Genomic DNA, 50,089 nt, shown 5'->3' with positions numbered 1-50,089 from the left:
GACTTATGCACATAGCATAAGTCTAAAACAAATATGTTTTTATTTTTTACACTGTCTACTTGACAGGGACCAGTTCAGAACGGCTTGTTTTTTTTTGATTGTGAAAATGATAAGTATCCTTAAAAGAGTGCTTGAAATAAAAGGTAGTAACCATTAAAGTTGAACTGTGGCTTTAATGGTTATATATGAAAAAGATTATTTGTAAACAGGAATAGATAGTTCAACAATATGTGGTGCATGCAAGATATCAACATTGTCTAATGTTGTTTCAAGTATATTTTCTATCGCAAAGCTAATTTCCGCATTTTTTATACTGCGCACTTTGTTTAGTAAAAGAACATCTTTATGCGTTGGAGCACCTGAATAAATAACAGTAGTCGGACCTAGAGAAAAAACTTTCACAAAATTAGCATCAGTATTTTCTAGTTGTTCCATCACTAGTTCAGAATGATTATTTGTAACGTCTATTAGTTTCATAATCTTTCACCTCTTCTATACCGGTTAGGTTACAAATATTATATAATTAAAAACACAACAATTCAAAACATTTTAACTTCTTAGTCAGTACTAGTTGAGAAAAGATAACGTTGATACATCATAAGGAGGTTAGTTTTTTGAATATTTATAAATTTATAACTCGGTTGTCTAATCAATTTTCGTCTATTCAATTGATTGTGTTGTATTATTTTATTGTCGTCATAGCTGCTAGCATCCTTTTGGCGTTACCTATATTTAGGAACCCGGGGATGGAACTATCTTTTATTGATTTGATTTTTACAGCCGTTAGTACTGTTAGTGTAACAGGGCTAGCTACAATTAATTTGGGAGAAACCTATAATTTAGCCGGTGTGATTCTTATGCAATTTTTATTTATGCTAGGAAGTTTAGGGGTAATGATGGTTTCGACTTCCTTTATGCTCATTAGAAGAAAAAAGGTTTCCTTAAAGCAGCGACAACTTATCATGACAGATATGAACCAACCCAGACTGAGTGGAACAGTTCGATTGATACGTAATACTGTGCTTATAATTCTAGGATTTGAATTTATTGGCGGTTTGATTTTAAGTACTTACTTTTTCTTTTTTTCAAACTGGCCATTAAAAGAAGTTCTATTCCAAGGATTTTTTACGAGTTTTTCAGCAGTTGCAAATGTCGGTGTAGATCTTACAGGGCAAGTGTTGATTCCTTTTCATAATGATTATTTTGTTCAATTCATTATTATGCTGTTGATCATTGTAGGTGGAATCGGTTTTCCAGTATTATTAGAAATTAAAGATTTTTTACAGTATCATAAAATGAAAAAGATGTTGCCTTTTCGTTTCTCTTTATTTACTAAAATTACAGTCTTTTCCTTCTTTATCTTATTATTCGGTGGAGCGATTTGTATTTGGTTGTTAGAATACAATCAGTTTTTTAAAGGAATGTCGTTTACAGAAAGTGCTTTTTATTCTTTCTTTTATTCGGTCACTACTAGAAATGCAGGTCTAATGACAACGTCGTTAGGTAATTTTAGTGAAGGAAGCTTATTGCTGTTTTCTATTTTGATGTTTATTGGAGCAAGTCCTAGTTCTGTAGGTGGTGGTATACGAACTACTACGTTAGCAATTGTGATGGTTTACTTAATTTCTTTTATTAGAGGACATGATCAAGTTTCGTTATTTAAGCGTCGCATTGAGCGAGACGATGTTCAAAAATCGATTACGGTTTTTATTTTATCTATGGTTTTGTGTCTATTTAGTATCATGGTGTTAAGTGTCAGTGAATCACATGATCTGATTACGCTTATTGTAGAGGTGACTTCGGCGTTTGGAACAACCGGATTGTCATTAGGCATAACGCCTACTCTTACAGTGGTAGGCAAATTGATTATTATTGTGCTGATGTTTATTGGAAGAATAGGAATGTTGTATATGTTGATGCTGTTGGTTCCTAAACATAAAGATGATAAAAATTATCATTACCCAACTGAAAAAATCATTATAGGATAAAACCAATAAAAGAGATCACGATCAAGTAATGAAAACTTGATCGTGATCTCTTTTTATTTTTAATTACTACTCATTATTCTAGTTACAACTAGGATTAATCTGCAGTGTCTGGTTCTTCAACTTCTTCAACAGTAGGTTCTGCTAAATCAGTTTCTTTTGCTTCTACAATAAGATTTCCTTCTTGATCTGTTTTTGCCACTAATTCTTTTACAGAAGGATAATCAAGATAAAAATCAGCAATACGATCTTCAATTTGTTCTTGGATGACACGACGTAAAGGACGAGCGCCTAGTTTTGGATCATAGCCTAATTCGACTAATTTTTCTTTAGCTGACTGGTCAACTTCTATGGATAGACCTTGATGTTCGAGCATATCATTCACATCTGCTATCAATAGATCTACAATATACAATAAGTTTTCTTTTGTAAGTGAGTTAAATTCAACGATTCCATCAAAACGGTTAATAAACTCAGGTTTGAAGTAATCCGTTAAATGATTTAACACAGATTTTTGAGTACCAGAAGCGGCAGCACCAAAACCAACACTTGCTTCTACATTACCAGTACCCGCATTACTTGTCATAATAATAATGGTATCTTTGAAGCTCACCGTACGTCCTTGAGCATCGGTTAATCTGCCATCGTCTAAAATTTGTAGGAACATATGCAAAACATCTGGATGAGCTTTTTCAATTTCATCTAATAAAATGAGACTATAAGGATTGTGACGGACTTTTTCAGTCAACTGACCTGCTTCATCATAGCCAACGTATCCTGGAGGGGAACCAATCAATTTAGAGACACTATGTTTCTCCATATATTCACTCATATCAAAACGGATATAAGCGTCCTTACTACCGAAAAGTTCTAGCGCTAATTGTTTAGCTAATTCAGTTTTTCCGACCCCTGTAGGACCAACGAAAAGGAAAGAACCGATTGGACGATTTTTACTATTAAACCCTATTCGATTCCTACGTATTGCCCTAGAAACTTTTTCAATTGCTTCGTCTTGTCCAATAACATTTTTCTTCAAATCTTCTCCTAGATTGCGCAATTGTTCTTGTTCTTTTTCCTTTAATTCGCCTACTGGAATATTTGTTTTCATTTCAATGATTTCAATCATATCTTGTTCCGTTACAGTAGGTTCATCTGAATCTGGTTTTTGCTGATCGCGCATGGTAGCGAATTTTTTAGCTTGATCACGGTAGAAAGCAGCTTTTTCATAATCTTCTTGCTGTAGAGCTAATTGTTTTTGTTGAGCAGCTTCTGCGATTTTATCTTCTAATTGTTTAGGATCAACGACTTGTATCGTTAGGTTCTTTTTAGAACCTGATTCATCTAATAAATCGATTGCTTTATCCGGCAAAAAACGATCCTGAATATAACGATTAGAAAGGTTTACGGCGCTTGTGATTGCTTCATCCGTGTAATGAACATGGTGGTAATCTTCATATTTTTTTTGCAACCCTTTAAGAATGGTAATCGTCTCTTCAACAGACGGTTCGCTTACACGTACAGGTTGCATACGACGTTCCAAAGCAGCGTCTTTTTCAATTGTACGATACTCTCTTAAAGTTGTTGCTCCAACCATTTGCAATTCACCACGTGCAAGAGCGGGTTTCAGCATATTTCCAGCATCCATACTTCCTTCTGCACTTCCGGCTCCAACAATCTCATGAACTTCATCAATAAATAAAATAATTTGTGGGTTTTTCTTTAATTCATCCATTAATTGTTGCATCCGTTCTTCGAATTGTCCACGAATACCAGTTCCTTGAACTAATGAAGCGACATCTAATCGAATAACTTCTTTACCTAATAATTTTTGAGGAACATCACCGTCAACAATTTTTTGTGCTAAGCCTTCTACAACAGCAGTTTTACCAACACCAGGTTCTCCGGTTAAGACAGGATTGTTTTTAGTACGGCGATTTAAAATTTCAATTACGCGTTCAATTTCCTTGTCGCGCCCTATAACTGGATCAATGGCACCTGATCGAGCAGCTTCAGTTAAATTTGTTCCATATTCACCTAAAAGACCAGGTTTCTTATTAATAGGTGGCTGTCCTCCAGAACCGTTTTGAGTGGGAGGGAAGTCAGGATTATTTTGTTGGAAATTATTGTTTTGTGCATTTTGCATCGAACGGAAAAATTGATCTAAGTTACCAAAACCAAATGGGTCTTGTGGTGTGCGACTGTTTCTAATTTCTCCACGATTTTGTGCATCTTTAATAAGTTGATAACAATTTTGGCAAACATCTAATTGGCCTTTTTGACCATTCATATTGGTGTATAAATGAATAGTTGCTTCGCGTTGGTTACAATTTTGACATAGCATTTCAGCACAACCTTTCATATAATCGGTTAGTTAAGAAAATAAAAGACCAAGCAATTAATTGACCATTACTGACCTTTCATGATTAACATTATACACTGACCTTTTTTTGCTTTCAAGTAATTGATACTATAAATTTTTAGTAGTTTCCATTAAACTATTGATATTCAAGATAAATAAAAAATAAAGCAAGGATGTTTTTAAAAATGACAAAAGAAGAACTGCAAATGAAGATGGATGAATTAGTTCAAGGTAAAGTTGATAATATAACAATTGAAAAAAATGATTTTATGGTTTTTCGCGAAATTTGGATTAACCATGAAAAAAAAGACCAGATTATTGGAGAAGCTCTGCATAATGGAAATATCATTTATCGGTATAGGTCAAACTAAAGAGTAGCAAATCAAAATTAGGAAATAATAGTTGTTTAAATGAGCGAAAAATGGTATTCTAGTAAATTGTAAGGGCTGTATCAAATGTTTTACTGAAAAAGAATGTTATTGACAGTTAAAACTGGATGTAGTTCTCAAAAATAATATTTATTAAAGGGGATTTTTAATTATGGAAAAACGCGAATTTCACGTAGTAGCTGAAACAGGTATCCATGCACGTCCAGCAACATTATTAGTACAAACAGCAAGTAAATATAGCTCAGATATCAACTTAGAATACAAAGGTAAATCTGTAAACTTAAAATCAATCATGGGCGTTATGTCTTTAGGTGTTGGCCAAGGAGCTGACGTAGTTATCTCTGCTGACGGTTCTGATGAATCTGAAGCTCTTGCAGGAATCGAAGAAACAATGAAGAAAGAAGGCTTAGCTGAATAATGGTTGAAAAATTAAAAGGGATCGCAGCAAGTGACGGTATTGCAGTAGCAAAAGCTTACTTACTAACTGAGCCCGATTTAACTTTCAACAAAATTTCAGTTGAGAACTCTGATTCAGAAATTGACCGCTTAAAATCGGCATTAAACGAAGCATCAAAAGAACTTGAGATCATTCGATCTAAAGCAGCAGAATCTTTAGGCGAAAAAGAAGCCCAAGTTTTTGATGCTCATTTAATGGTTCTTTCTGACCCAGAATTAATCGGGAGCATCGAAAGCTCAATCGTTGACAATAGAATCAATGCAGAGAGTGGTTTGAAAGAAGTAACAGATATGTTTATTGGTATGTTTGAGGCCATGGAAGATAACCCTTACATGCAAGAACGTGCAGCCGATATCAAAGATGTTACTAAACGAGTATTGAGCCACTTGTTAGGTGTCAAACTTCCTAATCCTTCAATGATCGATGAAGAAGTGATTGTGGTTGCACATGACTTAACGCCAAGCGATACTGCTCAATTAAATCGTCAATTTGTAAAAGCCTTTGTTACAGATATTGGTGGACGTACATCACATTCAGCTATCATGGCTCGTTCGTTAGAAATTCCTGCAATTGTAGGAACGAAAGAAATCACTTCTTTTGTTAAAGAAGGAGATCTTATCATCATCGATGGTTTAGAAGGTGATGTAATCGTTCACCCTGAATCAGCAGATGTTGCAACTTACGAGACAAAAGCAAAAGCTTTTGCTGATCAAAAAGCTGAGTGGGATAAATTAAAAGATGAACCAACAATAACTGCAGATGGAAAGCACATTGAACTAGCTGCAAATATTGGGACTCCAAAAGATCTAGTGGGAGTAAAAAGCAACGGCGGGGAAGCTGTTGGATTATACCGTACAGAATTCCTTTATATGGATTCACCTGATTTTCCTACAGAAGAAGCTCAGTTTGAAGCCTATAAAGAAGTTTTAGAAGGTATGGAAGGCAAAGCTGTTGTTGTTCGCACAATGGACATTGGTGGCGATAAAGAATTGCCTTACCTAACATTGCCACATGAAATGAATCCTTTCCTAGGGTACCGTGCAATTCGTATTTGTTTAGCACAACCGGACATGTTTAGAACACAATTACGTGCATTATTACGTGCGTCTGTTTTTGGACAATTACGTATTATGTTCCCGATGATTGCGACTTTGCAAGAGTTCCGTCAAGCTAAAGGAATGCTTATGGAAGAGAAAGCTAAATTAGTAAGTGAAGGCGTAGACGTTTCAAATGATATCGAAGTTGGTATCATGATTGAAATTCCTGCTGCTGCTGTTATTGCAGATAAATTTGCTAAAGAAGTTGATTTCTTCAGTATTGGTACAAATGATTTGATTCAATACACTATGGCTGCTGATCGTATGAACGAACGCGTTTCTTACCTTTACCAACCATATAACCCATCAATTTTACGTTTAATCAAAAATGTTATTGATGCTTCTCATAAAGAAGGAAAATGGACTGGTATGTGTGGAGAAATGGCTGGAGATCAAACAGCTGTGCCACTTCTTGTAGGATTAGGACTAGACGAATTTTCTATGAGTGCTTCAAGTATTCTTAAAACACGTAGTCTAATGAAACGTTTAGATACAAAACAAATGGCTGAGTTAGCTGATAAAGCAATCAATGATTGTGATACTGCTGATGAAGTTGTAAAACTTGTTGAAGCGTACACTAAATAAAGACAGTTAAGCACAAGAATCTAGTTGATTCTTGTGCTTTTTTTGTAGGTATTTCATTAAAATGAATGCGTTCTACGTATTAGAACTGATATACTAGAATCAAATAAGTTAAGGGAGAGGATGCAAATGACAAAAACTATTGGATTTATTGGGACTGGGGTTATGGGTTCTTCAATTGTCAAACACTTATTAGCGGCTGACTATGCCGTAACAGTATACAACCGCACGAAGAGTAAGGCGGATGAATTGATTCAGTTAGGAGCTAAATGGGCTGACTCACCAGCTGAAGTAACGACTAAGAGTGAAATTGTTTTTACAATTGTTGGGTATCCGCAAGATGTAGAACAAACTTATTTTGGCGAAAAAGGAATTTTTGCAACAGCAACCCAAAAACATATTTTAGTGGATATGACAACAAGCACACCCACATTAGCTCAAAAAGTGTATCAAGAAGGTAAGGAACGAGGAATTGAAGTTCTAGATGCTCCCGTATCTGGAGGAGACCTAGGTGCTAAGAATGGAACGTTGACCGTTATGGTTGGCGGAGAAGAAAGTACCTATAAAAAAGTAGAATCTATATTTAACACATTTTCTGCTAAAGTCAATTTACAAGGTGGAGCGGGCAGTGGACAGCACACAAAAATGGCGAACCAAATTATGATTGCCGGTACAATGATGGGAATGGCAGAACTTTTAGCCTATGCTAATGCTGCAGATTTAGACCTTGACAAAGTATTGGATACTGTTGGAGGAGGAAGCGCACAAAATTGGTCATTATCGAATTACGGACCAAGGATTCTTAAAGAAGATTATACAGCAGGTTTTTTTGTAAAACACTTCATCAAGGACTTGAAAATTGCGTTAGATGAGTCTGAACAGATGGATTTAGATTTGCCTTCTACACGTTTAGCCAAACAACTATATGAAGAACTAGCGCTAAATGGTTTTGAAAATGATGGAACACAGGCTATTATTAAGTTATGGTGGCCAGAAGGAAAACGCCCATAAAAAAAACATTAAAAAGAGAAATAAAAAAACACATCAGACCTAAGTATCATTTGCTTATGGACTGATGTATTTTTTTATGAAAGATTATAAAGTTTTCGTATGAAAGGCCATATAGCTCTTCAATCGTTTAACAGCTTCTACTAAGTTTTCCATACTGGCAGCATAACTTATACGGATGTAACCTTCACCGGCATCTCCAAAAGCTGAACCGGGAATTAAAGCTAGCTTATTTTTTTCAGCTAAATCCACACAAAAATCCATACTATTTTGGATGTGCTTTTTCGGAATTTTTGCAAAAAGATAAAAAGCGCCATTGGGACGTGCTACTTCAAATCCTAATTGAATCAATTCTTCAAAAAGATAATCTCTTCTCTTCTGGTATTCTTTTTTCATAGGAAGGGCATCATCTATTCCGACAGTTAAAGCAGCTAAAGCAGCTTTTTGAGAAATAGAAGTGGCGCACGTAACTAAATATTGGTGTACTTTAATAATTTGTGCAGTAAGTTCTTTTGGCGCAAAGATAAACCCAATTCTCCAACCGGTCATGGCATGTGACTTTGAAAGACCATTAATCACAATGGTTTGTTCTCTTAAGTACTCGGCAATAGAGACGTGCTCATTGTCGTAAGTTAATTCACTATAAATTTCATCGCTAATAACAAATAGGTCATGTCTTTTTAGAACATCAGCAAGAGCTTTAATTTCTTCTCGAACGTAAGTTATACCAGTTGGGTTATTTGGATAGTTTAAAATAATTGCTTTTACAGAGGTACCATGTTCTGTCATTACATCCTCAATCATCTGAGGAGTTAAGACAAAACCATTTACACTTGTGTCAATAAAAATAGGTGTTGCTTGGCTTAAAGTGATCAAAGGTTCATACCCAGGGAAAATAGGGGAAGGCACTAAAATTTTATCGCCTGGGTTTAAAATAGCTAATAAAGAAGCGGAGATAGCCTCAGTAGCACCAATGGTTACTAAAACTTCATTTGTAGGATCGTAAGAAAGAGTATATTTCTTTTTAAGAAACTCAGAAGCTGCCACTCGTAGCTGAATATCACCAGCCATACCTGTATAATGTGACTCATTGTTGTTAATAGCTTCTATAGCTGCTTCTTTAATATGATCGGGTGTATTGAAGTCTGGCGCTCCTAAAGTTAATTTAAGCATGCCTTCTATTGGTGACACACGTTCATCAAATTTTCGGATATCTGAAACTTCAATTTTATAGACTTGATTGTTAAAGTGCTCTTGTAATGAATTCATTAATTTGGTGCCCCCTTTTCGATAATGTATTTCAACTATATTAACATAAGTTCTTTCAAAGATTCGACTTTTTTTGTATAAAGATTATTTTTTTATGAAAATAGAGTGAGTTTAATGTCTTTTATATAAAATTCTGGTAGAATGATTACTGAGTTAAGTTTGAAAGGGGCACGAAACTATGACAACTTCACAATTAGTAGGAATTATTCGCCGATTGGAAGCTATGCTAGAAGATACAGAAAGTGAAGTTCAAGTTCGTCGATTTGAAAAAGAAGGAAACGAACGTTGTGTTATTACTTATGATGCAAAAACTGAAACATTTGAATTATTAGAGACTTCTACTCAACAAGTTTATCAATTTGATGATGTAGACTTAGTTGCTATGGAAATATTTGAATTACTTCAAGATTAAAATAGCCTGTTAAAGACATACGAAAAAATTCTTTCAAGAATTTTTTCGTATGTCTTTTTTTGTTTATTTTCAAGCTAGTATTTTTTTTAATATTCGTTATACTAGTAATACGTATAATTAAAAATGTATGAGATGGAGATTGCTTAAACCTCATAAATAACGGGAAATAATTTAGCTAGAAAAGGAGACAAACGATGAAAAACCATTTGCAAATAGGGATATTAGGCTTTGGAACAGTTGGAAGTGGTGTGTTGCGTATATTGAAACACCATGAACCAAAATTAAATCAAGTGACCGGTGTCTCTTTAAAAGTAAAAAAAGTTTTAGTGCGCGATATTGATAAAAAGCGAGGCGCAATTGCTGAGGGTATTGAGTTGACTCTGGATGTCGACGAGATTGTAAACGACCCAGAAATAGATATTGTAGTAGAGGTTATGGGGAGTATTGATGAAGCAAAAATGTATATTAAAAAAGCATTGATAGCTGGAAAACATGTTGTCACAGCGAATAAAGATTTAATTGCGCTGCACGGAAATGAATTGGTAGCATTAGCAAAAGCGAACCAGTGTGATTTGTACTATGAAGCTAGTGTTGCTGGTGGAATTCCAATTTTACGTACGATAGTAGATAGTCTTGCTTCAGATGAGATCCAAAAAGTTTTTGGAATTGTTAATGGAACAACGAACTTTATTTTGTCAAAAATGACGAGTGAAGGAAAAACTTATGAAGAAGCTTTAAAAGAAGCTCAAGAATTAGGTTTTGCAGAAAGCAATCCAACAAATGATGTTGATGGAATAGATGCTGCACGCAAAATGGTTATATTGACGCGTTTAGCTTTTGGCATGAATGTTGAATTAGATCAAATTGAAACAAAAGGAATTCGAAATTTACAACAAGAAGACATTCAAATGGCTGGAAAATTAGGTTATAAAATCAAATTGATTGGTTCAGCGATTCAAATCGAAGGAAATATAAGTGTGGATGTCGGTCCAGTACTTGTACCAGCTAATCATCCATTGGCAAGTGTTCAAAATGAAAATAATGCTGTTTTTGTCGTTGGTGCAGCGGTTGGGGAAACGATGTATTATGGCCCTGGCGCCGGTGAGTTGCCAACAGCAAATAGCATCGTCAGTGATGTGATAACTGTGGCGAAGAATATCCAGTTAGGTACGAGTGGCAATGTCTTTAGTTCCTACCAACATGAAACAAACCTTGCAAAAGATTCTGAAGTAAGCAATAAATATTATATTGCTATTGAGATGCAAGATAAAACTGGTCAATTTTTAGCTTTAGCAAAAGTATTCAGCCAATGTGATAGCGGTTTTGACCAAATTATTCAGCAACCACATTCAAATGAAACGGCAAAAGTAGTAATCGTGACACATGAAATAAATAAATCGCAACAAAAAGAAATTTTGAAAGCACTCAAAGAGTCAAAGGATATGGATCTTCTTGTTTGTTTTAAAGTAATGGAGGGGAAATAATGTATCAAGGTTTGCTTGAAAAATATAAAGAACTATTACCGGTCACAGATAAAACGCCTATGATTTCTCTCTATGAAGGAAACACGCCTTTAATTCCACTAACGAATCTTTCGAAAGAACTCGGGATTGATCTATATGGAAAATACGAAGGGTTGAATCCTACTGGTTCATTTAAAGATCGTGGAATGGTTATGGCCGTAGCGAAAGCAAAAGAAGAAGGAGCGAAAGCAATCATTTGTGCGTCTACTGGGAATACCAGCGCTGCAGCTGCAGCATACGCTACACGAGCTGGTTTAAAAGCGTACATCGTCATTCCAGATGGAAAAATAGCTTTAGGTAAATTAGCTCAAGCAGTCATGTATGGAGCAGACATTATTTCAATCCAAGGCAATTTTGACCAAGCGTTGAAATCGGTTCGTAAATTAGCTGAAACAGAAGCCGTTACATTAGTTAATTCGGTTAATCCTTATCGTATTGAGGGACAAAAAACAGCAGCTTTTGAAGTATGTGAAGATCTCGGAAAGGCCCCGGATGTGTTAGCTATCCCGGTCGGTAATGCAGGAAATATTACTGCCTACTGGAAAGGGTTTAAAGAATGGGATAAATTGAATCAAACGGGGTTGCCAAGAATGCACGGATATGAAGCAGAAGGCGCGGCTGCTATTGTGAAAGGAAAAGTGATTGAAAATCCTGAAACAATTGCAACAGCTATTAGAATTGGAAATCCAGCTAGTTGGGAATTAGCGGAGAACGCTCGAGATGAGTCTAAGGGAAAAATTGATTCTGTGACTGACGATGAGATCATCAATGCTTACCGTAAAGTTGCTGCAATGGATGGTGTATTTATTGAACCAGGATCTGCAGCTTCATTAGCAGGAGTGATCAAGGATGTCAAAAGCGGAGCCATAACAAAGGGTGAAACTGTTGTCTGTGTGTTTACTGGAAACGGACTAAAAGACCCAGATACTGCGCTTGAAGTGACGACAATTCCTATTTCAAAGATGGACGACTTAGAAGATATGAAAAAACATTTGCAAGCAGGTGTTGGAAAATTATGAAAATAATCGTACCAGGAACAACGTCAAATTTGGGTCCCGGTTTTGATTCATGTGGGTTAGCTTTAAACCTCTATTTGACATTGGAAATAGGAACTGAAACTGACAGTTGGATCATTCACCACCAACTTGGAGAAAGTATACCAAATGATGAAACAAATCTCATTATCCAAACTGCCTTATCTCTAGTTCCAACGCTTACGCCTAGAAAGTTATGGATGGAAAGTGAGATTCCTGCAACACGCGGATTAGGAAGCAGCTCAGCAGCAATTATCGCAGGTATTGAAATGGCTAATCAATTAGCTGGATTACAGTTAAGTGATAAAGAAAAAGTAACGCTGGCTTCTAACTTAGAAGGGCATCCAGATAATGCTGCACCCGCAATTCTTGGCGATTTCGTAGTAGCCAGCAAAATTCAAGACTCTGTTTATGCAGTGAAACATGCTTTCCCAGACGTGGGTATACTAGCGGTTATTCCAATCGATGAATTATTAACAAAAGAAAGTCGAGATGTATTGCCGAAAACGTTGGGTTATGTGCAAGCTGTACAAGCAAGTTCTATCAGCAATGTAATGATTGCAGCAGTCTTAGCGAATGATTTGAACCTAGCGGGAGAAATGATGGGGAATGATTTATGGCATGAAAACTATCGTAAAGATTTAGTGCCTCATTTATCTCAAATTCGTAGCCTAGCAAAAAAAAATGGAGCTTATGCTACATTTTTAAGTGGCGCAGGATCAACGGTATTGATTTTAGTGCCTTATTCGAAATTAAAAGAGCTAGAGCAACGCTTAAAAGAGACCTTTACAGATGCAGATGTACGACAATTTAGTGTTGAACGAGAAGGTATCCAAGTAAAAACCAAGTAAAAAAAGTCGGAACATTATGTTCCGACTTTTTTTACTTGGTTCTATTATTTATTTGGAAATGTGAACTCAAAGTTCGCCGACTATTTTTGAACCATGTAATTCTGTAACGCCAAGGTATTGTTGGATAGCATCTGCATTTTCACTAGTGATGCCTCCACCAGGAAGAATAAGAATACGATCTTTCGCGTAATCAACTAATTCTTTAAGGTGAGGAAGTGTTTCTTCAATTGACAAGCTTAAGTCTCCACCATGAGTTAAAATTCTTTGGACGCCATGTTCAGCTAACCAGTCAATAGCTTCAAATTGTTTTTCAACGGGTATAGCATCGAAAGCCATATGAAACGTCACTTGTAGTCCGTAGGCTTCTTCTAGTAATTGTTCCATGGCATCTTCATCAATCAATTGATCGTTGGTCAGACAACCTAATACAATGCCGTCTAATCCTAAATTACGGGCTTCAATAATGTCATAACCCATAATTTTCAGTTCGCTATCATTGTAAATAAAATCACCTGAACGAGGACGGATCATAGCCATTAATGGAATCATTTTTTCAGCACAATAAGCAGCTGCTTCATGCATGACACCTTTGCTGACAGTTGTTCCCCCGCTGATCAAGTAATCACATAATTCAATTCTGGTTGCTCCTTGAGCAATGGCTTTAGGAATAAAACTATAATTTTCTAAACAAACTTCTTTTAAATACATTAGTATAAACTCCTTTTAAGTGGATGTGCTAATTTATTGACTCTCTAATTGCTTATTTCATTGTGTAACCATCATTAGTATAGCAAAAAAAAACTAAATTGTTCTATGAAATTCGTAAGATAATTGAAACTAAAGAATGTCTTCGCTATAATAAAGCAGAAATACTAAATCAAAATTTCTAATTTAAAAAACGAACTTAATAAGTATGCTGTATTTATTGCAGATAAACAGGTTTAAAGGATGGTAAACAATGAAAATTTTAATTCAAAAATTTGGCGGTACATCAGTGAAAAATGAAGAAAGTCGATTAGCAGCCGAAAAACACATCGAACATGCAGTTTCATTAGGCTATAAAGTAATTGTTGTTGTGTCTGCTATTGGAAGAATGGGCGATCCATATGCAACAGATTCTTTATTGGATTTGATTGATGGAGAAAGAAGCTATTTAGATCTAAGAGAGCGAGATATGCTGTTGTCCGTTGGAGAGACAATCTCAACCGCTGTTTTTACAAATCAATTAAAAAAGAATGGCATCAATGCAGTCGGTTTAACGGGACAAAGTGCTGGTATTCGAACGAATGAAGACTACGGACAGGCAAAAGTGATAAGAGTCGATACTGCAACAATAAATGAGCAATTTAAAACAAAAGATGTAGCTGTAGTAGCTGGTTTTCAAGGAGTAAGCGATAATGGACATGTCACAACAATTGGTCGCGGCGGCAGTGATACGACTGCTGCCTTGTTAGGTGCTGCATTTAAAGCAGAAAGCATTGATATTTTTACAGATGTTTCTGGAATGATGACAGCGGATCCTAGGTTAGTGGAAAATGCTCAATTTTTACAAGTCGTAAGTTATAATGAAGTCAGTAATATGGCTCATGAAGGAGCAAAAGTCATTGATCCGAGAGCGGTTGAAATCGCACAACAAGCAGGAATACCGGTTCGGATCCGTTCAACTTATGAAACTGTAACAGATGTGGGAACATTGATCACACATTCAGAAGACCAAAACATCCCACAAAGACTAGTGACCGGAATTGCTCATGTGCCTCATTTAGTACAATTTACGATTGAAACAAACGAAAAGCTACAGGAGTCATTGTTTAATCTCTTAGCGCAATCCGGCTTTAGTTTGGATTTCATCAATATATTCCCTGGGAAAATCGTTTTCACTTTACCGCAACAGATTAGCGAAAAAGCAAAACAATTATTGGATGAACAAAGCGTTACCTATACGACTCACGAAAATTGTGCGAAGGTTGCAATTGTAGGTGCAGGAATAACGGGAGTCCCAGGTGTGACTGCTAAAATTGTAACAGCAATGGCAAAATTGAACATACCCATCTATCAATCTGCCGATAGCTATACAACCATTTGGATTCTTATTGAAGAAAAAAACTTAAAACTAGCATTGAATGAACTACATGAAGTATTTTTACAAGTAAACTAAAAATAATGTAGCTGTTCTTTATAAGGTTAAAATAATTCTGTCATATGAGAATTAGCCTAAAAAAGACCGCTAATGATTGTTTTTTTAATAATTTGGCGTATAATTAAGTAAATAGTAAACTTTAGGAGTACTGTAAGAGGTACTCCTATTTTAATGAGTAGGGTGAAAAAATGTTAAAGATATTTAAACCGACTTATATGGTAGAAGCGATTTACCATATAACACCAGAACAATTGAAAGAACAAAATGTCAAAGCTGTCTTAGCAGACTTGGACAATACTTTGATTGCATGGAATAATCCAGATGGGACCGAAGAATTGATTGCATGGATCAGCCTTATGGAAGAAGCTGGTATTCCTGTAGTGATTCTTTCTAATAACAAAGCAACACGTGTGGAGCGAGTTGCAAAGGTATTGCGACTAGACTATGTTTCGAGAGCTTTAAAACCAACAACGATTGGGTTTAAAAGAGCGAGTAAAAAATTAAATCTATCTACTGATGAGATCATTATGGTTGGCGATCAGATTATGACGGATATTTGGGGAGCAAACCTTGCTGGGATACGTAATGTATTAGTAAAACCGATATTAAACACAGACGCTTGGAATACTCGATTTAACCGTTTTATGGAGCTGCATATTATGAACTATATGATCAAAAAAGATCCAACTATGAGATGGAGGAAGTCAATAAATGACGACAAAAGAATTAAATAATGAGGAAGAGATCCGTTGTATCGGATGCGGAGCTATTATTCAAACAATGGACAAAGAGGCTGTAGGATACACACCAGCTTCAGCCTTAGAAAAAGGGTTAGAAAAAGGTGAGGTCTACTGTCAACGTTGTTTCAGATTGCGCCATTATAATGAAATTCAAGATGTTCAACTGACTGATGATGATTTTCTGAAATTATTAAATGAACTGGGTTCGGAAGATGCATTAATCGTGAACGTAATTGATATTTTTGACTTCAATGGTAGTTTGATACCTGGACTACACCGTTTTGTTGGGAAAAATCCAGTATTGTTAGTTGGGAATAAAGTAGACTTACTTCCTAAGTCATTGAAGCGTGGTAAAATGACGCAATGGTTACGTGAACGGGCTCATGAGGAAGGGTTACGACCAGAAGATGTTTTATTAACTAGCGCCATGAAACCTGCTGAGATGGAGATCTTGCTTGATGCTATTGAAAAGCATCGTAAAGGACGTGATGTATTTGTAGTTGGGGTCACCAATGTTGGAAAATCGACATTGATCAACCAAATCATTAAGTCAACTGCTGGCGTACAAGATTTGATTACGACTTCTCAATTTCCTGGAACAACGCTTGATCGGATAGAAATTCCGTTGGATGATGGTAAAAATTTAATCGATACACCAGGAATTATCCATCGTCATCAAATGGCTCATGTTTTAGGGGACAAAGATTTGAAGTTGATTGCACCTAAAAAAGAAATCAAACCAATCGTTTATCAATTAAATGAAGGACAAACTTTATTTTTTGGTGGAGTAGCTCGTTTTGATTACTTAAAAGGAGCAAGACATTCATTTACTTGTTTTGTGTCTAATGATTTGCATATACATCGTACTAAATTAGAAAAAGCGGATGAATTGTATCAAAAACAAGTAGGCAAGCTATTGCAACCGCCTCGTGAAGATGAGGTTGATGGATTCCCTGAATTGGTTCGATTTGAATTTTCCGTTAAAGAAAAAGCTGACATAGTCTTTGCGGGCCTTGGTTGGGTAACAGTTAATGAGCCTGGATGCGTCGTAGCTGGATGGGCGCCCAAAGGAATAGATGTTCTTATCCGGAAATCTTTAATATAATAAACTAGAAATAAAGTAGAAGAGATCACTATGGTCTTAATGGAGTGAATAAAAATGAAGTTAACAGGTAAACAAAAACGTTTTTTAAGAAGCAAAGCACATCATTTAAATCCTATTTTTCAAATTGGGAAAAATGGATTGAATAAAGAAGTTATCGTACAAATTAATGAAGCATTAGAAAAAAGAGAACTAATCAAAGTAGGGTTATTACAAAATACAGATGAAATAGCTGAAGATGTAGCAGCTGTTCTTGAAGAAGAAACCGGCTGTGATGCAGTACAAATAATTGGCCGTGTTATTGTGTTATTTAAGAAATCTAATCAAGAAAAATATCAACGTATTTCAAATGAAATTCCACGAGCAAAATAACAAACTGTTTAGTTAATAAATTTTTGGAAGAAAGGTGATTAGCTTGAAAAGGCAATCTTTTTCTAATAGTAGAACTCAATTAGCAACAGAAATTGAATTTGACATCCAACCCAAAAAAAGAGTTGGTATTCTTGGTGGGACTTTCAATCCTCCTCATATCGGACACTTGATTATTGCGGATCAAGTTTGTCATCAATTGGGTTTAGAAAAAATCTATTTTATGCCAAGTGCCAACCCGCCACATCAAGATGAAAAAAAAGCAATTGAAGCCACTCATCGACTTCATATGGTTGAACAAGCCATCGAAGGCAATCAAAGATTTGATGTTGAAAAAGCAGAAATTGAACGTGGTGGAAAAAGTTACACCTATGATACAATGGTGAAATTGAAGGAAGAACATCCGGATACAGACTATTATTTTATTATTGGTGGAGATATGGTAGAGTACTTACCAAAATGGTATAAGATAGAAGAATTGTCTCAACTTGTAGAATTTGTGGGAGTTAATCGCCCAGGATACAACCTTCTTAGCCCGTATCCAATTATTTGGGTAGATGTACCTTCAATGGATATCAGTTCTACTTCCTTGCGCAAAAATTTAGAAATGAACTGTCCCGTAAATTATTTGATCCCTAGAAAAACGCTAGAGTATATTTGGCGCGAAGGGTTGTATCAAAATGGAAAATAATATGAATCAATTAAGGTATTCAAAAAGATACACAACGCTTACAAGAAACGAATTGATTCAAGCTGTTCAAAGTCAAATGAGCCAAAAACGGTTTCAGCATGTTTTAGGTGTAGAGCAAGCAGCTGTTCAATTAGCAGAAAAATATGGCGCGTCAACTGAAGCATCTAGTATTGCGGCGTTAACGCATGATTACGCAAAAGAACGCAGCGACAAAGAGATGCAGGATTTAATTTATCGTGAACAGTTTGATTTAGAAATGCTGGAATATGGAAGCAATATTTGGCATGGTCCATTAGGTGCGTTTTTAGTTGAACATGAACTAGGAATATCTGATCCAGATATTCTAAATGCTATTAAACATCACACAATAGGTGCAGTAGAAATGACTATTTTAGAACAAGTTATTTACGTTGCTGATTATATCGAACCCGGTAGAAATTTTCCTAGTGTAGAAGATGCGCGGAACATTGCAGCAGAAAATCTACAAGCAGCAGTTCAATATGAAACAAAACAAACCTTGCAGCATTTGATTGAAAAAAACAGAAAAATCTATCCAAAAACAATTGCTACGTATAATAAATGGGTAGCAAATCCTTAGGAGGAACAACATGGTAACTGAAAGCATAGAATTAGTAGAATTGGTTGTAAAGGCAGCAGATGATAAAAGAGCAGAGGACATCATTGCAATGGATGTTAGCAAAATTTCTATTTTAGCAGATTACTTTATTGTTATGCACGGTAATAGTGAAAAACAAGTTAAAGCTATCTCTGAAGAAATCATTGATAAAGCTGAAGAAGCTGGAATTGATGTAAGAAGAGTTGAAGGACGCGATTCATCTAAGTGGTTGCTAATTGACCTTGGAGATGTAGTGGTTCATGTCTTCCATTACTCAGAACGTTCATTTTATAATCTTGAAAAATTATGGAGTGATGCTCCGTTGGTAGACATCACTAAGATGGTCTAATTTCAATGAGTTATCAAACATTTGCACAGGTATATGATGCGATCATGGATGAAACCCTTTATGATCGTTGGGGGCAATTTATTGATAAGCACCTTCAAAATAAAAAGGCAAAGGTGTTGGAACTTGCTTGCGGGACGGGTGCGTTAGCGGTAGCACTCTCTAAAAGAGGCTACACTGTAACAGGATTAGATCTCTCTGACAACATGTTGAGTTTAGCAAATGAACGAGCAATGGCAGAAAAAGTAGATCTACCCTTAATTCAAGCAGACATGATGGAACTATCTGACATTGGTCAGTATGAAGCTGTTACGTGTTTTTCAGACTCACTATGTTATATGCCAAATGAAGAAGCAGTGTCAAAAGTTTTTCAACAAGTCTATAATGTATTAACAGAATCAGGAACATTTTTATTTGATGTTCATTCGACTTATCAAACGGATAAAGTATTTCCAGGGTATATGTTTAACGACCAATCTGAAGAAATTAGTTTCTTATGGAAAAGTTATGCGGGTGAAGAACCTCATTCTGTCGAACATGACCTAACGTTTTTTGTTTATGATGAAGAATTAGATCTTTATGAACGCTACGATGAAACACATAAAGAACGGACATATTCAATCGAACAGTATAAAAATATGCTTTCCAAAGCGGGTTTTTCTTCAATTGAAGTAAGTGCTGATTTTGGGGATACTGAAGTTACCGAAGAAAGTCCACGTTGGTTTTTTGTTTGTACGAAATAAATAGCTTATAAATGAAACCTTTTTAATGGAAAACAGAAAAATCGATTAGGATTTTTCTGTTTTTTTTACATAATGATTTCTATCGAAAGGAGAGATACATTGTTAACAAAGGCTTATCATGTGCTCCAAGAGACATATGGATTTACAGAATTTAAAACCGGACAAAAAGAAGTCATTGAAAAAGTTTTACAAGGAAAAGATACGTTAGCGATTATGCCAACAGGCGGGGGGAAATCCCTTTGTTACCAGATTCCTTCTCTAGTCTTTGAAGGAGTAACAATAGTTGTTTCACCACTTATTTCATTGATGAAGGATCAAGTAGATGCATTAACAGAAGTAGGTATACCGGCTACTTATTTAAATAGCACGTTAACTGCTGCAGAGATGAATGTGCGTTTGAAAAAGGCAGTCAATGGAGATTATAAATTGATTTATGTTGCTCCTGAGCGTTTTCAAACGGAAGAAATTTTTTATTTGATGCATACTATAAATATTTCAATGATAGCTATCGATGAAGCGCATTGTATTTCTCAGTGGGGACATGATTTTAGGCCAAGTTACTTGTCTTTAGGAGAATCAATCCAACAATTGGATTACCGACCTGTCGTGTTAGCTTTAACAGCTACGGCAACACCTATTGTCTCAAACGATATTTTAAATTTATTAGGCATTCTACCTGATAATCGAGTGAAAACAGGTTTTGAGCGTGATAACCTAGCATTTCAAGTTGTTAAAGGACAAGAACGAAACCGATTCTTATTGGATTATTTAACAGTGAACAAAGGGCAATCTGGAATTGTCTACGCTAGCACACGAAAAGAAGTGGAGCGGATCTATGAACTGCTAAATGCCAAAAAAATTAAGGCTGGTAAGTATCATGGCGGGTTAAAAGAAGATGAACGTAACAGCTGGCAAGAAAAATTTTTATATGATGAAGTCACGGTAATGGTCGCAACAAATGCATTTGGTATGGGGATTGATAAAAGCAATGTCCGCTTTGTTATTCATTACCAAATTCCAAAAAATATTGAAGCTTATTATCAAGAAGCTGGACGTGCGGGTAGAGATGGATTGCCAAGTGATGCGATTTTATTATTTTCTCCTCAAGATATGCAAATTCAGAAATTCTTTATTGACCAATCAGAGATGACGGAAGAATTAAAAAACCAAGAATATCGAAAATTAAGAGAAATGTCCCAATATGGGTCAACGCAAATTTGTTTGCAACGGTACATTGTCGAATATTTTGGTGACAATTGTGAGGATTGTGGAAGATGCAGCAACTGTTTAGATGATCGTGAAGTTGCAGATATTACGTTGGAGACTCAAAAAGTTTTATCCTGTGTTAAGCGAATGGGCCAAACGTATGGAAAGTCGCTCATCATGAAAGTATTGACAGGCTCAAAAGATAAAAAAGTCACGCAATGGCATTTTGAAGACCTTTCAACTTATGGATTGATGAAAGGGGTGCCTCAAAAAGATGTGACTCAATTGATTGATTATTTAACGGCTGAAAAATATTTAATGCCTACTGATGGTCAATACCCCATTTTAAAATTAACCGAAAAAGCTGTTGCTGTTTTAAAGGGAGAACTGACTGTTACCAGAAAACAAGCAAAAGTTGCACAAAAAGTAGCAGTAGATGATGCTTTATTCGATCAATTAAGAGAACTAAGACGTGCATTCGCAACGGAACAAAAAGTTCCACCTTATGTTATTTTCTCAGATGAAACATTACACCAAATGTGTGTATTAATGCCTCAAAACGAAACCGAAATGTTGACAGTAAAAGGTGTAGGAGAAAACAAATTAGAAAAATACGGAGAAGCTTTTTTAACCTGCTTGAAACAAGCTAAAGTAACAAGTTAAAGAGAGGTCTTTGAATGATAAAGAGTTGTGGTGTAGTTGTAGAATATAATCCATTACACAATGGTCATGTGTATCATTTGAAACAAGCTAGGGAATTATCGGGCGCGGATATTATTATTGCTGTAATGAGTGGGAATTTCTTGCAACGCGGCGAACCAGCTATTGTAGATAAATGGGCTAGGACACAAATGGCGTTAGCAGCTGGAGCAGATATAGTGATTGAATTACCGGTGGCTTTTAGTGCGCAACCAGCGGACTATTTTGCTAAAGGAGCCGTTGGACTATTGCAAGCCATGAAATGCGATGCCATCTGCTTTGGTTCTGAATCAGGTGAAGGGACGGATTACCAAAAACTAGCTCAATTTTTAAATCAACATACAACAATGATTAACCAACGATTTAAAGAAAATAAAAATCCAGGACAAACATATGCTTCACAAATGGAACAAGTTCTTAAGGAACTCCTTCCGAACCAACCCATCGCTCTTTCTACACCAAATAATATTTTGGGATTAGCCTACGCAAAAGAGAACCTACTTTATGAAAAACCGATGGAACTTTATACCCTGACACGAGTCGGATCGGGTTATCACGATGAAGAATTAATTGAGCAAAGTTTTTCAAGTGCTACAGCTATTCGAAAAAAAATATTAGAGACCAAACAAAATACTTTACCTTTTGAAGAATTGAAGGCAAGTATGCCAACAAGCAGTTTGGAGTTAGTAATAGCCAACCCACTTGTTAGCTGGGAAGATTATTGGCCTTATTTAAAATATCAAATAGAAGTTCAGTCATTGGAAGAACTACAGTCGATTTACCAAGTAACAGAAGGTATTGAATACCGCTTAAAAGAATGTATTCAAAAAGCCAAAAGTTTTGAACAGTTTATTTCGTTAGTTAAAAATAAACGAGTATCATGGACTCGATTGCAACGAATGTGTGTTTATATTTTACTTCAATTAAAAAAAGGAGACATGGTTGAGGAATTGAAAAAACCAAAAGCTATCCATTTATTAGGTTTCAGTTTATTAGGAAGAAAGTACTTGAAAGAAACAAAGAAAGAGTTAGCCATACCTTTAATTGCCAATGTAACCAAAAAGAATAAAAATTTATGGACATTGGATATAAAAGCGGGTAAAATTTATCAAATGGGTCAGTTAGGTTTAATAAAAGAACAAGATTATTATCGTCAGCCGCTAAATTTTTATTTTGAAAATACTCATGAAAACAAAGCTTAGCAAGAAAAGACTGTAAGGTAAAATACGTTGACAAAGGGTTCATTCACTAGTATAATAATCTTTGTTGCTTTAGGAGTGATGTAAAATGAAATGGTCATTAAACGAATTGCAAAAATACCGCAATGAGCCGTTAGTTTTCTCGGAAACTGTTGACTTAAAAAAACCGTTGATGAATCGAGAAAAAGAATTAATGGATGTTTCTCCGATTAACTTAGAAGGAACACTCATTGTTCATGAAAAAGAAATCTTGCTTCATATGGTTGTTTCATTAGATGTGACACTACCCTCTGCAAGATCACTAAAACCAGTTTTATTCCCTATGTCAATTGGAATAGATGAAATCTATATTCCACCTTCTGCTACTCCTGGATCTAAAATAGATAATGAGGAAGAAACCGTCATTCTTTTAGATAAAGATATGATTGATCTGACTGAAGCTATCACGGATGCAGTTTTGTTAAATCTTCCATTGCAAGTCTTTACGCAAGAGGAGATAGAAGGACAAGAAATGCCTAGTGGAAATGATTGGCTGGTCGTTTCTGAAGATGAATACATTTCAGATTTAGAAACACAGAAATCAGAAACTGAGGATCCGCGTTTTGCTGGTTTGAAAGATTTGTTTAAAGATGAATCTGATGATCAGAAATAAGTATGTATTATAGGCTTCTTTTTAGCACAATTTTGTGTAGAGAAGTAATTTTTAAGGAGGTGTAAGGAATGGCAGTACCAGCAAGAAGAACATCAAAAGCTAAGAAAAACAGACGTCGTACCCATTATAAATTAGAAGTTCCAGGTATGAACGCATGCCCTAACTGTGGCGAATTGAAAAAAAGCCATCACGTTTGTGCATCATGTGGACATTACGATGGTAAAGAAGTAATCAGCAAAGAAGCTTAATTTTTTTGCACATTTCATCATGAGATGATTTGAGAAAACCCTTATTGAGACCATGGCTCAATGGGGGTTTTTTTATTTTTAAACTAGTACTTAATTAGAGTATACAAAAAGCTGAAATTGCGTTAAATTTAAAAAGAGCGTTTTTTATGATAGTGTAGTCTAATAAGTAGCCAGATATTAAGGCATATACATATTTAAAAGGTGGGATGAAATGGAGTCCGAGACTTCTTTAATAATAGGGAAACTGATACTGTACTGTTTGCCACTTGTCTTATTGCTTTTTTTCAGTAAGATAACGCAACGTCATTTTAAAAGACAACATTCAGCTATTAAGTTACCAGATCTGTTGGTTCCTTTTTTAATTTTAGGTATTCATATTCTTAGCGAGTTGACCTATGGATTTTCTGTAATTCCATATTTTTTAATTTTTATATTTAGTTTAGGGATTGTTGTACTTTTGGTTATTGCGGCAAAAAAAGGTGAGATTTTATATAAAAGTTTTTTTAAAACGTATTGGCGATTTATTTTTATTAGTTCTATATTAACCTATTACAGTTTGGTTACAGCTAATATAATAATGACTTGAAAAAGACTTAAAAAAAGTTGACCCACTAAAAACAGTGTTACTTTTAGATTACGGAAATAATAGATTAACTAGAAATAGTATTGTTTGAAAATGATTTTAAGATTGATTAGGCAAAAAAAAGCGAAAGAGAGACGAAGTTGTCTCTCTTTCGCTTTTTTTTTTGAAGTAATTTGGGAAAACTCCCCACTTGAAATTCATCATAGGAATAGAAGCATTTAAGTGTTTAAAAATAATCAAGCTGTAACCAAAAAGATTTATGTCTTTTTTTGAATAAATGTGGAGGAAAGTGGGGCGTTGTGGTAGACTAAAAATATCTAATTGGAGTTTGGGGTGAGACAGCTATGTTATTGGGTGAACACAAGCACAACATTGATGCCAAAGGTCGTTTAATCATGCCATCAAAGTTTCGATCTGATTTAGGTGAGAAGTTTATTCTTACTCGTGGATTAGATGGATGTTTGTTTGGATATCCGCAAGAATCATGGTCTGCTCTTGAAGAAAAGCTCAAACAACTTCCGTTAGCAAAGAAAGAAGCTCGTGCTTTTACAAGATTCTTTTACTCAGCTGCTGTTGAATGTGAAATAGATAAACAAGGAAGAATCAATATTCCTCCAACTTTAAGAGAACATGCAAAATTAGAAAAAGTTTGCCATGTTGTTGGAGTTTCTGAACGAATTGAAATTTGGGGAGAGACAAGATGGAACCAAGTTTCCCAAGAAGCTGAAGAGACATTTGATAGTATTGCTGAAGATATGATTGATTTTGGATTCTAGCAATCTACCAGTTTAAAAAAAGATAAATAAATTAGTGAGTTAGGTAGGCGAAAAAAATGACAGCATTTAATCATGAAACAGTCTTATTGCGCGAAACAGTTGATGGGCTGTCGTTATCCCCAGAAGGTATTTATGTTGATTGTACTTTAGGTGGAGCGGGTCATAGTGAATATTTATTATCACAGTTAAATGAAAACGGGCATTTATTTACTTTTGACCAAGACGAGCGTGCAATTGAAAACGCAAAAGCTCGTTTAGCTGAATATGTTGATAAAGGTATGGTTACCTTTATTAAAGCAAATTTCCGATATATTAAAGAAGAATTAACTGAACGTGGAATAAACGAAGTAGATGGAATTTTATATGATTTAGGAGTATCTTCTCCGCAGTTAGATGAAGCAGAACGTGGTTTTAGTTACCATCAAGATGCGCCTCTAGATATGCGAATGGATACAGATGCTCCATTAACGGCAAAAGATGTCGTTAATGAATGGTCTTACCACGATTTGATTAGAATTTTCTACCGTTATGGAGAAGAAAAATTCTCGAAGCAAATTGCTCGTAAAATTGAGGCTGCTAGAGAAATTAAGCCAATTGAAACAACTAGTGAACTAGTTGAACTCATTAAATCAGGAATACCTGCACCAGCTAGAAGAAAAGGCGGCCATCCAGCAAAACGTGTCTTTCAAGCAATACGAATTGCCGTTAATGATGAGTTATCTTCAGTAGAAGATTCGTTGGAACAAGCAATTGAGTTATTGTCAATTGGTGGGCGTATCAGCGTGATTTCTTTTCATTCGTTAGAGGATCGAATCGTTAAATCTATCTTTAAGGATCACTCTAAAGGACCTGAATTGCCGCGTGGATTACCAGTTATTCCAGACGAATTTTTACCTGAATTAAAATTGATTACCAGAAAACCAATTCTACCTTCAGAAGAAGAGTTAGCCGTAAATAATCGTTCGAGAAGTGCCAAGTTACGAATTGCTGAAAAACAAACTAAAATAAACTAAACACTAAAGGATAGGAAGGAAGTATTAAATTATGCCATTAGAAAGTAATTTAGCTAGAAATCTTGAAGTCGAAGTACCCTTTCAGCCGCAGACAGCTCCTACTCCTAAAAAGGATAAAATACATACTCCTTTTACAAAAAGAATAGGTATAACAAAAGGAGAAAAACTACTTATCAGTTCAGTTTTAATTGTTTTGTTTGCTCTTATCGCTGTTAGTATTTCTTTAGAGATTACTATCGCCAGTACTAATCGCACCCTACAAGATGCAACAACTTCAATTGCTGAATCCACAACGGTCAATGAAAATCTAGAACAAGAGGTTCAAGAATTATCACGGTATGATCGTGTGTATGAAATTGCAAATAAGTTTGGTTTAGAAATGAATGAAGAAAATGTAAGGAATGTTATAAAATGACGAATAAAAACCCTCTAAAAAACAGAAAAAAGGTTGCCATACTTTTGTTTTTTGGCACAGTTCTTTTACTCGTTGTTTTTGCGGGACGAATTGCATTTATCATGGTAAAAGGTGAAGTTAATGGCGAAAATTTATCCCAAAATATAAAAAATTTATACACGAGAAGTAGTATCCTAGAAGCAAACCGAGGAACCATATATGATGTTGGGGGAGAATCGGTTGCATTAGATGCTACTTCTTATTCTTTAGTAGCGGTTTTAACAGATCAATGGTCTAATCCTGATGAAGCGCTTCATGTATCGGATAAAGAAAAAACAGCTGAAGTATTAGAAAAATACATCCCCATGAGCAAAGAAGACATTTTAACAAACTTAAATCAAAAAGATCTTTCTCAAGTTGAATTTGGTGAAGCAGGAAAAAACTTATCCTTTGATACAAAAAAGAGTATTGAAGAAGAAAAACTACCAGGTATTGTCTTTGAGGAAACCCCTACAAGACTTTACCCTAATGGAATATTCGCTTCGCATTTAGTCGGTTATGCTGCATTACCTTCTGGAAAAAAAGAGGATGTTTCTAGCACAGATTTAAAAGGCATGATGGGTATTGAGCTTGCATATGACGATATCCTTAAAGGAACAGATGGGAAAACGATTTATCAAAAAGACAGTTTTGGTTACGTTATTCCAAATTCTAAAGTAGAAACAACAGAGCCTGAAAATGGTGATGATATCTATCTGACATTAGATAAGCGGATGCAAGTCTACATGGAAAATGTCATGAGCGAAATTGATGATAAATATAATCCTGCTATGGTAACGGCAACGTTGATTAATCCAGAAACAGGTGCTATTATTGCAGCATCTCAGAGACCCACATTTAATGGAACTACAAAAGAAGGTATTGATCAATTGTGGCAAAATCTTTTGGTTGAGAACACGTACGAACCTGGGTCTACAATGAAGATATTGACTTTAGCTGCAGCCGTCAGCGAAGGTGTGTTTGATCCAAATGCTTATTTCCAATCAGGAGTAAAAATGATTGGAGATGATCCGATTCATGACCATAATCCAAATGGTTGGGGTACAATCTCTTATTTAGAAGGTCTGGCACGTTCTAGTAATGTGGCATTTGCTAACTTAATGGAAAAAATGAGCCCAGAAACTTGGAAAGAATATATGGAGGCCTTCGGAATTGGCGAAACGACTAATTCTGGTTTGGCAAATGAAGCCAATGGTTCAGTTGCTTTTAACTATCCTCTAGAACAAGCGAATACTGCATTTGGGCAAGGATTAACCGTCACCGCATTTCAAATGTTGCAAGCTTTTACAGCGGTAGCAAATGATGGGCAAATGATGAAACCGCAATTTATAAGCAAATTTGTTGATTCAGACACAGGAAAAGAAACAATCGTTGAGCCAGAAGTTGTAGGTCAACCGATAAGTAAAGAAGTAGCAGATCAAACATTGGACTATTTAAAAGAGGTCGTTTACAACAAAAATGGTACAGGAGTAGACTACCAAATCGATGGATATGAAATTGCTGCAAAAACTGGGACTGCTGAGATTGTCAATCCTAAAACAAAACAGTATTATAGTGGTGGAACAAATTACATTTATTCTGTTGCGGCTATGGCTCCAGCAGATGATCCAAAAGTGATTCTCTACATTACAGTACAACAGCCTGAAATTAAAGACGGTAGTACAACAGGAAGTGGAGTAGTTAAAGAAATTTATCATCCTATTATGAAACGAGCATTAGAATATTTGGCCTTAGGAGAAGACGAAGAAGCTGAGGCAAATACGGTCGAAATGCCAAAAGTTACTGGAATTTCAAAAGATGAAGCACTTAAATCATTAGAAGGTACTCAGTTAAATGTGACCGTTGTTGGAAATGGTGATACAATAGTACAACAATTACCATTACCAGCTGATACCACTATTGAAAATCAACGTGTGGTTTTAATGACTAATGGGGCTATGACTATGCCGGATATGATGGGATGGTCAAAAAATGATGTTTTAAAGGTTTCAGAAATAACTGGATTAGAATTTATATTTGAAGGGGAAGGCTATGTAGTTAGTCAAAGTCTTGAACCAAATGCCAATATGCAAAGTACGGATAAAATTAACATAAAATTAGAAACTCCACAAGAATAGAAAAAGGTGAAAATAGTGAAAGCAATCGAATTGATCAAACCATTAAAAACAAAGAAATTTTCGACAGATTTTTCCAATAGTCTAGAAATTACAAAAGTTACTCAAGATACGAGAGAAGTTGAACCAGGTTCGCTTTTTGTCTGTATTATTGGTTCTCTTCATAATGGACATGAGCTAGCAAAAGAAGCTGTTCAAAAAGGAGCAGTTCTAATTGTGGCCAGTGAACCACTAGATGTAGAAGTTCCGGTTGTCTATGTAAACAATACAATGAAAGCTATGGCAATTTTAGCAGCTGCTTTTTATGATTATCCGAGCCAGAATTTGCGTGTCATAGGTGTTACTGGTACAAATGGTAAAACAACAGTCACACATCTTTTAGATTATATTTTTCACGACCACAAGGAGAAAACCGGAGTTATCGGAACGATGTATCGTCGTATAGGCTCTGAAGTTTATGAAACAAAAAATACAACACCAGATAGTCTCACGCTGCAAAAAACATTGCGTGAAATGAAAGAAAAAGGCGTACAGACTTGTTCTATGGAAGTTTCTTCACATTCTTTGATTCAAGGCAGGGTGTGGGGGACTGATTTTGACATTGCAATTTTTACTAATCTAAGTCAAGATCATCTGGAATATCATCACACTATGGAAAAATATGCTGAAGCCAAAAGTTTATTATTTTCACAATTAGGTAATGGCTATCAGCAATGTAAACCAAAATTTGCTATTTTAAATTTTGATGATCCAGTTGGCAGAAGCTTTGAAGAAAAAACGGCTGCCTCTGTTTTTTCTTATGGAATTGATCAACCAGCTGATTTTAAAGCTACTGATTTAAGGATCACAAATAAAGGTACCCGTTTTAATTTGAATTTTGAAAATCAAGTATATGAAGTACAATTACAACTAGTTGGCAAGTTTAATGTGTCGAATGCTTTAGCAGCTATTGCAGGGGCATATGCTGCTGGATTGGAATTGCCTTCTGTCATCCAATCTCTTAGCCAGATAAGTGGCGTACGAGGCCGTTTTGAGATCGTTAAAGGGGAATATGATTTTGCTGTAATTGTTGATTATGCGCACACACCAGATGGATTATTAAATGTATTAAACGCAGTAAATGAAATTAAAACTGGAAATGTATTTTGTGTAGTTGGCTGTGGCGGAGACCGTGACCGCACTAAGCGACCGATCATGGCTGAAATTGCACAAAAAAATTCAGATACAGTCATCTTTACATCTGACAATCCAAGAACGGAAGATCCTAATGCTATATTAAATGAAGTAGTTGCAGGATTAGAAGAAGAGTCGTATCAATTGATTCCTGATAGAAGAGAAGCTATCCAGTCTGCTATTAAACAAGCAGCACCAAACGATATTGTCTTGATTGCTGGAAAAGGTCATGAAAATTACCAAATTATTGGGACTGAAAAAATTCATTTTGATGATGTTGAAGAGGCTGAAAAAGCGATACACATAAAAAACAATGATAAATAGGAGCGGAAAATAATGCAGTGGACAGAAATGTTAATCGCAGTTGTGAGCGGATTTGCCTTAACTATTATGGCAATGCCAATCGTGATTGGTTTTTTTAGAACAAAACAATTAGGTCAAACGACTAGAGATGAAGGACCAAAGTGGCACGAAGTGAAGACAGGAACTCCAACTATGGGAGGGATTGTCTTTCTAGTAGCTGCAATTATTTCAACTATTTGGGTTTCTATATGGCAAAATGTCTTTTCAATAGGCATTGTGTTAACTCTTTTCATCCTAATTCTTTATGGTTTATTGGGATTCTTAGATGACTTCATTAAGGTGTTCAAAAAAAGAAATCTTGGTTTGACTTCTAAACAAAAATTAATAGGACAAATACTCGGGGGAGTGCTTTTCTTTGGTGTTTCTCTTTATGAAAATATTCCAACAGAATTGGCTTTCCCTTTCCTAGGCACAGTTGATATTGGTTGGTTTTATGGACTATTTATTATCTTTTGGTTGGTTGGCTTTTCAAATGCCGTTAATTTAACAGATGGTCTAGACGGGCTAGTTGCCGGAACAGCAAGTATTGCCTATGGTGCATATGCTATTATCGCTTGGAATCAACAACAATTTGATGTTTTAATTGTTTGTTTAACTGTCATAGGTGGGTTGATCGGCTTTTTCTTTTTTAATAAAAAACCCGCTAAAATATTTATGGGAGACGTTGGTTCATTAGCTTTAGGTGGTGGTTTAGCAGCCATTTCAATTCTATTGCATCAAGAATGGTCACTTCTTTTAATCGGTCTTGTTTTTGTTATGGAAACCGCAAGTGTTATGATCCAAGTCACTTCATTTAAATTAAGAGGTAAACGAGTGTTTAAAATGAGCCCTATTCATCACCATTTTGAAATGAGTGGTTGGAGTGAATGGCGTGTTGTTCTTACTTTTTGGGCTATCGGATTATTAGCTGCAGCAGCATGTCTAATAATTATTCTATAATACTTACAGTAGATTTAACTGCTTGATAGTAAAAAAAAATCCTTATTTTAAGAAAAAGAGGTTTAGACATGAAAAAAATAAAACGCTATGAACATAAAAAAGTATTGGTTTTAGGGCTCGCTCTAAGTGGAGTAAACGCCGCTAAGTTACTTCATTCTTTAGGCGCACTAGTGACCGTTAATGATTATAAAAATTTTGATGAAAATCCTCAAGCTCAAGAATTATTAGAATCTGGTATAAGAGTAGTTACAGGAGGACATCCCGTTGAGTTATTAGACGAAGATTTTGAATGGGTCGTGAAGAATCCAGGTATTATGTATAACAACCCTATTATCATGAAAGCCGTCGAAAAAGGGATACCAGTTATCACAGAAGTCGAGTTAGCTTATGAAGTAGCTGAGAGTATGATCATTGGTATTACAGGTACCAATGGAAAAACAACTACTACAACCATGATAGCAGAATTGCTAAATGCAGAACGTTCTAAAGGTCAAGCTTATGTGGCTGGAAATATTGGGACTCCGGCAAGCCTGGTAGCTCAAAAAGCGACAAGCGATGATGAAATTATAATGGAATTATCTAGTTTTCAATTAATGGGAATAACTGAATTGAAACCACATATTGCAGTGATAACGAATATTTATTCTGCTCATTTAGACTACCACGGAACAAGAGAAGAGTATGTGGCTGCTAAGATGAGCATTACAAAGAATCAAACTGAAGAAGATTATTTGATTGTCAACTGGGATCAACCCGAGTTAAGAGAACTGTCTCGACAAAGTAAAGCTACAATTATTCCATTTTCAAGAAAAGAAATCTTAGAAACAGGAGTATATTTACAAGATGATGTGATCTATTATCAAGGTGAGCCTGTAATGGCTAAGGAAACTATCTTGATTCCTGGTGATCATAATGTTGAAAATGCAATGGCAGCTATTGCAGTTGCTAAGTTATTGAATCAAGAAAATGGCGTGATCCGAACGAGTTTAGAACAGTTTACTGGTGTCAAACACCGTACTCAATTTGTAAGAGAGTGGAACGAACGTCGTTTTTATAATGATTCAAAAGCCACAAATACGTTAGCAACAGAAAATGCATTAAAAGGTTTTGACGCTCCCGTTATTTTGCTAGCCGGTGGTTTAGATCGAGGGAACAATTTTGATGAATTGATTCCAGTAATGAATAATAAAGTAAAAGCTTTAATTGTTTTTGGAGAAACGGCAATGAAATTAAGTGAAACAGGTATTGAAGCAGGAATTCCAACGATTATATCTGTGCAAAATGTTGAAGCAGCTGTGCCAGTTGCTTATGAGCTAAGTGAGCCAAAAGATGTCATTTTATTATCGCCTGCTTGTGCCAGTTGGGATCAGTACCGAAGTTTTGAGGTTCGTGGTGATGCCTTTATTCATTCCGTTGAACAATTAGTAGAAGAAGCAACAGAAGAGGAGGAATAGGCCTTTTGGTCTAGCAGCCGATGAAAATTTTATTATCTGGTGGTGGAACTGGAGGACATGTCTATCCAGCACTCGCACTTATGCGTCGTATACAAGAACTAAATCCAACTGCAGAATTTTTGTATGTCGGAACTGAAAAAGGGTTAGAAAATAGAATTGTAAAAGAGTATGGGATACCTTTTGCTTCTGTAGAAATAAAAGGATTTAAACGCTCATTGTCTCTTGATACATTTAAAACTATACGAATGTTTATCAGTAGTATTAATCAAGCTAAACAAATCGTTAAGAAATTCCAGCCTGATATTGTTATTGGGACTGGCGGGTATGTATGCGCGCCGATTGTATACGCAGCATCAAAATTAGGCGTTCCTAGCATTATACATGAACAAAATAGCGTTGCAGGTATAACGAATAAGTTTCTTGCACGTTATGTAACTAAAATTGCTATTTGTTTTGAAGAAGTACGAAATGATTTTGCTAAGTATCCTGAAAAAGTTTGTTTTACTGGTAACCCAAGAGCACAAGAAGTGAGTAATGTGCAAAAAAAAGCAGCTTTAGAAGAATACAATTTAGACTCTGAGAAGCCAACTGTATTGATTTTTGGTGGCAGTAGAGGAGCCAAAAGAATTAATGATGCTTTTGTCGAAGCATTGCCTTTGTTAGCGAATAAAAATTATCAGGTACTGATGGCTACAGGAGATATTCATTTTGAAACAATTCAAAGTCAGTTAACAAAAATCAAGAATGAGAAGTTTAATGTTTCTGTAGTATCCTACATTCCAAATATGCCAGAAGTTTTTTCAACGGTTTCATTAGTTGTTTCAAGAAGTGGAGCTACAACGTTGGCAGAACTTACAGCACTTGGATTGCCAAGTGTTCTGATTCCTAGTCCATATGTGACTAACGATCATCAAACAAAAAATGCAGAAAGTCTAGTAAACAAAAATGCTGCAAAATTAATCAATGAATCAGAATTAACAGGTGAAAAATTAGTCCAAACATTGGATGAATTGATGTTGAATCCAAATATGCGTCAAGAAATGGCAGAAAATGCTAAAAAAATAGGCATGCCAGATGCTTCAGATAGAATAATTGAAGTAATAAATAAAATTGTGAAAAAATAACTTTTATAAAGGAGGATAGGTGCATGAGAAAACAGAATAAAAAACAAAAAGCTGTAACTAACCTGCATCTTTCTTCTTTAAAAAAAGGAGAACATAAAAAAGAAACAGCTGATAGTGATAGGCAAACTGCATTTCAAAAAACAAAATCATTAGAGCATACGTTGCCAAAATTAAAAAAGCAACGTCAAAAAAAGCTTCTCACACGATTAATTACGCTTATTTTATTATTTTCATTTGCAATTTTGATAGTTGTGTATTTTATAAGTCCCTTAAGCAAAGTAGATATCGTTTCTGTTATTGGTGCAAAAGAAGTAGCCGATCAAGAAATAATTGATGAAAGTGGTATTAAATCCGGAGGTAATCTCTGGGAAATACTCTTTGAAAGAAATGAAATTTCTGGAAAAGTTGTATCTGAATTGCCACAAGTTAAGTCCATGAAAATTGTTTTAGACGGTTTGAATGACTACACATTGGAAATCGAAGAGTATGAAACAGTTGCTTATTTAGTTGAAGACAATAAATACTACAATATCCTTGAAAATGGAAAAATTGTAAATGAAAGTAGAAAAGTATCTATTGGAAATCCACCAATTTTCAAAGAGTTTGAAGAGAATAAAGCGTTAAAAGAAATGATTGCTCAGTACCAATCATTAAATGAAAACATCCAAAATAGCATTTCAGAAGTCCAGTATACGCCTAGTGAGGTTGATGATTACCTTATTAAGCTATACATGAATGATGGGAATGAAGTAATCGCTTCGATACCTTCATTTGCAGAAAAAATGATTTACTATCCTGATATGGTAAAAAAAGTGGGCGACCAAAAAGGAACACTAAATATTGAAGTTGGAGCTTATTTTTCTCCATTTGAATATAGTGAGGATAAAAAGGAAGAGCCAAACGGAACTTCTGATGAAAACAGTGCTGAACTCGATCTAGAAGAAGAAACTCAATAGAAAAAATGGAATGAAAATATTTTTACTTAAACAGAAAAAAATACTGAAATACTTCGTAAATTGGTAACGCTTATGTTAAAATTGGTAATAACTATAGGTTTTAACATAAAATGATGGTATAGGAGGTTTCAATGAATTGGGGAATACTGAAATGTATGTAAGTCTAGATATTGGAACCACTTCAATAAAAGTAGTTGTAGCTGAATATATAAACGGTCAAATGAATATTATTGGAGTAGGAAATGAAAAATCTGAAGGCTTAAACCGTGGAATTATCGTAGATATTGATAAAACGGTACAATCAATTAATAAAGCAATTAAACAAGCAGAGCAAAAAGCAAATGTAAATATTCATAACGTTATTGTAGGCATTCCGAGTACATCTGTTGAAATAGAAACGTGTCATGGAATGATAGCAGTATCCGGAGAAAATCGTGAGATCACTGAAGTAGACGTCCAAAATGTTTTGGCAGCTGCAATGGTAAAATCGGTTCCTCCAGAAAGAGAAATCTTAACCATTTTACCTGAAGAATTTATCGTTGATGGATTCGATGGCATCAAAGATCCGAGGGGAATGATTGGTGTTCGCTTGGAAATGCATGCTATTATGTTAACTGGGCCAAAAACTATCTTACATAACACAAAACGTTGTGTGGAAAAAGCTGGTTTACAAATTCAAAATATCGTCTTACAATCTTTAGCAGCAAGCAGTGTAGCTATGTCTAGCGGTGAAAGAGATTTTGGCACAATATTGCTTGATTTGGGAGGCGGACAAACAACTGCTTCAGTTATGCATGATCATCAGTTGAAATACACGTATGTAGATCAAGAGGGTGGAGATTACGTAACGAAAGATATCTCTGTTGTTTTAAACACAACCATTGAAAGTGCTGAAAGAATAAAACGCGATTATGGATATGCTTTGCCAGAAGAAACTTCTCAAGAAGAAACTTTTCCAGTAGAAGTGATTGGCAAAAGTCAGCCGGTAAAAATCGATGAGCATTATCTGTCAGAAATTATTGAAGCTCGGTTGGTTCAGATTTTTGAAAAAGTGAAATCTGAATTAGACAAGGTTGGAGCAAGAGATTTGCCTGGTGGAATGATTTTAACGGGTGGTGCTGCAGCCTTACCTGGTGCAGTAGAGTTAGCTGAAGATATTTTTGAAATTCCAGTTAAACTCTATATTCCTCATCAAATGGGTCTACGTTATCCAGCATTTACTACGGGTATAGGCTTGATTCAATATGAAGCTAACTTAGATGATATTCATCAAATTATGAAAGAATATCAATTAGGTGTTACAAGAAATGAAGATTCTTCTTACAATGCTAAACCAGAAACCTTTTCAGAAAATGATGAAAACGACTCTTTAGAATATGAAAAAGTAAAACCAATTAAGAAAGAAAAGAAAAAAGAAGATAAGTGGAGCAATAAGGCAAAAAGCTTTATCTCAAATTTCTTTGATTAAATAGAATACATTCAGATTGTAGTAGGAGGAAATGGAATGGACTTAGAATTTGACACAAATCCAGCTAATGGAGCGATAATTAAAGTAATTGGTGTTGGTGGAGCTGGAAATAATGCTGTTAACCGAATGATTGATGAAAATGTACAAGGTGTAGAATTTATCGTAGCAAATACTGATTTACAAGCTTTAGCAGGTTCGAATGCCGAAGTGAAAATCCAACTTGGGCCAAAATTAACACGTGGTCTAGGAGCAGGAGCAAATCCTGAAATTGGTCGTAAAGCAGCTGAAGAAAGTGAAGAACAAATTGCTGAATCATTACGTGGAGCCGATATGATTTTCGTAACCGCTGGTATGGGTGGCGGAACGGGTACTGGTGCCGCACCTATCGTAGCTCGTATTGCTAAAGAACAAGGCGCTTTAACAGTTGGAGTAATCACTAGACCCTTTACTTTTGAAGGACCTAAACGTGGACGTTTTGCTGCTGAAGGTGTAGCGCAAATGAAAGAACACGTGGATACTCTTGTCATCATTTCAAATAACCGGTTGTTAGAAATTGTTGATAAAAAGACACCAATGCTTGAAGCCTTCCATGAAGCCGATAATGTTTTACGCCAAGGTGTACAAGGAATTTCAGATTTAATCACAGCACCTGGATATGTAAACTTAGATTTTGCTGATGTAAAAACAGTTATGGAAAATCAAGGGTCAGCACTAATGGGGATTGGTATGGCAAGTGGTGAAAATCGTACAGTCGAAGCTACTAAAAAAGCTATTTCATCTCCATTGTTAGAAGTTTCAATTGATGGCGCAGAGTCTGTATTGTTAAATATTACAGGTGGATCTGACTTAACATTATTCGAAGCACAAGATGCCTCAGATATCGTTTCTGCAGCGTCTACTACAGAAGTAAACATTATATTTGGTACTTCTATTAACGAAAACTTAGGTGATGATGTTATCGTAACGGTTATTGCAACAGGTATCGATACAACTAAAGCAAGAGAAGTAAAACCACAAACAAACGAAAGAAATCGAAATAGTTCTACTCAAAGAATTGTGCCTGAAACATCAGCTGTACAATCTGATCAAACAAAAGATCCTTTTGGCGATTGGGACATTCGTCGCGAACCTAGTTTGCGTGATCAAAGAGCTAAATCTCAATCGAATGAGTTAAATCAACAAAATGAAAAACCTGACTTTGACATTTTTAAACGAGAAGAAAAGCAAGAACAAGAGAGTCATCAAGAAGAAGATAATCTTGATACACCTCCATTCTTTAGAAGACGCCGTAAATAAGAATGAGTTCTGTTAAAGAAAATTGTCAAGAAATTGAACGTAAGTTAGGTTTGTCATTAAAAAAAGTTAATCGAGAACGTTCTAGTGTACAAGTTGTTGCAGTGACTAAAAGTGTTTCTAGTGAGCAAGCTATTTCCGTGATTGAAGAAGGCTATACACATCTGGCAGAAAATCGTCCCGAAGGTTTGGAAGCAAAACAGGAAGAACTAAATGATCCTCAATTGGTCTGGCATTATATTGGAAATCTACAAACAAGAAAAGTAAAGAAAGTAATCAATAAAATTGATTACTTTCATGCTTTGGATCGTTTGGCATTAGCTGAAGAAATTGAAAAACGAGCGAACAAAACTATTTCTTGTTTTGTTCAAGTAAATGTGACGGGTGAATCTTCTAAAAGTGGGGTAAGCCCGGATGATCTTGATGAATTTATTGGTAGCCTTTCACAATATTCAAAGATAAAAGTAGTTGGTTTAATGACTATGGCGCCTTTAAATGCTGAGGAGACAGTTGTTCGCACGGCTTTTGCTCATTTGAGAGGCTTACAACAGATCATTCAGGAAAAAACTCTCTCTCATGCACCGTGCACAGAACTTAGTATGGGAATGAGCAAAGATTATACTATTGCTGCTGAAGAAGGAGCAACTTTTATTCGAATCGGAACGTCTTTTTTTGAATAAGAATCAATTTCAATAAAGAAGGAAATTGATTTAAAAAGGAGGACTTTAAATGAGCATGTTAACTAATTTTTCTCAATTTTTTGGGTTAAACGATGAAGAAGAATTTGAATTAGAAAATGCAACTGACAATCAAGAAAATAGATCATCAAAAGCAGAAAAAAGTGAAGCTAAGCGAGAATTGAAAAATCAACGAGCTTTCAATACACGTCGTGAACCAGCAACAACAAATAAAGTTGTTGCAATGAAAAACCCAGAGAATCCTTACCAATCTAAAATTGTTGTATTTGAGCCTAGGGTTTATTCTGAAGTTCAAGAGATTGCAGATTTACTGCTTAGCAATCAATCTGTTGTTTTAAATTTCACGCGTATTGAAGAAGATCAAGCTAAAAGGATCGTTGATTTTTTAACTGGAACTATCTACGCTATAAGCGGAGATATTCAGCGTATTGGTGAAGAAATTTTCTTGTGTACACCTAAGAATGTTGAAATTGATGGTGCATTGTCAGAAGTTATGCAAGAAAAAGATTTTTATTAAAGAAAAGAGGAAAAATCGATAGTGGCTTATTTTATATCATTACTTTACACGGTGCTTTCTAGAGCCTTAGATATCTACTCTACTCTGATTATCGTATATATCTTAATGTCTTGGTTTCCTGGAGCTTATCAATCAAAATTTGGTCGCATATTGTCATCCATTTGTGAACCGTACTTAAACTTCTTTAGACGGTTTATCCCACCAATTGGTATGATTAGTTTTTCAGGAATTGTTGCTTTAATTGTTTTAAATTTAGCTAAAAGTGGACTTTTTTCACTCTTTCAGCTAATCATGAGGATACTGTATTAATTTAGGGAGGTATTTTTCTTATGATTGAAAATGTCTATCAGCATTTTAGAAAAGAAGAGCAATCCTTTATTGATACCGTTATTGGTTGGATAAGAAATGTTGAAGACCAATATACTCCTTATTTGACAAATTTTTTAGATCCCCGTCAATTGCATATCGTAAAAACAATCGTTGGAAAAAATAGTGAGATTACTATTCATTCTTTTGGAGGATATGAAGCAGCAGAGAGAGTGAGAGCTTTCATCTGCCCTTCATATTTCACTCCAAAGCAGGATGATTTTGAAATAACGATTTGTGAAATCCGTTACCCTATAAAATTTGCATCGTTGTCACATGGAAAAGTGTTAGGTACTCTGCTTTCGACTGGGCTAAAAAGAGATTATTTCGGAGATATCATTTCGGATGGCACACGTTGGCAAGTATTTGTTGAAAATACAACAAAAAGTTATGTGGAACAGCAAGTTATCAGTATTGGGAAAGTTGCAGTCCGTATGGAAGAAAGAGACTATACCGACATTTTAGTTCCTATAGATAATTGGACAATTGAAAGTCAAACAGTTTCATCTATGCGTCTGGACACATTGGTTTCCAGCGTGTTTAAGGTGTCTAGACAACGTGCTAAACAGATGATCGAATCAGGAAAAGTGAAGTTGAATTGGGTTGAATCGACTCGACCAGATTTTGAAATAGGGTTGTTAGATATTGTTTCAGTTCGAGGATATGGAAGATTACAAGTTCAAGAAATTGAAGGCAAAACTAAAAAAGATAAGTGGCGTTTGCAGTTAGGTGTCTTATATAAATAACGGTTAACTCATTTACTTGTAGGTTAGTTTATGATAATTTAGTACTAAAGCACGTAAAATTTAAAAAATGGAGGTGTCTTATATGGTGTTGACTCCCTTAGATATACATAACAAAGAGTTCCCTGTCAAGATGCGAGGCTACGATCAAGATCAAGTAAACGATTATTTAGATCAAATCATTAAGGACTACGAAATGGTTTTAAAAGAAAAACGTGAATTAGAAAAAAACTTGCAATTTTCTGAAGAAAAAGTAGGGTACTTCAACAATCTTCAAGATGCTCTAAATAAATCGATTATTGTTGCTCAAGATGCAGCAGATAGATTAAAGGAAAATGCGGCTAAAGAAGCTAATATTATTCGTTTAGAAGCTGAAAAAAATGCGGATCGTTTGTTGGATGAAGCAGTTTCTAAAGCTAGAAAAATTACTACTGAAACAGATGAGTTGAAAAAACAAAGTAGAGTCTTTAAACAACGTCTGCAGATTATGATAGAATCTCAACTAGAAATGGTTAAGAATTCAGAATGGGATGATTTGTTAAGACCTACTGAAGAAGAAACACTCAACATACCTACATTAAAAGAAATTTTAGCAAGTGTTAATCAACCAGAAGAAGTTGTGAGTTCTGATGTTGAATCGAACGATGAGACCATTGAAGAAAATAATTCTGAGCAGCTAACAGTAGTTAGTACAAACGTAATAGAAAATAACGACATGCAAGAACAACATTCAATAGAAGGCACTTTGCCAGCTATTGAATTGCCTAAATAAGCAAAAATCAGTGAATGGAACAGAAAAACAATAGAACACTACAGTAAGCGAGTTAGAGATAGTGAAAGCCTAACAGTCCCTTCTAATTGTCAGATCCTCCATGAGTGTTAATTTGAATTTAAGTAAAATTAACCGGTTAATTGACGTTATACAATTACTTAAGAGAAGAAAAAACTACAATTTTTTCTTCTGAATTTGGGTGGTACCACGAAGATTTCGTCCCTCTAGGGATGAAGTCTTTTTTTTATTGATAAGATTAGTTGCAATTGACAAATCTCAGTTGTATGATGAGCATGTCGTTTTGGAACTAAGGAAATAAAATAGAACAAATGAGGAGTAGATCTTAATGAAAATGAAAGAAACATTACAATTAGGAAAAACAAAATTTCCCATGCGTGGAAATTTACCAGTTCGTGAGCTAGAATGGCAAAAAAACTGGGAAGAATTAGATATTTATGGACAAAGACAAAAAATCAATGAAGGCAAACCAACTTTCGTTTTACATGATGGCCCGCCGTATGCAAATGGAAACATCCATATTGGACATGCCTTAAATAAAATCAGTAAAGATATCATTGTACGTTACAAATCAATGTCTGGTTTCAGATCTCCTTACGTGCCAGGCTGGGACACTCATGGTCTGCCAATTGAACAAGCCTTAACAAATAAAGGTGTTAAACGTAAAGAAATGAGCCTTGCAGAATTCCGTAAATTATGTGAAGAATATGCTTGGGAACAAGTAAATAAACAAAAAGAAGATTTTAAACGTCTAGGTGTAGCGGGAGAATGGGACCATCCATACGTAACACTAACGAAGGAATACGAAGAAGCTCAAATCCGTGTGTTTGGGAAAATGGCCGAAAAGGGTTATATCTATAAAGGTTTAAAACCCATTTACTGGTCTCCATCTAGTGAATCTGCACTTGCAGAAGCTGAAATTGAATACAAAGATGTCAAGTCAGCAAGTATTTATGTAGGCTTTAAAGTTGTTGATGGGAAAGGTCTGATCGATGAAGATACTTCATTTGTTATTTGGACAACTACACCATGGACTATCCCTTCAAATCTTGCCATTACTGTCCATCCAGAATATGACTATTCTGTTGTCATTGCAGACGGTAAGAAATATGTTTTAGCAAAAGATTTGATTGAAACTGTCACAGAAGAAATTGGTTGGAATCAAGTTGAAACGATTAAAGAGTTAAAAGGTAAAGACTTAGAATTCATGACGGCTCAACACCCAATGTATGACCGTACTTCTCTCTTAATTCTAGGTGACCATGTAACCCTTGAAGCAGGTACCGGACTTGTTCATACAGCTCCTGGTCACGGAGATGATGACTTTATAGTAGGACAAAAATACAAATTAAGTGTTTTGTCGCCAGTTGACGATAAAGGTTGTTTTACAGATGAAGCGCCAGGACTAGAAGGTATTTTTTACAATGATGGAAATAAAGTCATTACAGAGTGGTTAGAAAAAGAAGGAGCACTATTGAAATTAAACTTCTTTACTCATAGTTACCCACATGACTGGAGAACTAAAAAACCGGTTATTTTCCGTGCAACACCTCAGTGGTTTGCTTCTATTGATCAATTCCGCGGAGACATTCTGGAAGCCGTTGAAGGTGTTGAATGGGTTCAAAAATGGGGTATGCAACGTTTGTATAACATGGTCCGTGATCGTGGCGATTGGGTTATTTCACGTCAACGTGCTTGGGGAGTTCCTTTGCCAATCTTCTATGGTGAAAATGGCGAAGCTATTATAACACCGGAAACAACTGAACACGTAGCAGCTTTATTTGGAGAGTTTGGTTCAAATATTTGGTTTGAACGTGATGCTAAAGAGTTGTTACCAGAAGGATTCACTCATCCATCAAGTCCAAATAATCAGTTTACAAAAGAAACTGATATCATGGATGTATGGTTTGATTCTGGTTCATCTCATGAAGCTGTATTAAGAGCTAGAGAAAATTTAACTTTCCCAGCTGATATGTATCTTGAAGGTTCAGATCAATACCGTGGTTGGTTTAATTCAAGCATCACGACCAGTGTAGCTATTAATGGAGTAGCACCTTATAAAACAGTTCTCTCACAGGGGATGGTTTTAGATGGAGATGGACGTAAAATGAGTAAATCTCTTGGAAATACGATTGCACCAAGCAAAGTTATCAAACAAATGGGGGCTGACATTGTACGTCTATGGGTTTCTAGTGTAGATACACAAGCAGATGTGCGTGTGAGTGATGAAATTTTAAAACAAGTTTCTGAAGTTTACCGTAAAATCCGTAATACCATGCGTTTCTTATTGGCTAATACCGCTGACTACGATCCTTCAGCAAACAAAGTAGAGTTTAATAATTTAAGATCTGTTGACAAATACCTAATGATTCGTTTGAATCAATTGGTAGAAAAAGCAGAAGGGCATTATGATAACTATGAATTTTCTTCTATCTACCAATTAATTAATAATTTCTGTACAGTTGACTTGTCTCAATTCTATCTAGATTTTGCTAAAGATGTTGTTTATATTGAAGCTGAGGATGCTTATGAACGCCGTGCTATGCAAACAGTATTTTATGAAGTATTAGTAAAAATTACAAAACTGTTAACACCAATTCTTCCACATACTGCTGAAGAAATTTGGTCATTCTTAAGCGAAACCGATGAATTCGTTCAATTAACAGATATGCCAGCCATCGATCGCTATGAAAATGAAGCTGAACTATTAGACATGTGGGATGCTTTCATGGATATTCGCGATGTGGTTCAAAAAGCTCTTGAAGAAGCGCGTAATGAAAAAATCATTGGAAAATCTTTTGAAGCAAAAGTAACTCTTTATCCTACAGAACAAACAAAAGATTTGTTTGTTTCATTAAATAGTAATTTAGCACAATTATTAATTGTTTCTAATTTAGAAATAGCAGAATCGATTGAAGAGGCACCTAGTAATGCGGTTCATTCAGAATCTGTAGCCGTTGTAGTAGAACACGCTCATGGCGAAACTTGCGAAAGATGTCGCGCTATCAAAGAAGATGTAGGTTCTAATGAAAATGCACCAACTCTTTGTGCTCGCTGTGCAGCAATCGTTGAAGAACATTTTCCAGAAGCTTTAGTACCTGAAACTGAAGCAGAATAACCTAGTTAGATAATAAGGGAGTGAGACTTTTGTCTCACTCCCTTATTTAGATACTTCTTATTTTTTATTGTAATCTGAAAATGAAATGGTAAAATATGTTAAGGAAAAAGAGGAGGTACAATCATTATGCAAGTAGACTTAATTAAAGTTCATGGATCAGAAAACGAATTTTTTATTTTAGATGAAACATTGCTAGAAAGAACATTGACACAGGATGAACTTGTATCTCTGACTCAAATCATTACGGATCGCAACACAGGGCTTCTAAAGGGGGCTGATGGAGTTCTTTTAGTAGGAACAACAAATCATGAAGAAACTGATGGAAGTATGAGAGTTATCAATTATGATGGTAGTGAAGCCAGTATGTGTGGCAATGGATTAAGAACGGTTGCGCGTTATCTTTCTGAAAAAAATAAAAAAAATGAGTTTGTTGTTGAAACAATGCATGCTGATCTACACGTAAAAAAAGCAGAAGAGTTAGGAAAAGATATTCAAACTTTTCAAGTTGAAATTTCTCCAGTATCTTTTAATGTAGACGATTTGCCATTCAATTGGGCAACAGAAAAATTTATTGATAAAGAACTACCAGACCTTGCTACTAATTTACGGTTTTCTGCGGTTGCAGTTCCAAATCCTCATTTGATCAGTTTTGTCGATCATGAAACATTATACAGCTCACAATTTGAGGAGATTGCAACATATTTGAATGGAAAAAATCCTTATTTTCCTGATGGAGTAAATGTTAGCTTTGTAGAAGTACTAAATAAACAATCACTATTTGTCCGTACTTTTGAAAGAGGAGTAGGCTTTACAAATGCTTGCGGTACTGCAATGGCAGCGAGCAGTTTAATGTACGTGTTATTAAAAAATGGCCAACTTGAAGAAAAAATTCAAGTGACTAACCCTGGGGGAATGGTTCAAACGATTGTTCATAAAGATGAAGATGGAACTTACTGGATGGACTTAATTGGAAATGCAACGTATTTAAATAAAGTGTCTATCTCATTAGAAGATATTTTAACTAATAATTTAGGTAATCATACCCAAGTACACCTGGATGAAAATGAAAATTACCATAATTTTTTAAAAGAAATTGCGATTGATTAAAAAAAAAATCTAAATGAAAATGTTGCTGTTAAAGCAAAGTAACCCCTTGCAAAAATGAAAATCCTAAGTTATAATAATTTTGTAATCGATTTTGTTTTTATGAAAGACAATAAGCCACAAAAGAGAATCAATTGCAAAATGACTAATCGGAGGTACAGGAAATTATGGAAAAAGGAACAGTAAAATGGTTTAATGCAGAAAAAGGTTTTGGTTTTATTGAAGTTGAAGGTGGAGACGACGTATTTGTACACTTCAGTGCAATTACAGGCGATGGCTTCAAATCATTAGAAGAAGGACAAGCAGTTGAATTTGAAATCGTTGAAGGAAACCGTGGAGCACAAGCTGCAAACGTTGTAAAACTTTAATTTTAATTCAATTAATCAAAGTACCAACAGATTTTTAATCTGTTGGTACTTTTTTTTTGTAAGTAAGTATCAAAAAACGATCTTTCTATTGACTTTAAGTTAGTGATAAGTTAATATAGTTAGCGTGCTAACAAAAATTAATTCTATGAATTTTTTTAAAAGTTATCCAAAAGAGCGAGGTGGAAAAAATTTTTTTTGATGAGGAAAATAATGAAAAAGCAATTGGAATGGAAATACGTAAATTAGTAAATTTCATACACAGAAATGTTGAATCTTTTAAAATAGAAGAAGATGAACATCATATTACTAAGATGCATGGAATGATTATTGGGTTTTTAAATAATGCTAAAGACGAAGATATATTCCAAAAAGACATTGAAAAAAAATTTTCAATGCGTCGTTCTACTACTTCAAAAATGTTGAAAAGTATGGAAGATAAAGGATTAATTAAGCGGATTTCAATTGAAACGGATGCACGAGTTAAGAAGTTACAACTATCAGAAAAAGGTCAAAGTTTGGTTGAAGAAGTAACAAAAGAATACCAAAGAATAGAAAGTTTATTGATCCAAGGATTAACGGACGAAGAGCTTGAACAATTTTTCAAAACCATTTATAAGATGCAACAAAATATGTTGAAAGATATAGAGTAAGACTCAGTTAAAGAAACGAAGGAGAACGACTATGCTAAAAATATTAAAATATTTAAAACAAAAAGAATGGATGATGATTTTATTTAGTATCATCTTTATAGTTGTTCAAGTCTATTTGGATTTAGAACTACCAGAATATATGTCTAAAATTACACAACTTATCCAACTTCCGGGTTCAAAAATGCAAGATATATTTGAAAATGGTGGCTATATGATGTTGTGTGCCCTAGGTAGTTTAGTGGCATCTTTTGTAACAGTATTCTTTGTTTCAAAAGTAGCAGCTGGCCTGTCACGCACGATAAGATCAGAAGTATTTCAAAAAGTTGAAGGATTTTCAATGGAAGAAATCAATCATTTTTCTACTGCAAGTTTGATTACTCGTTCTTCAAATGATGTAACACAAATTCAAATGGCTATGTCACTTGGATTGCAAGTGTTAATTAAGGCTCCTATTATGGCTATATGGGCAATATCAAAAATAGTCGATAAATCTTGGGAGTGGACATTCTCAACAGCGGGTGCTGTAGTTGTATTGCTTCTTATCATAAGTGTTGTAGTAATATTCGCTTTGCCAAAGTTTAAAGTGATCCAAAACTTAACAGATAACCTTAACCGAGTTACACGCGAAAATCTAACTGGTTTACGTGTTATCCGTGCATATAATGCAGAAAATTTTGAAGAAGAAAAATTTGAAACAGCAAATCATAAATTAATGAATACAAACTTATTCATCAATAGAATCATGGCTATCATGGGACCAGGAATGACATTGATTATGAGTGGTTTAAGTTTATCAATTTACTGGATCGGTGCTTACTTGATCAACGGTGTTCAATTAGTAAATCAATCAAGTGCTTTAGAACGTATCAGTTTGTTTAGCGATATGGTTGTATTTTCTTCATATGCTGTTCAAGTTGTTATTTCATTTATGATGTTAACGATTGTATTTATTATCGTCCCTCGTGCTTCTGTATCAGCTGGACGTATTTTAGAAGTTTTAAATACAAAAGAAACAATTAAGGATGGAACGTTGACACAATCTGCTCAAGATCAAAAAGGAACGGTAGTATTTGATAATGTAACATTCCAATATCCTGATGCTTCTGAAGCTATATTGGAAAATATTTCCTTTACAGCAAATAAAGGTGAGACAGTTGCTTTTATTGGTTCTACGGGTAGTGGAAAGAGTACGTTGGTTAATTTGATTCCTCGTTTCTTCGATGTAACAGGTGGGGAAATTAAAATCAACGGACACGATATTAAAGAATATACACAAAACTATCTGCATTCTTTAGTTGGGTTTGTTCCACAAAAAGCGTTCTTATTTAGTGGAACGGTTCGTTCAAATGTGAGTTATGGGGATGCTGGTCATGAAGTAACTGAAGCTGACATGAAAAAAGCTATTGAAATAGCTCAAAGTAGTGACTTTGTTGAGAAAATGGAAAACGGATATGATGCCTCTATTGCTCAATCAGGAAGCAACGTATCTGGAGGGCAACGTCAACGTTTAGCTATTTCACGTGCCATTTCACGAAAACCAGAAGTTTTAGTATTTGATGATTCATTTTCAGCTTTAGACTATAAAACAGATCGTGTATTACGTGCAGCACTAAATAAGGAATTAAAAGATACAACAAAATTAATTGTTGCTCAACGTATTGGTACCATTCGTGATGCAGACAAAATTATTGTTTTAGATGAAGGAAAAATTGTTGGAATTGGTACACATCAAGAATTGATGCAAACGTGTGAAGTCTATCAGGACATCGCTTATTCTCAACTTTCTAAGGAGGAATTAGCAGATGAGTAAACAAAAAAATACGCCAATGAATGGACCGATGGCAGGTAAGAAACCTGATAATTTTAAGGAATCTATTGGTAAGTTAGCAAAATATTGTAAACCCTACATGATGTACATTATAGTAGCATTTGTATTTGCTATTTTCGGTACAGTATTTAATTTAATAGGGCCTGATCGTCTCAGTGAAATTACAGATATAATCACTGCAGGCATTACAGGTGCTATAGATTTAGAAAAAATAAAAAGTATTGGTCTATTTTTAGTTGCGTTGTATGTTCTTGGTGCAATCTTATCTTATTTCCAAGGATTTATTATGGCTACTGTAACTCAAACAGTTACAAAAAAACTGCGTACAGATATTTCAACAAAAATTAATCGTTTGCCGTTACGGTACTTTGATAGTAACAATCATGGGGATATTTTGAGCCGTGTAACAAATGATGTGGATACAATTGGCCAAACTTTAAATCAAAGTTTGGGTCAATTGGTAACCTCTATTAGTTTATTTATTGGATCATTAATTATGATGTTCTACACAAATGTTCCTATGGCAATCTCTGCCATCTTATCCACTGTTATTGGTTTTGGTTTAATGATCACCATTATTAAAAGGTCACAAAAATATTTCAGTCAACAACAAAAAAGTTTAGGCGAATTAAATGGTCATGTCGAAGAAATATATACAGGTCATAATATTGTAAAAGCATTTAATGGTGAAGCATCAGCAATTGAAGAATTTAATGAAATCAATAGTAAATTATTTGATAGTGCTTGGAAGTCTCAATACATTTCAGGTCTAATGATGCCATTAATGAACTTTATTGGAAACTTTGGATATGTAGTGGTCTGTGTAGTCGGAGCTTATCTAGCATTCAATGATCAAATTACTTTTGGTGTGATTGTTGCCTTTATGATGTATATTCGTTTCTTTACACAACCTCTTTCACAAATTGCACAAGCTTTTACTAGTTTACAATCGGCAGCAGCTGCAAGTGAGCGTGTCTTTAATTTCTTGGAAGAAGATGAGTTAGAAGTCGAAACTGGGAAACCTACTTCATTAGGTACAGTTAAAGGAAATGTTACATTCGACCATGTTAAATTTGGATATAATCCTGACAGACTAATCATTAATGATTTCTCTCTGGAAGCTAAAGCTGGACAAAAAATTGCAATCGTAGGTCCAACAGGGGCAGGTAAGACAACATTAGTAAACTTATTAATGCGTTTCTATGAAGTGAATAGTGGAGAAATCTACATTGATGGAACACCAATTTCTAGTGTTACTAGAGGAGCCTTACACGAACAATTCTGTATGGTATTACAAGATACTTGGTTATTTGAAGGAACGGTTAGAGAAAATATTGTCTACAGTAAAACAGGTGTAAAAGATGAAGAAGTGGTCAACGCTTGTAAAGCAGTTGGAGTACATCATTTTATTCAAACTTTGCCACACGGTTACGATACAATTTTAGATGATACAACAAGTTTATCTGCTGGGCAAAAACAATTAATGACGATTGCTCGTGCAATGGTCGCAGATGCCCCATTATTGATTTTGGACGAAGCAACAAGTTCTGTTGATACCCGTACTGAATTGATTATTCAAAAAGCAATGGATAGCTTAATGCATGGAAGAACTTCTTTCGTTATTGCACATCGTCTATCAACTATTAAGAATGCAGATTTGATTATTGTGATGAAAGATGGAGATGTAGTAGAAAGTGGAAACCATGATGTTTTATTGCAACAAAATGGATTTTATGCGGATCTTTACAATAGTCAATTTGATCAAGAAGAAGAGTAAAAAGAGTATTAAATAGCTGTACCTATTGGGGCGTGAATGAAGAAATTCATTCACGTCTTTTTTTGAGTGTAGAAAAATAAAATTTTGAATCTGTCAATCAAATTTAGTGTGTTGTAAGGTCTTGAAGTGTATAGTTGGACAATTATGTGTCTTACTCTATAAAGATGCTTAAAAGAGTGTTATTTCACTCTAGATGAGTCTGTTATCCTCGATTACTAGACACAAAAAAAAGCAATCCAAGAAATTTCTTTCTTGAACTGCTTTTTTTATTAATACTCTTAACCTTTGCGTCTTCCAACAATAAGAGAGAAGATAAAAATTAAAATAATAGCTCCAATTAATGCTGGAATAATCGCGAAACCGCCAATGATAGGTCCGAAGTCGCTTAATAATGAACTACCGATCCATGATCCGATAAAACCAACAATAATGTTTCCGATAATTCCGCCTGGTACGTCTTTACCAACTATCATACCTGCGATAGCTCCTAAAATTCCACCTACAATTAATGACCAAATAAATCCCATATTCGTTTCCTCCTTCAAAAAATGTTATTCTTTATTACACTTATTAGTATAGTCACACTTCGTTCACATATCAAATGATATGCTCTTCGTAGTATTTGGGGTCTATAATTTTTAGTGTTGGTAGATTTCTAAAATCGATTATACAAAATTTTTGGAGGAATAGGGTTGCTTGTAGC

General features: G+C 35.1%; 49 protein-coding genes. 44 read left to right on the top strand and 5 right to left on the bottom strand.

The genetic code is table 11. From position 1 onward, the window contains the following. Positions 1-195: 195 nt before the first annotated feature. Positions 196-477, bottom strand: a complete 282-nt coding sequence (locus ABS911_RS04915) for a DUF1827 family protein (protein ID WP_350466585.1) — start codon at positions 475-477, stop codon at positions 196-198. Between the two features lie 137 nt (positions 478-614). Between ABS911_RS04915 and ABS911_RS04910 the strand changes: the two genes are divergently transcribed. Beyond that, complete coding sequence (locus tag ABS911_RS04910; protein WP_350466584.1) at positions 615-1,988, top strand: TrkH family potassium uptake protein; 1,374 nt, start codon at positions 615-617, stop codon at positions 1,986-1,988. A 94-nt stretch (positions 1,989-2,082) separates the two neighbouring features. Here the strand turns inward: ABS911_RS04910 and ABS911_RS04905 are convergent, their stop codons facing one another. Then, complete coding sequence (locus ABS911_RS04905) at positions 2,083-4,326, bottom strand: ATP-dependent Clp protease ATP-binding subunit (RefSeq protein WP_350466583.1); 2,244 nt, start codon at positions 4,324-4,326, stop codon at positions 2,083-2,085. Positions 4,327-4,529: 203 nt separating this feature from the next. On the opposite strand from ABS911_RS04905, the gene ykzS reads away from it, so the two are divergent. From ykzS to ABS911_RS04885, 4 genes are all read left to right on the top strand, one after another. Beyond that, the gene (gene ykzS / locus ABS911_RS04900; RefSeq protein ID WP_350466582.1) at positions 4,530-4,715 is read left to right on the top strand and encodes a protein YkzS; all 186 of its coding nucleotides are present in this window, start codon (positions 4,530-4,532) and stop codon (positions 4,713-4,715) included. Between the two features lie 169 nt (positions 4,716-4,884). Further along, a complete protein-coding gene (locus ABS911_RS04895) occupies positions 4,885-5,151 on the top strand; it encodes a phosphocarrier protein HPr (protein ID WP_023177356.1) in 267 nt (88 codons plus the stop codon). Next, positions 5,151-6,872 carry a phosphoenolpyruvate--protein phosphotransferase gene (gene ptsP / locus ABS911_RS04890; RefSeq protein ID WP_350466581.1) on the top strand — a complete coding sequence of 574 codons (1,722 nt, stop codon included), beginning with the start codon at positions 5,151-5,153 and terminating at the stop codon, positions 6,870-6,872. Before ABS911_RS04895 ends, ptsP begins: the two co-directional genes overlap by 1 nt. A gap of 126 nt (positions 6,873-6,998) precedes the next feature. Then, entirely contained in the window at positions 6,999-7,880 is an 882-nt protein-coding gene (locus ABS911_RS04885; RefSeq protein ID WP_502880498.1) for an NAD(P)-dependent oxidoreductase, read from the top strand. An 84-nt stretch (positions 7,881-7,964) separates the two neighbouring features. Here the strand turns inward: ABS911_RS04885 and ABS911_RS04880 are convergent, their stop codons facing one another. Beyond that, positions 7,965-9,146: a pyridoxal phosphate-dependent aminotransferase gene (locus ABS911_RS04880; RefSeq protein ID WP_350466580.1), complete on the bottom strand. Its 1,182-nt coding sequence runs from the start codon at positions 9,144-9,146 to the stop codon at positions 7,965-7,967. Positions 9,147-9,324: 178 nt separating this feature from the next. On the opposite strand from ABS911_RS04880, the gene ABS911_RS04875 reads away from it, so the two are divergent. The 4 genes from ABS911_RS04875 to thrB all read left to right on the top strand — a co-directional run bounded on the left by ABS911_RS04875 (position 9,325) and on the right by thrB (position 12,966). Beyond that, a complete protein-coding gene (locus ABS911_RS04875; RefSeq protein WP_007723100.1) occupies positions 9,325-9,558 on the top strand; it encodes a YkuJ family protein in 234 nt (77 codons plus the stop codon). A gap of 194 nt (positions 9,559-9,752) precedes the next feature. Beyond that, positions 9,753-11,042 carry a homoserine dehydrogenase gene (locus tag ABS911_RS04870; RefSeq protein ID WP_350466579.1) on the top strand — a complete coding sequence of 430 codons (1,290 nt, stop codon included), beginning with the start codon at positions 9,753-9,755 and terminating at the stop codon, positions 11,040-11,042. Next, positions 11,042-12,100: a threonine synthase gene (thrC, locus tag ABS911_RS04865; protein WP_350466578.1), complete on the top strand. Its 1,059-nt coding sequence runs from the start codon at positions 11,042-11,044 to the stop codon at positions 12,098-12,100. Before ABS911_RS04870 ends, thrC begins: the two co-directional genes overlap by 1 nt. After that, positions 12,097-12,966, top strand: coding sequence for a homoserine kinase (thrB, locus tag ABS911_RS04860; protein ID WP_350466577.1), 870 nt, complete (start codon positions 12,097-12,099; stop codon positions 12,964-12,966). Before thrC ends, thrB begins: the two co-directional genes overlap by 4 nt. 66 nt (positions 12,967-13,032) lie before the next feature. On the opposite strand, the gene ABS911_RS04855 is transcribed toward thrB, so the two are convergent. After that, a complete protein-coding gene (locus tag ABS911_RS04855) occupies positions 13,033-13,674 on the bottom strand; it encodes a copper homeostasis protein CutC (RefSeq protein WP_350466576.1) in 642 nt (213 codons plus the stop codon). 250 nt (positions 13,675-13,924) lie between these two features. Between ABS911_RS04855 and dapG the strand changes: the two genes are divergently transcribed. The 35 genes from dapG to ABS911_RS04680 all read left to right on the top strand — a co-directional run bounded on the left by dapG (position 13,925) and on the right by ABS911_RS04680 (position 49,386). After that, positions 13,925-15,124: an aspartate kinase gene (dapG, locus tag ABS911_RS04850; RefSeq protein WP_350466575.1), complete on the top strand. Its 1,200-nt coding sequence runs from the start codon at positions 13,925-13,927 to the stop codon at positions 15,122-15,124. A gap of 170 nt (positions 15,125-15,294) precedes the next feature. Continuing rightward, the gene (locus ABS911_RS04845; protein WP_350466574.1) at positions 15,295-15,840 is read left to right on the top strand and encodes a YqeG family HAD IIIA-type phosphatase; all 546 of its coding nucleotides are present in this window, start codon (positions 15,295-15,297) and stop codon (positions 15,838-15,840) included. Then, positions 15,818-16,951 (top strand): ribosome biogenesis GTPase YqeH, encoded by a 1,134-nt coding sequence (yqeH, locus tag ABS911_RS04840; protein WP_350466573.1) that lies wholly within the window; start codon positions 15,818-15,820, stop codon positions 16,949-16,951. Before ABS911_RS04845 ends, yqeH begins: the two co-directional genes overlap by 23 nt. 54 nt (positions 16,952-17,005) lie before the next feature. Beyond that, a complete protein-coding gene (gene yhbY, locus ABS911_RS04835; protein WP_350466572.1) occupies positions 17,006-17,320 on the top strand; it encodes a ribosome assembly RNA-binding protein YhbY in 315 nt (104 codons plus the stop codon). Positions 17,321-17,363: 43 nt separating this feature from the next. Next, a complete protein-coding gene (locus ABS911_RS04830; RefSeq protein WP_350466571.1) occupies positions 17,364-18,008 on the top strand; it encodes a nicotinate-nucleotide adenylyltransferase in 645 nt (214 codons plus the stop codon). Continuing rightward, positions 17,998-18,606: a bis(5'-nucleosyl)-tetraphosphatase (symmetrical) YqeK gene (gene yqeK, locus ABS911_RS04825; RefSeq protein ID WP_350466570.1), complete on the top strand. Its 609-nt coding sequence runs from the start codon at positions 17,998-18,000 to the stop codon at positions 18,604-18,606. Before ABS911_RS04830 ends, yqeK begins: the two co-directional genes overlap by 11 nt. Before the next feature lie 10 nt (positions 18,607-18,616). Continuing rightward, positions 18,617-18,973 carry a ribosome silencing factor gene (gene rsfS, locus ABS911_RS04820; protein ID WP_035022163.1) on the top strand — a complete coding sequence of 119 codons (357 nt, stop codon included), beginning with the start codon at positions 18,617-18,619 and terminating at the stop codon, positions 18,971-18,973. A 5-nt stretch (positions 18,974-18,978) separates the two neighbouring features. After that, positions 18,979-19,713: a class I SAM-dependent DNA methyltransferase gene (locus tag ABS911_RS04815; RefSeq protein WP_350466569.1), complete on the top strand. Its 735-nt coding sequence runs from the start codon at positions 18,979-18,981 to the stop codon at positions 19,711-19,713. A 72-nt stretch (positions 19,714-19,785) separates the two neighbouring features. Then, positions 19,786-21,582, top strand: coding sequence for a DNA helicase RecQ (gene recQ, locus ABS911_RS04810; protein ID WP_350466568.1), 1,797 nt, complete (start codon positions 19,786-19,788; stop codon positions 21,580-21,582). Between the two features lie 14 nt (positions 21,583-21,596). Continuing rightward, positions 21,597-22,820, top strand: coding sequence for a nucleotidyltransferase (locus tag ABS911_RS04805; protein WP_350466567.1), 1,224 nt, complete (start codon positions 21,597-21,599; stop codon positions 22,818-22,820). A gap of 85 nt (positions 22,821-22,905) precedes the next feature. After that, the gene (locus ABS911_RS04800; RefSeq protein ID WP_350466566.1) at positions 22,906-23,469 is read left to right on the top strand and encodes a YceD family protein; all 564 of its coding nucleotides are present in this window, start codon (positions 22,906-22,908) and stop codon (positions 23,467-23,469) included. Between the two features lie 68 nt (positions 23,470-23,537). After that, complete coding sequence (rpmF, locus tag ABS911_RS04795) at positions 23,538-23,717, top strand: 50S ribosomal protein L32 (protein WP_013710429.1); 180 nt, start codon at positions 23,538-23,540, stop codon at positions 23,715-23,717. 211 nt (positions 23,718-23,928) lie between these two features. Further along, on the top strand, positions 23,929-24,303 hold the full coding sequence (locus tag ABS911_RS04790) for a DUF3397 domain-containing protein (RefSeq protein WP_350466565.1): 375 nt from the start codon (positions 23,929-23,931) through the stop codon (positions 24,301-24,303). Between the two features lie 341 nt (positions 24,304-24,644). Next, the gene (gene mraZ, locus ABS911_RS04785) at positions 24,645-25,076 is read left to right on the top strand and encodes a division/cell wall cluster transcriptional repressor MraZ (protein ID WP_350466564.1); all 432 of its coding nucleotides are present in this window, start codon (positions 24,645-24,647) and stop codon (positions 25,074-25,076) included. Between the two features lie 56 nt (positions 25,077-25,132). Next, complete coding sequence (gene rsmH / locus ABS911_RS04780; RefSeq protein WP_350466563.1) at positions 25,133-26,089, top strand: 16S rRNA (cytosine(1402)-N(4))-methyltransferase RsmH; 957 nt, start codon at positions 25,133-25,135, stop codon at positions 26,087-26,089. Positions 26,090-26,120: 31 nt separating this feature from the next. Beyond that, positions 26,121-26,504 carry a cell division protein FtsL gene (gene ftsL / locus ABS911_RS04775; RefSeq protein WP_350466562.1) on the top strand — a complete coding sequence of 128 codons (384 nt, stop codon included), beginning with the start codon at positions 26,121-26,123 and terminating at the stop codon, positions 26,502-26,504. Beyond that, positions 26,501-28,660 carry a penicillin-binding transpeptidase domain-containing protein gene (locus ABS911_RS04770; protein ID WP_350466561.1) on the top strand — a complete coding sequence of 720 codons (2,160 nt, stop codon included), beginning with the start codon at positions 26,501-26,503 and terminating at the stop codon, positions 28,658-28,660. The genes ftsL and ABS911_RS04770 overlap by 4 nt, the downstream gene beginning before the upstream one ends. A 15-nt stretch (positions 28,661-28,675) precedes the next feature. Beyond that, positions 28,676-30,154 (top strand): UDP-N-acetylmuramoyl-L-alanyl-D-glutamate--2,6-diaminopimelate ligase, encoded by a 1,479-nt coding sequence (locus ABS911_RS04765; protein ID WP_350466560.1) that lies wholly within the window; start codon positions 28,676-28,678, stop codon positions 30,152-30,154. Between the two features lie 12 nt (positions 30,155-30,166). Next, a complete protein-coding gene (gene mraY, locus ABS911_RS04760; RefSeq protein ID WP_350466559.1) occupies positions 30,167-31,132 on the top strand; it encodes a phospho-N-acetylmuramoyl-pentapeptide-transferase in 966 nt (321 codons plus the stop codon). 68 nt (positions 31,133-31,200) lie between these two features. After that, entirely contained in the window at positions 31,201-32,586 is a 1,386-nt protein-coding gene (murD, locus tag ABS911_RS04755; protein ID WP_350466558.1) for a UDP-N-acetylmuramoyl-L-alanine--D-glutamate ligase, read from the top strand. 20 nt (positions 32,587-32,606) lie between these two features. Continuing rightward, entirely contained in the window at positions 32,607-33,710 is a 1,104-nt protein-coding gene (gene murG, locus ABS911_RS04750; RefSeq protein ID WP_350466557.1) for an undecaprenyldiphospho-muramoylpentapeptide beta-N-acetylglucosaminyltransferase, read from the top strand. 23 nt (positions 33,711-33,733) lie between these two features. Next, positions 33,734-34,666 (top strand): cell division protein FtsQ/DivIB, encoded by a 933-nt coding sequence (locus ABS911_RS04745; RefSeq protein WP_350466556.1) that lies wholly within the window; start codon positions 33,734-33,736, stop codon positions 34,664-34,666. Positions 34,667-34,802: 136 nt separating this feature from the next. Beyond that, complete coding sequence (gene ftsA, locus ABS911_RS04740; protein ID WP_350466555.1) at positions 34,803-36,134, top strand: cell division protein FtsA; 1,332 nt, start codon at positions 34,803-34,805, stop codon at positions 36,132-36,134. Positions 36,135-36,170: 36 nt separating this feature from the next. Further along, entirely contained in the window at positions 36,171-37,430 is a 1,260-nt protein-coding gene (gene ftsZ, locus ABS911_RS04735; RefSeq protein ID WP_350466554.1) for a cell division protein FtsZ, read from the top strand. Positions 37,431-37,432: 2 nt separating this feature from the next. Further along, complete coding sequence (locus tag ABS911_RS04730; RefSeq protein WP_350466553.1) at positions 37,433-38,107, top strand: YggS family pyridoxal phosphate-dependent enzyme; 675 nt, start codon at positions 37,433-37,435, stop codon at positions 38,105-38,107. A gap of 49 nt (positions 38,108-38,156) precedes the next feature. Continuing rightward, positions 38,157-38,642 carry a cell division protein SepF gene (locus tag ABS911_RS04725; RefSeq protein WP_350466552.1) on the top strand — a complete coding sequence of 162 codons (486 nt, stop codon included), beginning with the start codon at positions 38,157-38,159 and terminating at the stop codon, positions 38,640-38,642. 21 nt (positions 38,643-38,663) lie between these two features. After that, the gene (locus tag ABS911_RS04720) at positions 38,664-38,951 is read left to right on the top strand and encodes a YggT family protein (protein WP_350466551.1); all 288 of its coding nucleotides are present in this window, start codon (positions 38,664-38,666) and stop codon (positions 38,949-38,951) included. Between the two features lie 20 nt (positions 38,952-38,971). After that, positions 38,972-39,754 carry a YlmH family RNA-binding protein gene (locus ABS911_RS04715; RefSeq protein ID WP_350466550.1) on the top strand — a complete coding sequence of 261 codons (783 nt, stop codon included), beginning with the start codon at positions 38,972-38,974 and terminating at the stop codon, positions 39,752-39,754. Between the two features lie 82 nt (positions 39,755-39,836). Then, the gene (locus ABS911_RS04710) at positions 39,837-40,523 is read left to right on the top strand and encodes a DivIVA domain-containing protein (RefSeq protein WP_350466549.1); all 687 of its coding nucleotides are present in this window, start codon (positions 39,837-39,839) and stop codon (positions 40,521-40,523) included. A gap of 346 nt (positions 40,524-40,869) precedes the next feature. Continuing rightward, complete coding sequence (gene ileS / locus ABS911_RS04705) at positions 40,870-43,659, top strand: isoleucine--tRNA ligase (protein WP_350466548.1); 2,790 nt, start codon at positions 40,870-40,872, stop codon at positions 43,657-43,659. 126 nt (positions 43,660-43,785) lie between these two features. Then, positions 43,786-44,766 carry a diaminopimelate epimerase gene (dapF, locus tag ABS911_RS04700; RefSeq protein WP_350466547.1) on the top strand — a complete coding sequence of 327 codons (981 nt, stop codon included), beginning with the start codon at positions 43,786-43,788 and terminating at the stop codon, positions 44,764-44,766. Positions 44,767-44,930: 164 nt separating this feature from the next. Beyond that, positions 44,931-45,131 carry a cold-shock protein CspD gene (gene cspD / locus ABS911_RS04695; protein WP_035022210.1) on the top strand — a complete coding sequence of 67 codons (201 nt, stop codon included), beginning with the start codon at positions 44,931-44,933 and terminating at the stop codon, positions 45,129-45,131. A 179-nt stretch (positions 45,132-45,310) separates the two neighbouring features. Next, complete coding sequence (locus tag ABS911_RS04690) at positions 45,311-45,781, top strand: MarR family winged helix-turn-helix transcriptional regulator (protein WP_350466546.1); 471 nt, start codon at positions 45,311-45,313, stop codon at positions 45,779-45,781. Positions 45,782-45,812: 31 nt separating this feature from the next. Continuing rightward, a complete protein-coding gene (locus ABS911_RS04685) occupies positions 45,813-47,591 on the top strand; it encodes an ABC transporter ATP-binding protein (protein ID WP_350466545.1) in 1,779 nt (592 codons plus the stop codon). 28 nt (positions 47,592-47,619) lie between these two features. After that, entirely contained in the window at positions 47,620-49,386 is a 1,767-nt protein-coding gene (locus ABS911_RS04680) for an ABC transporter ATP-binding protein (RefSeq protein ID WP_502880499.1), read from the top strand. A 278-nt stretch (positions 49,387-49,664) separates the two neighbouring features. Here ABS911_RS04680 and ABS911_RS04675 read toward each other — a convergent pair whose 3' ends face one another. Beyond that, complete coding sequence (locus ABS911_RS04675; RefSeq protein ID WP_007724863.1) at positions 49,665-49,913, bottom strand: GlsB/YeaQ/YmgE family stress response membrane protein; 249 nt, start codon at positions 49,911-49,913, stop codon at positions 49,665-49,667. Positions 49,914-50,089: the final 176 nt, after the last annotated feature.

Source organism: Carnobacterium sp., assembly GCF_040274425.1.
The sequence above is the reverse complement of the archived record's forward strand: the minus strand, read 5'-3'. Positions and strand labels throughout refer to the sequence as shown.

What these genes read in the sequence shown, in the direction of transcription:
- ABS911_RS04915 (WP_350466585.1), bottom strand. Translation starts at nt 477, where the DNA reads ATGAAACTAATAGACGTTACAAATAATCATTCTGAACTAGTGATGGAA.
- ABS911_RS04905 (WP_350466583.1), bottom strand. Translation starts at nt 4,326, where the DNA reads ATGCTATGTCAAAATTGTAACCAACGCGAAGCAACTATTCATTTATAC.
- ykzS (WP_350466582.1), top strand. Translation starts at nt 4,530, where the DNA reads ATGACAAAAGAAGAACTGCAAATGAAGATGGATGAATTAGTTCAAGGT.
- ABS911_RS04895 (WP_023177356.1), top strand. Translation starts at nt 4,885, where the DNA reads ATGGAAAAACGCGAATTTCACGTAGTAGCTGAAACAGGTATCCATGCA.
- ptsP (WP_350466581.1), top strand. Translation starts at nt 5,151, where the DNA reads ATGGTTGAAAAATTAAAAGGGATCGCAGCAAGTGACGGTATTGCAGTA.
- ABS911_RS04885 (WP_502880498.1), top strand. Translation starts at nt 6,999, where the DNA reads ATGACAAAAACTATTGGATTTATTGGGACTGGGGTTATGGGTTCTTCA.
- ABS911_RS04880 (WP_350466580.1), bottom strand. Translation starts at nt 9,146, where the DNA reads ATGAATTCATTACAAGAGCACTTTAACAATCAAGTCTATAAAATTGAA.
- ABS911_RS04875 (WP_007723100.1), top strand. Translation starts at nt 9,325, where the DNA reads ATGACAACTTCACAATTAGTAGGAATTATTCGCCGATTGGAAGCTATG.
- ABS911_RS04870 (WP_350466579.1), top strand. Translation starts at nt 9,753, where the DNA reads ATGAAAAACCATTTGCAAATAGGGATATTAGGCTTTGGAACAGTTGGA.
- thrC (WP_350466578.1), top strand. Translation starts at nt 11,042, where the DNA reads ATGTATCAAGGTTTGCTTGAAAAATATAAAGAACTATTACCGGTCACA.
- thrB (WP_350466577.1), top strand. Translation starts at nt 12,097, where the DNA reads ATGAAAATAATCGTACCAGGAACAACGTCAAATTTGGGTCCCGGTTTT.
- ABS911_RS04855 (WP_350466576.1), bottom strand. Translation starts at nt 13,674, where the DNA reads ATGTATTTAAAAGAAGTTTGTTTAGAAAATTATAGTTTTATTCCTAAA.
- dapG (WP_350466575.1), top strand. Translation starts at nt 13,925, where the DNA reads ATGAAAATTTTAATTCAAAAATTTGGCGGTACATCAGTGAAAAATGAA.
- ABS911_RS04845 (WP_350466574.1), top strand. Translation starts at nt 15,295, where the DNA reads ATGTTAAAGATATTTAAACCGACTTATATGGTAGAAGCGATTTACCAT.
- yqeH (WP_350466573.1), top strand. Translation starts at nt 15,818, where the DNA reads ATGACGACAAAAGAATTAAATAATGAGGAAGAGATCCGTTGTATCGGA.
- yhbY (WP_350466572.1), top strand. Translation starts at nt 17,006, where the DNA reads ATGAAGTTAACAGGTAAACAAAAACGTTTTTTAAGAAGCAAAGCACAT.
- yqeK (WP_350466570.1), top strand. Translation starts at nt 17,998, where the DNA reads ATGGAAAATAATATGAATCAATTAAGGTATTCAAAAAGATACACAACG.
- rsfS (WP_035022163.1), top strand. Translation starts at nt 18,617, where the DNA reads ATGGTAACTGAAAGCATAGAATTAGTAGAATTGGTTGTAAAGGCAGCA.
- ABS911_RS04815 (WP_350466569.1), top strand. Translation starts at nt 18,979, where the DNA reads ATGAGTTATCAAACATTTGCACAGGTATATGATGCGATCATGGATGAA.
- recQ (WP_350466568.1), top strand. Translation starts at nt 19,786, where the DNA reads ATGATTTCTATCGAAAGGAGAGATACATTGTTAACAAAGGCTTATCAT.
- ABS911_RS04805 (WP_350466567.1), top strand. Translation starts at nt 21,597, where the DNA reads ATGATAAAGAGTTGTGGTGTAGTTGTAGAATATAATCCATTACACAAT.
- ABS911_RS04800 (WP_350466566.1), top strand. Translation starts at nt 22,906, where the DNA reads ATGAAATGGTCATTAAACGAATTGCAAAAATACCGCAATGAGCCGTTA.
- rpmF (WP_013710429.1), top strand. Translation starts at nt 23,538, where the DNA reads ATGGCAGTACCAGCAAGAAGAACATCAAAAGCTAAGAAAAACAGACGT.
- ABS911_RS04790 (WP_350466565.1), top strand. Translation starts at nt 23,929, where the DNA reads ATGGAGTCCGAGACTTCTTTAATAATAGGGAAACTGATACTGTACTGT.
- mraZ (WP_350466564.1), top strand. Translation starts at nt 24,645, where the DNA reads ATGTTATTGGGTGAACACAAGCACAACATTGATGCCAAAGGTCGTTTA.
- rsmH (WP_350466563.1), top strand. Translation starts at nt 25,133, where the DNA reads ATGACAGCATTTAATCATGAAACAGTCTTATTGCGCGAAACAGTTGAT.
- ftsL (WP_350466562.1), top strand. Translation starts at nt 26,121, where the DNA reads ATGCCATTAGAAAGTAATTTAGCTAGAAATCTTGAAGTCGAAGTACCC.
- ABS911_RS04770 (WP_350466561.1), top strand. Translation starts at nt 26,501, where the DNA reads ATGACGAATAAAAACCCTCTAAAAAACAGAAAAAAGGTTGCCATACTT.
- mraY (WP_350466559.1), top strand. Translation starts at nt 30,167, where the DNA reads ATGCAGTGGACAGAAATGTTAATCGCAGTTGTGAGCGGATTTGCCTTA.
- murD (WP_350466558.1), top strand. Translation starts at nt 31,201, where the DNA reads ATGAAAAAAATAAAACGCTATGAACATAAAAAAGTATTGGTTTTAGGG.
- murG (WP_350466557.1), top strand. Translation starts at nt 32,607, where the DNA reads ATGAAAATTTTATTATCTGGTGGTGGAACTGGAGGACATGTCTATCCA.
- ABS911_RS04745 (WP_350466556.1), top strand. Translation starts at nt 33,734, where the DNA reads ATGAGAAAACAGAATAAAAAACAAAAAGCTGTAACTAACCTGCATCTT.
- ftsZ (WP_350466554.1), top strand. Translation starts at nt 36,171, where the DNA reads ATGGACTTAGAATTTGACACAAATCCAGCTAATGGAGCGATAATTAAA.
- ABS911_RS04730 (WP_350466553.1), top strand. Translation starts at nt 37,433, where the DNA reads ATGAGTTCTGTTAAAGAAAATTGTCAAGAAATTGAACGTAAGTTAGGT.
- ABS911_RS04725 (WP_350466552.1), top strand. Translation starts at nt 38,157, where the DNA reads ATGAGCATGTTAACTAATTTTTCTCAATTTTTTGGGTTAAACGATGAA.
- ABS911_RS04715 (WP_350466550.1), top strand. Translation starts at nt 38,972, where the DNA reads ATGATTGAAAATGTCTATCAGCATTTTAGAAAAGAAGAGCAATCCTTT.
- ABS911_RS04710 (WP_350466549.1), top strand. Translation starts at nt 39,837, where the DNA reads ATGGTGTTGACTCCCTTAGATATACATAACAAAGAGTTCCCTGTCAAG.
- ileS (WP_350466548.1), top strand. Translation starts at nt 40,870, where the DNA reads ATGAAAATGAAAGAAACATTACAATTAGGAAAAACAAAATTTCCCATG.
- dapF (WP_350466547.1), top strand. Translation starts at nt 43,786, where the DNA reads ATGCAAGTAGACTTAATTAAAGTTCATGGATCAGAAAACGAATTTTTT.
- cspD (WP_035022210.1), top strand. Translation starts at nt 44,931, where the DNA reads ATGGAAAAAGGAACAGTAAAATGGTTTAATGCAGAAAAAGGTTTTGGT.
- ABS911_RS04685 (WP_350466545.1), top strand. Translation starts at nt 45,813, where the DNA reads ATGCTAAAAATATTAAAATATTTAAAACAAAAAGAATGGATGATGATT.
- ABS911_RS04680 (WP_502880499.1), top strand. Translation starts at nt 47,620, where the DNA reads ATGGCAGGTAAGAAACCTGATAATTTTAAGGAATCTATTGGTAAGTTA.
- ABS911_RS04675 (WP_007724863.1), bottom strand. Translation starts at nt 49,913, where the DNA reads ATGGGATTTATTTGGTCATTAATTGTAGGTGGAATTTTAGGAGCTATC.